The sequence below is a fragment of the Streptomyces sp. NPDC006384 genome (assembly GCF_042870695.1).
Lineage (GTDB): Bacteria > Actinomycetota > Actinomycetes > Streptomycetales > Streptomycetaceae > Streptomyces.
The window spans coordinates 69,680-126,746 of the sequence record NZ_JBIAHR010000020.1 but is presented as its reverse complement, the minus strand read 5'-3'; the positions used below and the strand labels follow the sequence as shown (position 1 = coordinate 126,746).

The window sequence follows — 57,067 nt, the reverse complement described above, 5'->3', positions numbered from 1 at the left end:
AGGCGATGTTGCTCCAGCCGAAGGTGAAGATCAGGTTGATCACCAGCAGGCCGATGACCGGACGCATGTCGGCGTTGAGCCGGCGGACCAGGGCGCCGGTCGCGCCGAAGAGGCCGAAAATGGCACCGGACGCGCCGAGCGAGGCCGTGGTCGGTTCGGCGAGCAGGTAGGTGAGGGCGCTGCCGGCCAGTCCGGAGACGAGGTAGAGCGCCAGGTAGCGGGCCCGGCCGAGGGCCGCCTCCAGGGGGCCGCCGAGCCACCAGAGGCCGAGCATGTTGAAGCCGATGTGCCAGAACTCCTCGTGGGAGAACATCGAGGTCACCAGCCGGTACCACTCGCCCTCCGTGACCCCCTCGGTCGGCAGGTACGGGGCGGGCGGCCAGCGGCCGATGAGGACGAGATCGCTCAGGAGCGAGGGCCTGGCGTGGACGGCGATGAACACCGCCACGTTGACACCGATGAGGATCTTGGTGACGAGGTGGGGGTCGGCGGTGACGGTGCCGCCGGCGAGGGTGCGGGGCCTGGAGGCGGTGGGGGCGTGTCCGGTTCCGGTGCCGCCACGGGCGCAGTCGGGGCAGTGGAAGCCGACGGAGGCGTTGACCATGCAGTCGGGGCAGATCGGGCGTTCGCAGCGGGTGCAGCGGATGCCGGTCTCGCGGTCCGGGTGGCGGTAGCAGTGGGGGGTGCTCCGGGCAGGCTGAGGTGTCTGGTCCTCCGGGCCCCGCGGGCCGTCTGGTGCCTGGTCCATGGTTTCCCCTCGCTTGTCCGTCCGTGTCCGAATGGCGCGGCCCCGCCCATCCTTACGGACGAGCGGGGCGTTTGGTTCCCGTCCCGGGCGCCGGGGCCGGGGCGGCTCCCTGCGCCGGCGGCTCCCTGCGCCGGCGGGTCTCAGCTCTGCCGGGTCTCAGCTCTGCCGGGTCTCGACGACGACGGACTCGATGACGACGTCTTCGAGGGGCCGGTCGGTGCGGGGGTTGGTCGGGGTGCCGGCGATGGCGTCGACGACCTTCTGGCTCGCGGGGTCGGTCACCTCGCCGAAGATGGTGTGCTTGCGGGTGAGCCAGGTGGTCGGCGAGACGGTGATGAAGAACTGGGAGCCGTTGGTGCCCGGGCCGGCGTTGGCCATGGCGAGCAGGTAGGGCTTGTCGAAGCGGAGATCGGGGTGGAACTCGTCCCCGAACTGGTAACCGGGGCCGCCGGTGCCGTTGCCCAGCGGGTCCCCGCCCTGGATCATGAAGCCGCTGATCACCCGGTGGAAGACCGTGCCGTCGTAGAGCCTGGCGGTGGTCTTCTCCCCGCTCTCGGGGTGGGTCCACTCGCGTTCCCCCCGGGCGAGCTCGACGAAGTTCCTGACCGTCCTGGGGGCGTGGTCCGGCAGGAGCCGGACCTCGATGTCGCCGCGATTGGTCTTCAGGGTGGCGTAGAGCTGCTCGGCCACGGTGTGCCTTCCGTCGTCCTGTGGTGCTCCCCGATCCTCGCACGGGGTTTCCGGCCGAGTGGCCCGGGTCGCGAGCGCGGGGAGCCGATCCGTGGCATTGTCGTCGGCGGGCTCCCGTTGTTCCGTATTCGTCCGTTGCCGCGGTTGACCGACCCGTCAATGCGCTTTCGTACCAGTTGTCCCACAGGGCCTCAGGGTGCCCCAGGGCATCGTCCGTGACCCGGATGCCCGCCCTCGCATGCCCGGCTGTGTGTCGGCAGGCATGATCCGTAAAAGGGTGGAAAGTCGAATTACCGTACGCCACCGAGGAGGAGGAACCCGTGACCCGCATCGACAGCGTGCGCGCCGCGACCGGTTCGGCGAAGGACAGCGTGCTGCACGCCGCGGAAGTGGTGGCGCCCTACGCCGACACGGCCAAGGACAGGGCCGCCCACTACGCACAGGAGGCGCGCGTACGGCTGGCGCCCAAGGTGTCGCAGGCCGCGTGTCAGGCCCGGCTTCAGTACGGCGTGCATGTCGCACCGCGTCTGGAGCAGGCCCGTACGCATGTGCCGCCGAAGGTGGACGCGGCCGCTCAGGAGGCCGCCGCCCGTACGCGCATGGCCGCCCGGCAGGCGGCCGAGTACTCCCGTCCGGTGATCGAGCAGGCTGTGGCCGCGGCCGGTCCGGTCACGGGCGAGGCCGCCGCGCGTGGTGCCGCCGCGCTGGCGGCGCTGCGGGGCCAGGTCTCGGCCGAGGAGATCCGGAAGCTGGCCCGCAGGCACGAGCGGCGGGCGCGTGCCGGACGTGTCGTCAGGATCCTGGCGGTGGTGGGTGTGGTCGCGGGCGGCGCGTTCGCGGCCTGGAAGTGGTGGGACAAGCAGGCCAACCCCGACTGGCTGGTCGAGCCGCCGGAGGCGACGGAGGTGGCCGAGGGTGGCCGGCTGACCTCGGTGGACGGCACCGGTGGGGCGGTGCTCGATCCGGAGGTCCAGGCGAAGCAGGCCGAGGACGAGGCCGCCGAGGGCGGCGACGAGTCGCGCTGATCCCGAGCGTCGCCGAGGGGCGGAAGACCCGGGCCGGGTCTTCCGCCCCTCGGCGTTGCTCCACGTTCCCGGATGAACGGCGCCATGTTTCACGTGGAACGTCGGTCGGTGCCGACGCCGGTGTCAGCGTCCGTAGCGGCGTTCGCGCAGGGAGTAGGACCGCAGGGCGCGCAGGAAGTCGATCTCGCGGAAGTCCGGCCAGTACGTCTCGCAGAAGTACATCTCGGCGTACGCGGACTGCCAGAGGAGGAAGCCGGACAGCCGCTGCTCTCCGGAGGTGCGGATGATGAGGTCGGACTCGGACCGGGTCTTGGAGTACAGGTGCTTGGAGATGTGCTCCATGGTGAAGGTCTCGATGAACTCGTCGATGTCCCCGCCCCGGGCGCTGTGCTCGGTGAGGGCGGAGCGGACGGCGTCGACGATCTCCCGGCGGCCTCCGTACCCCACGGCGACGTCGACCTTGGTTCCGCCCTGTCGTCCCTCGGTCGCCGCGGTGGCGGCCTTCAGACGGGCGGCGGACTCGGCCGGCAGCAGGTCCAGTGCGCCGACGACCTCGACGCGCCAGGGGTTGCCGGGGGCGGCCAGCCGCTCCACGACCTCGGCGATGATGTCGATCAGGGGGGTGAGCTGGTCCTCGGGCCGGTGGAGGTTGTCGTCGGAGAGCATGTAGAGGGTGACGTGCTCGATCCGGGCGGAGTCGCACCAGCGCAGGAAGTCCAGCACCTTGGCGCCGCCGGCCCGGTAGCCCTCGCGGGGGTCGTCGATGCCCGATTCCTTGGCCCAGCGGCGGTTTCCGTCGAGCATGATGCCGATGTGCTGGGGGCGTGGGCGGCCCTCCAGCTCCCTGACGAGACGCTTCATGTACAGCGCATCGAGTGCGGCTCGTACCTTGGCCCGCATGCTCTGCCCCTTTCATCTCGCCGGCAGCGGCCGGACTGCTCCGGCGGCGGTCGCCGCTCGGCACCGCCCCGCAGGGGTGTGGCGCTGGTGCCCGCTGGGGTGACGATATCAAGAGCAGACAGCCGTACTCCGGCGCCGAGAGGCGTCCTCCCGGACACTCGTTCCCACGGGGGCGCGGGGTGCACCGGTCGTTTCTGTGCCGTCAACCTGCCTGTCACCGGCCGGGGTTGGCGCTCCTGTTATCCGGGAGGCGAGTGCTGGGGACGCCGGAGCGGCGGCCCGTCGTGCGCGGGCTGTGACGCTGGTCGCGCGAAAGCCCGCTCGTCCTGGTGTCTGCGCAGGTCGGGCGGGCTTTCGGAGGGTGGAGCCTAGGGGAGTCGAACCCCTGACATCCGCCATGCAAAGACGGCGCTCTACCAACTGAGCTAAGGCCCCGGAAGCGACGTCCGGCCGGAGAACCTCGTACCGGCGGGCGCCGGGGACAAGAGTACCGGGTCGGCCCCCGTATCTCACAAATGATTGGGGGTCCCGGGGAACAACCACGCTCCGTAAGATGCTCGGCGTGGTTCGCTGGAGCGAACTGCGGTTTTTGGGGAAGCGATGGGGAGACGCAATGGACGCCGCACAGCAGGAAGCCACCGCCAGAGCGCGGGAACTGCAGCGGAACTGGTACGGGGAGCCGCTGGGGGTGCTCTTCCGCAGGCTGATCGACGACCTCGGTCTCAATCAGGCTCGTCTCGCGGGAGTGCTGGGACTGTCCGCGCCGATGCTGTCGCAGCTGATGAGCGGCCAGCGGGCGAAGATCGGCAACCCGGCGGTGGTCCAGCGGGTGCAGCTGCTGCAGGACCTGGCGGGGCAGGTCGCGGACGGCAGCGTGAGCGCGGCCGAGGCCTCCGCGCGCATGGACGAGATCAAGAAGTCGCAGGGGGGCTCGGTGCTCAGCAACACCACGCAGACCACGAGCAGTTCGGGTGCGCCCACGGTCAAGCGGGTGGTCCGTGAGATCCAGTCGCTGCTGCGCTCGGTGGCGGCCGCCGGCGACATAATCGAGGCCGCGGACTCCCTCTCCCCCTCCCACCCGGAGCTGGCGGAGTTCCTGCGGGTGTACGGCGCGGGCCGGACCTCCGACGCGGTCGCGCACTACCAGTCCCACCAGAACTGACCCGCCCGGGCCGGTCGGCCGACGGCCGGTCCGCGGGGCGTGACGCGAGGGGGAGGAGCGGCACACGGTCATGGGTGAGGTCTTCGCCGGCCGGTACGAGCTGGTCGATCCGATCGGCCGTGGAGGGGTGGGGGCCGTCTGGCGTGCCTGGGACCACCGCCGCCGGCGCTATGTGGCCGCCAAGGTGCTGCGGCAGAGGGACGCCCACTCGCTGCTGCGCTTCGTGCGGGAGCAGGCACTGCGGATCGACCACCCCCATGTGCTCGCGCCGACCGGCTGGGCCGCCGACGACGACCAGGTCCTGTTCACCATGGACCTGGTCACGGGCGGTTCACTGGCCCATCTGGTCGGGGACTACGGCCCCCTGCCGCCGCGTTTCGTCTGCACGCTGCTGGACCAGCTTCTGTCGGGCCTGGCGGCGGTGCACGCGGAGGGCGTGGTGCACCGCGACGTGAAGCCCGCCAACGTGCTGCTCGAGGCGACCGGCACGGGGCGTCCCCGGCTGAGACTGTCCGACTTCGGCATCGCGATGCGCTTGGGCGAGCCCCGGCTGACGGAGACCGACCTGGTCGTGGGAACGCCCGGTTACCTCGCGCCGGAACAGCTGATGGGTGCGGAACCGGACTTCCCCGCCGACCTGTTCGCCGTGGGGCTGGTCGCCCTGTATCTGCTGCGGGGTGCCAGGCCGGACGCGAAGGAGCTCGTCCTGCGCTTCGCCGAGCACGGGACGCCGGCGGCTCCGCAGGGGATTCCCGAACCGTTGTGGCAGGTCGTGGCCGCGCTGGTGCAGCCGGATCCGCAGGCGAGGTTCCGTACGGCCACCGGGGCGCGCAAGGCGCTGGCCTCGGCGGTGGAGCTCCTCCCGGAGCCGGGGGCCGACGACGAGCCGATCGAGGTCTTCGACCAGGTAGGGCCGCTGCCACCGGGGTTCGGCCCCGACGGACCACTCGGGCGGTCCCGGGGAACGGGCGGCGCGGCGACTGATCCCCGACAGCCCTACGGAGCGCCGTCGGCTCAGAGGCCCCTCTCTCCCGATGCCCCGGTTCCGTTGCCGGCTCCGGGTGCACCGGCTCCGTCACCGGCTGCGGAGGCTCCCTCGCAAGCCGCTCCGGTACCTCCTCCCCCCGCGCCCTCCTCGCCTCCGTCGCCTCCGTCGCCTCCGCGTCCGCCCGTGTACGCGCCGGCGCACCCCGTCCACTCCCCGGTGACCCCGCCGCGCGGTGACGTCACCACCGCCGTGTACACGGCACAGGCCGCTCCGGCTCCGGCTCCCGCCACTGCCTCTCCGTCGTACCCGCGGCGCCGTGCCGCACGGCGTCGCCGTCCCGGCCCGCCGGCCAGGGTGGCGGTCCCGCTCCTGCTCATCGCCCTGGCCTGTTACGCCGTGGGGTTCTGGGCGCTGACCCGTGTCTGAGGCGCGCCTACGACAGTCCGGCCGCGGTGGTCAGGCCGCCCGGCGCCGGAGCAGCGCCGTCCACACGCCCAGCCCCACCAGCAGCGCGCTGCCGGTGCCGATCCCGCCGAACGCGACCGCCCTCATGGCGGTGCTCCCGCCCGTGGCGCCGCCCCGCGCGGCCACGCGGCCGCCGTCCGGCACCTCGAAGAGGCCCTTCGGCACGGACTCCCCCGCGTACCCGGGGCCGTCCTGCGCCCTCCCCTCGAGCCGCACGCGCAGCGTCAGGGGGAACGGGCCGTCCCCGAAGTCGTCGGCCACCCGTGCCGCGAGGTGCACGACGAGGTAGTGGTCGCCGGCGAACCGCATACCGCCGGCCCTGCTGTCGGTGGAGTACCTGTTGTCGTACGACACCGGCGGCACGGGCGCGAGGCCGGCCGTGATCTGCCGGCCGGTGTAGCCCTTGGCGGCGGTGACGACCTCGCCGCGCACCGGGTTGTGCAGGGCCAGGCGCAGGGCGGCCGGCGCATGTCCGGAACCGCTGCCGGTGCCGCCGAGTTCGGCGGAGGCGTACACCCGGCGGCCCCAGTCGAGGGGCACCTTGTAGTAGAGGGTCTGTCCGGGGCGGATGCCGTCGCGCCAGGAGCCCTGTCCGACGGTGGTGGCCCGGGCGAAGCCGCTGCCGCCACGGCGGGGTTCCGCCTCGCCGGTGAGGGGTGCGGGCGAGGCGGAGTCCCACGCTCCGGGTGCGGTGGCCGCCCCGGTGCGCTCCGGGGCGGGTTCGGTGGCGGTCATGAGCTCCAGCTCCCAGGTGTCCGGCGGGGAGTCCTGCGGCCTGGTCCGCTCGACGGTGAGGTGGTAGGTACCGGCTTCTCTGCACCGCGTGCCGGCGGGGGAGAGCTCGCGCACGGCCCAGGCCGTGACCGGGCGGGGGCTGCGGGCGGCACCGAAGGTGGCGGTGTCCAGGGAGCAGGAGCCGCCGCCGGTGTCCCGCAGGGTCAGCCGGATGCCGTCGGCGGCGGTGACCTCGTCGCCGGGGCCGGGAACGGCGGTGACGGAGACGTGGGCGTCCGAGGCGGTGTCGAGTTCGAGGCGGTAGTGGACAGTGCCGCTTCTCGGGAGCGCGCTGCGGTAGGCCGTGCCCGGCTTCAGGAGAGGGGCGTCGGCGGTACCGCTCGCGCCCTCGACCCGCGGGGCGTTCCCGGCGAACCCGTAACCGCCCGGAGCGTCGCCGGCGGCCAGAGCCGTCCCTCCCGGCAGGGCGACGACCGTGGCCAGGACCGCGCTCACGGCGGCCAGGCGCACCGGCACCGGACGGCGGGCCTGTCCCGTCCCGGCACACCGACGAGCCGTACACCACCGCTCCATCCGCCGCCACCCCTCGCGTTCGCCGTCGCACGGACCGTGACCCATACTGCCGCGTGCACGGCGTCGCGCGCGCCCGGTCCGGGCAACACAAAACCCCGACCGTGGCGACGGCCGGGGTCTGCTCAGGACCGGTTGCCGGTCGTACTCACGAACCCGTGGGCACGGAGTCAGTCGCCTCCGTCCACAGATCCTGCTCGGCGCGATCCGCCTGGATCTGGCGGTACACGAGGAGCCCGCCGATGGCGGCCAGTGCGACCAGGAGAAGCTTCTTCACCGCGCGACCTCGTCTTTCCTTGACGTAGGGGACTTCTGGCGCCCGACTATACACACCGGCCGATACCGATCGGTGACCTGAGCCGGTCGTCAACTGCCCGTCGGCGGAACCCAGTAGATATACGGCGAACCACTCCGGCCAGAAAGTGATCACCCTTTTACAGACGGTGATTTCCGTCCACCCTCGTCCAGGTTCACGGCTTTTCACCCCTCTTACGTCCATCCGAGTGGTGTTCATCTGAACATCGCCGCGTCACGGGCGTCGGTCCACCACTTCGCGGCGCCCCTACACATCATGAGCAAAGTACGCAAATCGCCCAACCCGAAAGTGAGGGGTCATGGCCAGGAACAAGGTCATGTCGCTGTGGACCGCCGTCGTCACCGCCTTCCTCGCGCTGTTCACGGCGCTCGGACTCGTCACGACGACCGCCGCCGCGGCCGTACCGCAGACCGAGACGCACAGCAACACCGAGACCGCGCCCCGGCCGGAGGCGCCGACGGCGACAGCGGCCCGGCCCTGGTCCATGACCGGGTCCCTGCCCCCCACGATGAAGCAGCGCATCCACGCCGAGGCACACGGCAAGGCTCCCACCTGCCGGCACCGTCCGCTGACGAACGCCGCGCCGGTGGCCGGCGTACTTCCCGCCGCCCCGCTGTGCGACTCCGCCGGCTCCGCAGACCGGCAGCACACCGACCCGCTCCAGCGCTGAGCGGCCCGGGGCGCCCCGCCCCTTCGTCCGTCCCGAAGCAACGGCGTACTGCGTACAGCACCGCACGCGAGAAACGGCCCGGCCGCTCGACAGAGCAGCCGGGCCGTCGCCGTGCGGTCGCCGGGAGGCCACGCCGGTGCCGGCCTCACCGCCTCCTCGGCCGCTGCCCTCGGTGAGGCCGGCGGCCGCGCCTGTTCCGTGTCCAGAGCACTCCGAGCGCCACCACGGCGACCGCGGACAGAAAGACCGCCCCGAGGACCACCGTCACCCCGGCCGCGATCACGAAGATCACCCACCACTGCGGATCACCTTCCACAGGCCCCCTCACGAAGCACGCGTCCCCGGAACGACGCCGGACCGCCGGGGCCGGTTCCGTGACCGCTGCCGAGGCAGGCCGTGAAGGCCGGCCGTAGATGTCACCGTGGACGACAAAGACCCCCAGCCGTTGCCGACTGGGGGTCTTTTCGCTGGTGGGGCTAACAGGATTTGAACCTGTGGCCTCATCCTTATCAGGGATGCGCTCTAACCAACTGAGCTATAGCCCCGCCGCGCTCTGCGGTGTGTGTCCCGCGCGCTGACTCCTGAAGATTAGCGCACGAGGCGGGAAGTCCCAAAATCGGTTGTGCCGGGACCGCCCGCGCCGGTCACTCGTCCTCGGCGAGCGTCAGCTCGACACCGCCGACGAATCCGGCGGACAGGTTGTAGATGAACGCGCCGAGCGTGGCGAGAGCCGTCGCCAGGACGACGTCGATCACCGCGACGACCGACGTGAACATCAGCACGTTGGGCAGCGACAGGAACGACTGCAGGTCGAAGCCGTTGGACTCGTTCGAGCCGGTCGCCTCGGAGATCGTGCCGCCGACGGACGAGAAGACACCCATGGCGTCCATGACCATCCACAGCACGGCGGAGGCCACGATCGTGCAGATGCCCAGCGCGATGGAGAGCAGGAAGCTGACCTTCATCACCGACCACGGGTCGGCCTTGGCCACGCGCAGACGCGCTTTGCGGACGCGGGGGGTGGTGCTCGCGCCGGTACGCGGGCGGCGCGCGGCGGCGGGCATGCCACCGCCCTGGGTCTGGTAGGCCTGCGGCGGGTGGTACGGCCCGCCGGCCTGCTGGGGCTGTCGCTCCCCCGGCAGCGGCGAGGCCGACTGCCGGGTCTGCGGGCCTCGGGTGTCCGTCACAGTTCCCCCCTGGGATCCATGAGTGTCAGACGCGTGCGAACCGGTCGCTCCGTCGTCGATCCTGCGCAGCTGAGTCGTGTGCGAATCCGTCGCACGCGCGGCGGAGCCACGGCCGCCGCCGCTCGTCTCCGTACCCGTAGGGGTACCGGCCGACCCGGCGCCCGTGGCTCCGCTCACGATGACTCTCTCCTCGTGTTACTCGGCCGAGGGCGCCTCACCCTCGTCCGTGCCGGTGGTCGCGGCACCCTCGGCGGCCTCGTCGACGGCGACATCGCCGTCGACCTCCTCCGCCTCGCGTCCCGCCTCGGCGTTGCGCGCGATGCCCACGACGGCATCGCGCTTGCCCAGATTGATCAGTTGGACGCCCATGGTGTCACGGCCCGTCTCCCTGACTTCGCTGACTCGCGTACGAATCACACCGCCCGAGAGGGTGATGGCGAGAATCTCGTCGCTCTCCTCGACCACCAGCGCGCCCACGAGTGTTCCGCGGTCCTCGACGATCTTGGCGGCCTTGATGCCGAGGCCACCGCGGCCCTGGACGCGGTACTCGTCGACGGAGGTGCGCTTCGCGTAACCGCCGTCGGTGGCAGTGAACACGAACGTACCGGCTCGAACAACATTCATCGAGAGCAGCTCGTCCCCCTCGCGGAAACTCATGCCCTTGACACCCGAGGTCGCGCGGCCCATGGGACGCAGCGTGTCGTCCGACGCGGTGAACCTGATCGACTGTGCCTTCTTACTGATCAGCAGCAGATCGTCGTCGGCCGAGACGAGTTCGGCCCCGATCAGTTCGTCGTCGCTGCCGTCCTCCTGCTCGCGCAGGTTGATGGCGATGACGCCGCCCGAGCGCGGGGAGTCGTAGTCCTTCAGCGGCGTCTTCTTCACCAGGCCCGCCTTGGTCGCCAGGACCAGGTAGGGCGCCGCGTCGTAGTCGCGGATCGCGAGGATCTCGGCGATCGACTCGTCCGGCTGGAAGGCCAGCAGGTTCGCCACGTGCTGACCGCGGGCGTCCCGGCCGGCGTCGGGCAGCTCGTACGCCTTCGCGCGGTAGACCCGGCCCTTGTTGGTGAAGAACAGCAGCCAGTGGTGCGTGGTGGACACGAAGAAGTGGTTGACGATGTCGTCTTCCTTGAGCTTCGCTCCGCGCACCCCCTTGCCGCCGCGCTTCTGCGCCCGGTAGTCGTCGGTCTTGGTGCGCTTGATGTACCCGCCGCGCGTGACCGTGACGACGATGTCCTCTTCGGCGATCAGGTCCTCGATGGACATGTCGCCCTCGTACGGGATCAGCTTGGTCTTGCGGTCGTCGCCGTACTTCTCGACGAGCGCCGCCAGCTCCGCGCTGACGATCCCGCGCTGACGCACCGGCGAGGCGAGGATCTCGTTGTACTCGTTGATCTTCGCCTGGAGCTCGTCGTGCTCCTGGACGATCTTCTGCCGCTCCAGGGCGGCCAGGCGCCGCAGCTGCATCTCGAGGATGGCGTTGGCCTGGATCTCGTCGATCGTGAGCAGGTCCATCAGACCTCCGCGCGCGATCTCGACGGTGTCGCTGCGCCGGATCAGGGCGATGACCTCGTCGATGGCGTCCAGGGCCTTGAGCAGGCCGCGCAGGATGTGGGCGCGCTCCTCCGCCTTGCGCAGGCGGAACTTCGTGCGCCGGACGATGACCTCGATCTGGTGGTTCACCCAGTGCCGGATGAACGCGTCCAGGGACAGGGTGCGCGGCACGCCGTCGACCAGCGCCAGCATGTTGGCGCCGAAGTTGGTCTGCAGGTCGGTGTGCTTGTACAGGTTGTTCAGGACGACCTTGGCGACCGCGTCCCGCTTCAGGACGATGACCAGACGCTGGCCCGTGCGGGAGGAGGTCTCGTCGCGGACGTCCGCGATGCCGCCGATCTTGCCGTCCTTCACCAGGTCGGCGATCTTCTGCGCGAGGTTGTCCGGATTGGTCTGGTACGGCAGCTCCGTGACCACCAGGCACTGGCGGTTCTGGATCTCCTCGACCTCGACGACCGCGCGCATGGTGATCGAGCCGCGCCCGGTGCGGTAGGCCTCCTCGATGCCCTTGCGGCCCACCACCAGCGCGCCGGTCGGGAAGTCGGGGCCCTTGATGCGCTCGATCAGCGCGTCCAGCAGCTCCTCGTGCGAGGCCTCGTAGTTCTCCAGGTACCACTGGGCGCCGGCCGCGACCTCGCGCAGGTTGTGCGGCGGGATGTTGGTCGCCATGCCGACCGCGATACCGGCCGAACCGTTGATCAGCAGGTTCGGGAAGCGGGCCGGCAGGACGGTCGGCTCCTGGGAGCGGCCGTCGTAGTTGTCCGTGAAGTCGACGGTCTCCTCGTCGATGTCGCGGACCATCTCCATCGACAGCGGCGCCATCTTGCACTCGGTGTAGCGCATCGCCGCCGCCGGGTCGTTGCCCGGCGAGCCGAAGTTGCCGTTGGAGTCCACCAGCGGCATCCGCATCGACCAGGGCTGGGCGAGACGGACCAGAGCGTCGTAGATGGAGGAGTCGCCGTGGGGGTGGTAGTTGCCCATGACGTCGCCGACGACGCGGGCGCACTTGTAGAAGCCGCGCTCGGGCCGGTAGCCGCCGTCGTACATGGCGTACAGCACGCGCCGGTGGACGGGCTTGAGGCCGTCACGGACGTCGGGCAGCGCGCGCGAGACGATGACGGACATCGCGTAGTCGAGGTACGAGCGCTGCATCTCCGTCTCGAGCCCGACAGGCTCGACACGCATCGCCAGGGCGTCGCCCTCGGGCGTCGTCACAGGAGTGTTCTCGTCGGTCATTGCTGGTGAAGATCCTTCCTGATGCGGTCAGCTGAGACCGACTCAGATGTCGAGGAAGCGGACGTCCTTGGCGTTGCGCTGGATGAACGCGCGCCGGGCCTCGACGTCCTCGCCCATCAGCACCGAGAACAGGTCGTCGGCCTGCGCGGCGTCGTCGAGCGTGACCTGGCCGAGCACCCGGTGCTCCTGGTCCATGGTCGTGATGCGCAGCTCCTCGGCGTTCATCTCGCCGAGGCCCTTGAAGCGCTGCACGGAGTCCTCACGGATGCGCTTGCCGGCGTTGCGGCCCATCTCGATCAGCGCGTCGCGCTCGCGGTCGGAGTAGGCGTACTCGAAGTCGTCCCGGCCCCACTTGATCTTGTAGAGCGGCGGACGGGACAGGTACACGTGCCCGGCCTCGACCAGCGGCCGCATGAAGCGGAACAGGAAGGTCAGCAGCAGGGTGTTGATGTGCTGGCCGTCGACGTCGGCGTCCGCCATCAGGATGATCTTGTGATAGCGGAGCTTCTCGATGTCGAAGTCCTCGTGCACGCCCGTGCCGAACGCGGAGATCATCGCCTGGATCTCCTGGTTCTGCAGGATCCGGTCGATGCGCGCCTTCTCCACGTTGAGGATCTTGCCGCGGATCGGGAGGATCGCCTGGTACTGCGGGTTCCGGCCGGACTTGGCCGAACCGCCGGCGGAGTCGCCCTCGACGATGAAGATCTCGCACTTGGTCGGATCGTTCGACTGGCAGTCGGACAGCTTGCCCGGCAGCGACGCCGACTCCAGCAGGCCCTTGCGACGCGTCAGGTCGCGGGCCTTGCGGGCCGCCACACGCGCGGTGGCCGCCGCGATGCCCTTGCGGACGATGTCCGCGGCCTCGTTCGGATTGCGGTCCAGCCAGTCGGTGAGGTGCTCGTAGACGACCTTCTGCACGAAGGTCTTCGCCTCGGTGTTGCCCAGCTTCGTCTTGGTCTGGCCCTCGAACTGCGGCTCGCCCAGCTTCACCGAGATGATCGCCGTCAGGCCCTCGCGGATGTCGTCACCCGTGAGGTTGTCGTCCTTCTCCCGCAGCAGCCGCTTGTCGCGCGCGTACTTGTTGATCAGGTTGGTGAGCGCCGAACGGAAGCCCTCCTCGTGCGTACCGCCCTCGTGGGTGTGGATGGTGTTGGCGAAGGAGTACACACCCTCGCTGTAACCGTTGTTCCACTGCATCGCGACCTCGAGGGACAGGAGCCGGTCCTTGTCCTCGGCCTCGATGTCGATCACGGAGGGGTGCACCAGCTCCCCCTTGCGGGAGTTGAGGTACTTCACGAAGTCGACGATGCCGCCCTCGTAGTGATACGTGACCGACTTGACCTCGGCCTTCTCGTCGGCGCCCGCCTCGTCCGCCCCGGAGGTGGCCTTCGCCGACTCGCGCTCGTCGGTGAGCCTGATCGTCAGGCCCTTGTTGAGGAACGCCATCTCCTGGAAACGCCGCGACAGCGTCTCGAAGGAGTAGTCGGTGGTCTCGAAGATGTCACCGTCGGCCCAGAAGGTGACCGACGTGCCGGTCTCCTCGGTGGCCTCGTGCTTCGCCAGCGGCGCCGTGGGAACGCCCAGCTTGTACTCCTGCGTCCAGCGGTACCCGTCGGTCCTGACCTCGACGGCGACCCTCGTGGACAGGGCGTTGACCACGGAGACACCCACTCCGTGCAGACCGCCGGAGACCGCGTAGCCGCCGCCGCCGAACTTGCCGCCCGCGTGCAGCACGGTCAGCACGACCTCGACGGCCGGCTTCCCCTCCGACGGGACGATGCCCACCGGAATACCGCGGCCGTTGTCGACGACGCGGACACCGCCGTCGGCGAGGATCGTGACGTCGATGGTGTCCGCGTGGCCGGCCAGCGCCTCGTCCACGGAGTTGTCCACCACCTCGTACACGAGGTGGTGGAGGCCACGCTCACCGGTCGAGCCGATGTACATACCGGGTCGCTTGCGGACCGCGTCCAGACCCTCGAGGACGGTGATGGCGCTGGCGTCGTACGAGGCGGTGGTCTCGCTGCCTGCGGTGCTCACCGCTTCGGGCACACCGGTGTCGATGGACGGGATGTTCTCGTTGGGGTTGCCGGAATCGGCCACGAAGCGCCCTTTCTGGCACGGCACGAGCCGGGCTCGGCGGCGGGTTGCCGGAGCGGCTGCGGCATGGTGCGTCGGTAAGCCTTGATCAGCGTTGCTCAGCTTGTCCCGGACAGTCCCCAACACGTGGGGCGGGATTGTCTTCCATTCTACCGGTAGCACTGACACTGATGGGGGTTTGCCGGTGCCTGAGTTCGCATGTGCCGCCCTGAACGAGGCTCGTCCGACTCCCGATATGCGGATGGGGTCCTCAAGAGGCTCACGACGGCACTCAGCGCTTCGAGGCGTCAACCCTTGGCTACTTGGGATCCGGCCCCGGAACCACCACCGTGCGCCGGGGTGCGGCAAGGCGGACTCCGGCAGTCCCGACCGGCCACCGGGGCCCGCACGTGTGAGGTACTTCACCCGCCCCAGCCACCCACGGCACGGGCACGCAGGTCACCCGTAGGTGTCCCCGGGCCCCTTGCTGCCCGGCGCGCGCAACGGCCCGTACCGCCGGGCGCCGCTCCCCGGACCACCGGGACCGTGCACCTTGATCACACGCACCGAACCGTGCCCCAGGTCCTCGTTCAGCCGGGCCACCAGCGTCGGTGCGAGCAGCCGCAGGTTCGTCGCCCAGGCCGTGGAGTCGCACCGCACGACCAGCACCCGCTCGTCCTCGTCGTACCGCTCCGGCACACAGTGCTTGGCCACGTCCTCGCCGACGATCTGCGGCCAGCGGCCCATCACCCCGCCCACCGCGGCCGGCGTCTCCCAGCCGCGCTCCGTGATCAGCCGGTTGATCGCCGGACCCAGCGCCATGGGGTCGCGGCCGTCGGCACGCGCCCCCGAGCGCAGGCCGCCAAGCCGCGCCTGCTTCTTCTGCTGCACGGCGTCCCCCCGCGCGCGAGCCGCCTCGCGCGCCGCCCTCAGCGCCACCCGCGCGAGGTCGACACCGGACGGCTCGGGGACCCGACCGCCGCTCCCGCCCGGCTCACCGGCGGGCTTCCCGGGCACCGGCCCGTCCGCGCTCATACGCGCTCCACCGCCCCGTCCGCCACCGCGAACCGCGCCCCTGCCAGCACACCCGGCACGTCGTCGTCCACCGCCGCGGTCACCAGCACCTGCTCACCGGGCGCCACCAGCTCGGCCAGCCGCTCCCGGCGCCGCGCGTCCAGCTCGGCGAAGACGTCGTCGAGCACCAGCACCGGCTCGTTGCCCTCCGCGCGCAGCAGGTCGAACGAGGCCAGCCGCAGCGCCAGCGCGTACGACCAGGACTCGCCGTGGGAGGCGTACCCCTTGGCGGGCAGCTCACCGAGCTTGAGCAGCAGATCGTCCCGGTGAGGACCGACCAGCGTGACACCCCGCTCGATCTCCTGCTTGCGCGCCTCGCCCAGCGCGGCCGTCAGCTGCGCGTACAGATCCTCCCGGGTGTGCGCCTCACCTGGCGCCGACGGCTTGTACTCCAGGGTGACGGGGCCGCCGCCGGGGGCCAGCTGCTCGTACGCCTTGTCGGCCAGCGGCTGGACCGCGGCGATCAGATCCAGCCGCTGGGCCAGCAGCTCGGCACCGGCCCTCGCCAGGTGCTGGTCCCACACGTCGAGCGTGGACAGGTCCATCGAGCGGCCACCGTGCCGGCGGGCGAGAGCGGCCGACTTCAGCAGGGTGTTGCGCTGCTTGAGAACCCGGTCGTAGTCGGAACGCACCCCCGCCATACGCGGGGAGCGCGCGGTGATCAGCTCGTCGAGGAAACGGCGCCGCTCGCCCGGGTCGCCCTTCACCAGGGCGAGATCCTCGGGCGCGAACAGGACGGTCCGTACGATGCCCAGCACGTCACGCGGCCTGACCTGCGAGGACCTGTTGATACGGGCGCGGTTGGCGCGGCCCGGGTTCAGCTCCAGCTCGATCAGCTGCTGCCGCTCGCCCTGCCGGACCTGCGCGCGGACCACGGCGCGCTCGGCGCCCATGCGCACCAGGGGCGCGTCGGAGGAGACCCGGTGGCTGCCGAGGGTCGCCAGATAGCCGACCGCCTCGACGAGGTTGGTCTTCCCCTGCCCGTTGGGGCCGACGAAAGCGGTGACGCCCGGGTCCAGGGGCACCTCGACCCGGGCGTACGAACGGAAGTCGACCAGCGACAGATGCGTGACGTGCATGGTCGTTCGCCGACCTCCCCAAACCTTCGGGTGTTGCCTACTTCTTTTCCACCGCGTGGCCGCCGAACTGGTTGCGCAGCGCGGCGATCATCTTCATCTGCGGCGAGTCGTCCTGCCGGGACGCGAACCGCGCGAACAGCGACGCGGTGATCGCCGGCAGCGGCACCGCGTTGTCGATGGCGGCCTCCACCGTCCAGCGGCCCTCGCCGGAGTCCTGCGCGTAACCGCGCAGTCCGTCCAGGTGCTGGTCCTCGTCGAGCGCGTTGACGGCCAGGTCCAGCAGCCAGGAGCGGATGACCGTGCCCTCCTGCCAGGACCGGAAGATCTCGCGGACGTTCTCCACGGAGTCGACCTTCTCCAGCAGCTCCCAGCCCTCGGCGTAGGCCTGCATCATCGCGTACTCGATGCCGTTGTGGACCATCTTCGCGAAGTGGCCCGCGCCGACCTTGCCGGCGTGCACCGAGCCGAAGTCGCCCTCGGGCTTGAGGGCGTCGAAGACCGGCTGCACCCTGGCCACGTGCTCGGCGTCGCCGCCGTACATCAGCGCGTAGCCGTTCTCCAGGCCCCACACGCCGCCGGAGACTCCGCAGTCGACGAAGCCGATGCCCTTGGCGGCCAGCTCCTCGGCGTGCTTCTCGTCGTCCGTCCAGCGGGAGTTGCCGCCGTCCACGACGACGTCGCCCGGCTCCAGCAGCTCGGCGAGCTCGTCGATGGTCGACTGGGTGGCCGCACCGGCCGGGACCATCACCCAGACCACCCGCGGGCCCGAGAGCTTGCTCACCAGCTCCTTGAGGCTGTGGACATCGGCGAGGTCCGGGTTGCGGTCGTATCCGACGACGGTGTGGCCCGCGCGGCGGATCCGCTCGCGCATGTTGCCGCCCATCTTGCCGAGGCCGACGAGACCGAGCTCCATCAGTTGCGTTCCTTAGGTCTGCGAGGTGGCGTGGCGGCACGTCCGCACCCGGCGGATGCGTGCCGCGGCACTTTCGTACCCACGTACGAGCCTAAACCCGGACCCTCGTGCACAGCTGTGGGCATACGCGCTCAGGCGAACACCCCGCCCCGGAGCTTCGTCCTCAGCCTGTGGACGGCCGGAACGCCCGTCCACTCGGCCGTACCGGCACACCGCGCGGCCCTGTGGAGAACGGCCCCCGCGTCCCGGCGGCGGCCCGGCCCGCTCAGCCGCTCAGCCGCACCGGCATGATCAGGTACTTGTACGCGTCGTCCGCCTCGGCGTCCACCGCGGGCCTGCCGCTGAGCAGCGCCGGCTTGGTGGACGTGGTGAAGGACAGCTGGGCCACCGGCGAGTCGATCGCGCTCAGGCCGTCCAGCAGGAACGTCGGGTTGAAGGCGATCGAGATGTCGTCGCCGTCCAGCCGGGCGTCGACCCTTTCCACAGCCTGTGCGTCGTCGCTGGAGCCGGCCTCCAGGATCAGGACGCCCTGCTCGAAGCTCAGCCGGACCGGGGTGTTGCGCTCGGCGACCAGGGCGACGCGCTTGACGGCCTCGACGAACGGGGCGGTCTCGATCACGGCGACGCTGTTGAACTCCGTCGGGAACAGCGTCTTGTACTTCGGGAGGTCGCCCTCCAGCAGACGCGTCGTGGTCCGGCGGCCCGCACCCTCGAATCCGATCAGCCCCTCGCCCGCGCCCGAACCGGACAGCGCCAGGATCACCTGGTCGCCGCTGGTCAGCGCCTTGGCGGTGTCCTGCAGCGTCTTGGCGGGCACCAGGGCGACCGCGGAGACCTCCGGGTTCTCCGGCTTCCACAGGAACTCGCGGACCGCGAAGCGGTAGCGGTCGGTGGAGGCCAGCGTCACCGTGTCGCCCTCGATCTCGATGCGCACACCGGTGAGGACGGGCAGCGTGTCGTCGCGGCCGGCGGCGATCGCGACCTGCTGCACCGCGGCGGAGAAGACCTCGCCGGGGACGGTGCCCGTGGCGTTCGGCATCTGCGGCAGGGCCGGGTACTCCTCCACAGGCAGTGTGTGGAGGGTGAAGCGCGAGGAACCGCAGACCACCGTCGCCCGTACACCGTCTGTGGAAATCTCCACCGGCCGGTTGGGCAGGGCGCGGGAGATGTCGGCGAGCAGCCGACCGGAGACGAGGACGGTGCCCTCCTCCTCGACCTCGGCCTCCACCGACACCCGCGCCGAGACCTCGTAGTCGAAGCTGGACAGGCTCAGCTGCCCTTCCTCGGCCTTCAGGAGCAGGCCCGCGAGGACCGGCGCCGGCGGACGGGCCGGGAGGCTGCGTGCCGCCCAGGCCACTGCCTCCGCGAGTACGTCGCGTTCCACCCGGATCTTCACTGTTGCCGCCTCCTGCTGTTGCCGGCGCTTCTCGCCCTGCTTCGCCTTCGTCGTCTGACCTGGTGTCGCCGGCTCCGGAGAGGGGCAGACCACCGGGGACCAGTCTGACGCACCGCACTGACAGTAGGTGCCCCTCGGGGTCAAGTCGCGACGAGGGGCGGTCGGGCTCGAGAGGGCGAGTTGTGCACAGGACCCGCTTCGAAACGGATTCCGCTCTCTCTCTAGTCGGGAGTAGTAGTAGGGCCTGTGGATACCGTGGATAACCCCGTTTAAGCAGGTCAGAGCACGAATTTTGTCCACGGGGCCTGTGGGCGGAGCCGGTGGACAACCAGGCCTGTCTGTGGAGAACAGAAAGTTCTGCACACACCGTGCACAGGCAGAGGCGACTTCTCCCCAACGCCGTCCCCAGGATTACCCACCTTTCCCACAGGCCAATCCAGCACCTGGATGTGACGCCTTTCACTCGATGCGGTGATCAGTCGTGGTGGGTTGCCGAACAGTGGACAGGGGTGTGGAGAAGCTGGTGATCGCTGGGGACAACGAGCCACAACCTGTGGGTTGCCCGTGGACAACCCGGCACCCCGGGTGTGGGCCGATTCGTTGTCCACAGGCTGTGGATATCTTTTGTCCACGGATCCACAGGGGTCTGACCTGCCCTGATCATTCCTCAACGCTCCAGCCTGTGGACAGACTCGGGACAACTTCTCAGTCCCCAAGCTGTGGAGGGGAAAAAGTCACCGAATCTGTGGAGAACGGCCGTAACCCGGCAGGTATTCGAACAGCGGAGGAGCGGAGCGAGGGCCGAGGCGAGGGCGCGGCATCCGCTCACGGGCGTTGACCGGGACGCTCTGAACGGTGACGGAGCATGAAAGGCGCCCCCGAGGTCTCCCCGGGGGCGCCTTCGAGGCCCGTTTCGGACCGTGCCGACGGCCCTCAGCCGTTCTTGATGCGGTTGGTCAGCTCCGTCACCTGGTTGTAGATGGAGCGGCGCTCGGCCATCAGATTGCGGATCTTGCGGTCGGCGTGCATCACCGTGGTGTGGTCACGGCCACCGAACAGCGCGCCGATCTTGGGCAGGGACAGGTCCGTCAGCTCCCGGCAGAGGTACATGGCGATCTGGCGGGCCGTCACCAGCGCGCGCCCGCGGGAGGTGCCGCACAGGTCCTCGACGGTCAGGCCGAAGTAGTCGGCGGTCGCGCCCATGATGGCCGTGGACGTGATCTCGGGGGCCGAGTCGTCACCGCCGGGGATGAGGTCCTTGAGGACGATCTCGGTCAGGCCCAGGTCGACCGGCTGCCGGTTGAGGGAGGCGAACGCGGTCACGCGGATCAGCGCCCCCTCGAGCTCGCGGATGTTGCGCGAGATGCGGGAGGCGATGAACTCCAGGACCTCAGGCGGGGCGTTGAGCTGCTCCTGGACCGCCTTCTTGCGCAGGATCGCGATGCGCGTCTCCAGCTCGGGCGGCTGGACGTCGGTGATCAGCCCCCACTCGAACCGGTTGCGCAGCCGGTCCTCCAGTGTGACCAGCTGCTTGGGCGGCCGGTCGCTGGAGAGCACGATCTGCTTGTTGGCGTTGTGGAGGGTGTTGAAGGTGTGGAAGAACTCCTCCTGCGTCGACTCCTTGTCCGCGAGGAACTGGATGTCGTCGACGAGCAGGATGTCCATCTCGCGGTAGCGCTTGCGGAAGCTGTCGCCCTTGCCGTCGCGGATGGAGTTGATGAACTCGTTGGTGAACTCCTCGGAGCTCACGTACCGCACACGCGTGCCGGGGTAGAGACTGCGCGCGTAGTGCCCGATCGCGTGCAGCAGGTGGGTCTTGCCGAGTCCCGACTCCCCGTAGATGAAGAGCGGGTTGTAGGCCTTGGCCGGTGCTTCGGCGACGGCGACGGCCGCCGCGTGGGCGAAGCGGTTGGAGGCGCCGATGACGAAGGTGTCGAAGAGGTACTTCGGGTTCAGGCGCGCGGTGGGCTCGCCCGGCCCGGTCGCCGGCGCGGGCTGTGCGGCCAGTGGGCCGGGGGCCCCGGTGGCCGGACCGGGACCGACGGGCCCACCGCGGTGGACGTGGCCGGACCCGGAGGGCGCCTCGGGCAGCTCCCGCCGGCCGCCGCGCTGGTCGTAGTCGGCGCGGGGCTGTTCGTAGTCGGCGCGCTGGGCGTCGTACGAGGGGCGTTCCGGCTGCTGCGGGCGGCGGTCCTGCGGGTACGCGTCCTTGGAATACGGATCCTGCGGGTAGGAGTCCTTGGGGTACTGCTCCTGGGAGTAGCCGTCCTGCTGGGGGGACGAGGAGTACGTGTCCTGCTGCGGTGGGCCGTACGGGTCCTGTTGCGGTGTCGCGTACGGGTCCCGGTCCGGGAAACCGAGGCGCTGCTGCTGCCAGCCGTAGTCGTCCTGCTGGGACGGGCGCGGCCAGGAGCCCGGTTCGGGGCGCTGGTACTCCTGCGGATACGCGGGGCGGGCGGTGGGGAGCGGGTCGGCGCGGTGGCGTCCGTATCCGTCGTAGTCGTCGCGGCCCTGGGGCCCCTGCCCGCTCGGGCCTGCCGACTGGCCGGAGGGCGGGAGCTCGGGTTCCTCGTAGCGGGACTGGGGGTGAGCGGGCGGGGCCGGCGGTGCGGGGGGGCCGCCGGCGGTGTCGTCGACGGTGATCGCGATGCGGATGGGGCGGCCGCACTCGCGGCTCAGTGTCTCGCTGACGACGGGGGCGAGACGGCCTTCCAGGACGCCTTTCGCGAATTCGTTCGGTACGGCGAGCAGGGCGGTGTCGGCCACCAGTGCCAGGGGCTGGCAGCGGCGGATCCAGTGCTCGTCCTTGGACTCGACGCCCTGCCCGCGGCCTTCTCCGAGGAGCTGCTCCAGCACTCGTGGCCACACTGCGGCAAGATCGGCAGGTACGTCAGCCACAGGGCACGCTCTCTCACGAGTCCCTCGAATGTGTGGTCCGGGGACGGGTCGGGATGAAACTCGGGTGGTCAGGGAGAAGGGAACGAATCGGAGTTCAGCCACGGTAGTCAGCGCGACCGGTAGGCTTCAAGTCGTTGTCCCCAGCCTGTGGACAAGTGTGCCTCGCCCATCACTGGTTTGACCGAATGGCGCAGTCTCACGTACCGTAACCAAGTCGAGTTGTCGATGGCTGCTGCCGCCTGCCTCCGATGGGCACAGGTCACGTTCAAGGTGATCGAAAAGCGGTGCACTCGGGCGTGACGAGAGCTACTCGTGGGCGCACGGTGACAGCCAGGACGGCACCCCGCCACCCCCGATTCTTTCTGGAGCCCCCGAGTGAGCAAGCGCACCTTCCAGCCGAACAACCGTCGTCGCGCGAAGACCCACGGCTTCCGGCTGCGTATGCGCACCCGTGCCGGCCGCGCGATTCTCGCGTCCCGCCGCAGCAAGGGTCGCGCCCGTCTGTCCGCCTGATCCCGGTCAGGTCATGACATCGTGCTGCCCACCGAGAACCGGCTGAGGCGGCGCGAGGACTTCGCGACCGCGGTACGACGAGGTCGCCGGGCTGGCCGCCCGGCCCTCGTCGTCCACCTTCGAAGCGGTGCCACGGACCCGCACGCGCCTGGGGAGAGCGCTCCCCCGACTCGTGCGGGTTTCGTCGTGAGCAAAGCCGTGGGTGGCGCGGTGGTCCGCAACAAGGTGAAGCGCAGGCTTCGCCATCTGATGCGGGACCGGATCGACCTGTTTCCCCCCGGTAGCCTGGTAGTCGTACGAGCGCTGCCCGGTGCGGGCGACGCCGACCATGCACAGCTGGCCCAAGACCTGGACGCCGCCCTGAAGCGGCTGCTGGGAGGGGGCGCGCGATGAAGTACCCGCTGCTGGCACTGATCAAGCTGTACCAGTGGACGATCAGTCCGCTGCTGGGGCCGGTCTGCAAGTACTACCCGTCGTGTTCCCACTACGGCTACACGGCCATCGACCGGCACGGTGCCATCAAGGGGACAGCACTCACCGCCTGGCGCATTCTGCGGTGCAATCCGTGGTCGCTGGGCGGTGTGGACCATGTTCCGCCGCGCAAGCGTCCGCGGTGGCACGAAATGCTGCGTGGCGCCTGGCGTGCACGCAGGGGCGGGCCCTCCGCCGCCGAACCGGCCATCGAGGGACAGGCGTCTTCGACGAGTCCGCCCAGCCCTTCGAGCCCGGCCGCAGAGACCCAGTCCCATGCCCAAGGAGCATGATTAGTGGACACGATTGCCAGCCTCTTCAGCTTCATCACGACACCTGTCTCCTGGGTCATCGTCCAGTTCCACAGCGTGTACGGCGCCATCTTCGGTCCGGACACGGGATGGGCCTGGGGCCTGTCCATCGTGTCCCTGGTGATTCTGATCCGCATCTGCCTGATCCCGCTCTTCGTGAAGCAGATCAAGTCGACGCGCGCGATGCAGACACTCCAGCCGGAGATGAAGAAGATCCAGGAGCGCTACAAGAACGACAAGCAGCGCCAGTCCGAAGAGATGATGAAGCTGTACAAGGAGACGGGCACCAACCCGCTCTCCTCGTGCCTTCCCATCCTGGCGCAGTCCCCGTTCTTCTTCGCTCTGTACCACGTGCTCAACAGCATCGCGACGAACGACACCATCGGCGTGATCAACGAGCGCCTGCTCGAGAGCGCGCAGAAGGCCCACATCTTCGGCGCGCCGCTCGCGGCGAAGTTCACCGACGGCGCCTCGAAGGTGGAGGCCCTCGGGTCGTCCCTCACCGACGTCCGTGTGATCACCGCAGTCATGATCATCCTGATGTCGGCGTCGCAGTTCTTCACTCAGCGCCAGCTCATGACGAAGAACGTCGACACCACGGTGAAGACGCCGTTCATGCAGCAGCAGAAGATGCTGATGTACATCTTCCCGGTCATGTTCGCCGTCTTCGGCATCAACTTCCCGGTCGGTGTCCTCGTCTACTGGCTGACGACCAACGTGTGGACCATGGGCCAGCAGATGTACGTCATCCGCAACAACCCGACTCCGGGCTCCAAGGCCCAGGCGGCCTACCTGGAGCGTCTGCACAAGCACGTCACGCAGCACGGCAAGACGCGTGGCCGGGGCCAGAAGGCCGTCGTGAAGGCGATCGTCGCCAAGGGCCGGGACCGCAACGAGTTCGAACGCAAGTTCATCAACGGTCTGACCAAGGCGGGCCTTGCTGCCCAGGCCGACGGCACCGTGGTGAAGAGCGACAGTGCCGTCGCCGTGCAGGCCGAGGACGGCGCATCCGCCGCCACGGCCGCGCCGAAGCGCCAGCAGCCCAAACGGCAGAGCAAGTCCCAGCGGCAGTCCGCCAAGGCGGTCGGCGAGTCGGAACCGAAGACCTCGCTCAGCAAGTCCGACGAGCCGGACGACGCCACGCCGGGACCCAAGCCCGCCGCTGCCAAGAAGTCCGCTCAGAAGCCCGGCGGCGGTGGCCGCAGCAAGGCCCAGTCCGGACAGCGCAAGGGCCCGCAGCGGCCCAAGTCCCCGTCGAAGAAGTAAGAAGGAGTCCATCCCGTGACGGAAGGCACCACCTCCGCCGCTGCCGAGGGTGCAGACACCCTGACTCGCCTCGAGCAGGAGGGCGAGATCGCCGCGGACTACCTGGAGGGTCTGCTCGACATCGCCGACCTGGACGGCGACATCGACATGGATGTCGAGGCCGACCGTGCCTCTGTCTCGATCATCAGCGACACGAACAGCCGTGATCTGCAGAAGCTGGTCGGCCATGACGGCGAGGTGCTGGAGGCTCTGCAGGAGCTCACGCGCCTGGCCGTGCACCGGGAGACCGGTGACCGCAGCCGGCTGATGCTGGACATCGCGGATTACCGTGCCACGAAGCGTGCCGAGCTCTCCGAGCTGGGTGCCAAGGCCGCGGCGGAGGCCAGGAGCAGCGGCGAGGCCGTGAGGTTGAAGCCGATGACCCCGTTCGAGCGCAAGGTCGTGCACGACGCGGTCAAGGCCGCGGGGCTGCGCAGCGAGTCCGAGGGCGAGGAGCCGCAGCGCTTCGTCGTCGTGCTTCCCGCCTGAACGGTCCCCCTTTGTCCTACGGCCCCGTCTGTTGCGCAGGCGGGGCCGAGTTTTTCAGTCTGATAGTTCTGGTGGTTCTGGCAGCGGCGCCCGGCGCGCCGTTGCGGTACGGAAGGACGGTCCCCCGTGACGGAGGCAGCGGAGCTTCCCCCTGTGCCTGAGCAGGCACGTGAGGTGTTCGGCGATCGCTACGCGGACGCGGTTCGCTATGCCCAGCTGCTTGCCGAGGCGGGAGTGCAGCGGGGTCTGATCGGCCCCCGTGAGGTCCCGCGTCTGTGGGAGCGGCACCTGCTGAACTGTGCGGTGCTCTCGGAGGTCGTGCCCGAAGGGGTGACGGTGTGTGACGTGGGATCGGGAGCCGGCCTGCCGGGCATCCCGCTGGCGCTGGTCCGGGAGGACTTGAAGATCACCCTCCTGGAGCCACTGCTGCGGCGTACCAATTTCCTGACCGAAGTGGTGGAGCTGCTGGGCCTGGACCACGTGACCGTGGTGCGCGGGCGCGCCGAGGAGGTCATGGGCAAGGTTCCGCCGGTGCACGTGGTGACGGCGCGGGCCGTCGCGCCGCTGGACCGCTTGGCCACCTGGGGCATTCCGCTGCTGCGGCCGTACGGCGAGATGCTCGCTCTCAAGGGAGACGCCGCCGAGGAGGAACTCAAGGCCGCGGCCACCGCGCTCAGCAAGCTGGGCGCGATGGAGACGTCGATCCTGCATGTGGGCGAGGGGATCGTTGATCCTCTGTCCACGGTGGTGCGTGTCGAGGTCGGAGAGAGTCCCGGTGGTGTGCGCTTCGCCGCAAAGCGCGCCAAGGCGGCCCGGACAGGGCGGGCGCGCCGACGGCGCGGATGAGCGAGGGACACCGCTGAGCCGCTCTGACGGCGTGGCGTACTCCACCCAGCCTCCCCATTCCTTCGTACCGGAGTGTCGTTCCGGTCCGGCCCCGGCCGCTGTGCATCGTGTTTCACGTGAAACGTCGCTCACTGCTGCACGGCATCATCGGTCGTGGCCGCGCCGGGGCAGAACCTCGAGACCGCAGGCCTCTTGGTTCGCTCGCGGAGGAACCCGGTTCTTCCGGTGTTGCTGGGCCCTTGCGGAGGTCGGAGTTGTCCACAGAGGTGGATTTCTCCACAGAACGCCAGACGTCACTGGTTCGTGACCCCGGGGGCATGGGAGGCTCTGTTCATTGCGAGCCTGAAGTCGAGGAGAGTGAATCCTTGCGGTCCGACGCCAACATCGCGGGGCCGATGACCGATCCGGTCCCCGGTCCCCGTACCGAGTCGACGGGGGCGGATGTTTCACGTGAAACACCGCCTCCTATGGACGACACCCCGGTCGGTCGAGCTGCCCAGCCGGCGGTGGAGACTGCGGGCCGGGCCGGCGAGGGGCTGCCACGGCCCGAGCAGACCCGTGTGATCGTGGTCGCCAACCAGAAGGGCGGTGTCGGCAAGACGACGACGACCGTGAACCTCGCCGCGTCGCTTGCGCTGCACGGGGTCCGCGTTCTGGTCGTCGACCTCGACCCGCAGGGCAATGCATCCACCGCGCTGGGGATCGACCACCACGCCGAGGTCCCCTCCATCTACGACGTGCTGGTCGAGAGCAGACCGCTCTCGGAGGTCGTCCAGCCCGTTCCTGATGTCGAAGGGCTCTTCTGCGCGCCGGCCACGATCGATCTCGCCGGCGCGGAGATCGAGCTGGTGTCACTGGTGGCACGAGAGAGCCGCCTGGAACGGGCGATCCAGGCGTACGAGCAGCCGCTGGACTACATCCTCATCGACTGTCCGCCTTCCCTCGGCCTGCTGACGGTCAACGCACTCGTCGCGGGGCAGGAGGTGCTGATTCCTATCCAGTGCGAGTACTACGCCTTGGAAGGACTGGGACAGCTGCTGCGGAACGTCGAACTCGTCCGGGGGCATCTCAACCCCACACTGCATGTGTCGACCATCCTGCTCACCATGTACGACGGCCGGACGCGGCTGGCGTCACAGGTCGCCGACGAGGTACGCAGTCACTTCGGCGACGAGGTCCTGCGGACGAGCATCCCGCGCTCGGTCCGTATCTCGGAGGCACCGAGTTACGGGCAGACGGTGCTGACCTACGATCCAGGATCGAGCGGTGCTCTCTCCTACCTGGAGGCTGCCCGCGAGATCGCATGGCGAGGCGTGGGTGTGGCCTACGACCCGGCTCAGGCACACATCGGTGCGCAGAACGACCCGAACATGGTGAAGGGGATCCAGTGAGCGAGCGACGAAGGGGGTTGGGTCGTGGGCTCGGCGCACTGATTCCCGCAGCCCCGACCGATAAGTCGGTGGCCTCGGCAGCTCTGGGGAATGCGGCGTCTGCTTCCTCCTTGTCGGCGCCGGTGCTGTCGAACGACAGGGGGTCGGCAGCCGCGAAGCTGGCCACGCTGGCCGCTGTTTCACGTGAAACAGAGGGCCCGACGCCGTCGGCCGCGGTGGACATGCCCGCACCTCCGCTCGGGGCCTACTTCGCGGAAGTGCCCCTGGACGCCATCACGCCGAACCCGCGGCAGCCTCGCAAGGTCTTCGACGAGGACGCCCTCGCCGAGCTGGTCACCTCCATCAAGGAGGTCGGTCTTCTTCAGCCAGTCGTCGTCCGGCAGGCAGGTACCGGACGGTACGAGCTCATCATGGGTGAGCGCCGGCTCCGGGCCAGTCGCGAGGCGGGGCTGAAGGCGATCCCGGCGATCGTGCGGGCCACGGAGGACGAGCAGCTTCTTCTGGACGCGCTGCTGGAGAACCTGCACCGGGCACAGCTGAATCCTCTGGAGGAGGCTTTCGCGTACGACCAGCTGCTGAAGGACTTCAACTGCACGCACGACCAGCTGGCGGATCGCATCGGACGTTCCCGTCCGCAGGTGTCCAATACGCTGCGTCTGCTGAAGCTCTCGCCGAAGGTGCAGAACCGGGTGGCCGCCGGGGTGCTCTCCGCCGGGCACGCGCGGGCCCTGATCTCGGTCGAGGACCCGGAAGAGCAGGAGCGGCTGGCCCACCGGATCGTGGCCGAGGGGCTTTCGGTCCGGGCGGTCGAGGAGATCGTGACTCTGATGGGCTCCCGGCCGCAGAAGCCGCAGCGTGCCAAGGGGCCGCGGGCCGGTGCTCTCGTCTCCCCGGCACTGTCCGAGCTGGCGACCCGTCTGTCGGACCGCTTCGAGACACGGGTGAAGGTCGACCTGGGGAAGAAGAAGGGCAAGATCACCGTGGAGTTCGCCTCCATGGAAGACCTCGAACGCATCCTGGGGAGCCTCGCTCCTGGTGAGGGTCCTGTTCTGCAGAAGGGCATCGAGGCCGAGGAGGACGAAGGGGCCGACTCCTGATCCGCGAGCAGTGACGGTGTGTTCCGTCCGCCGAGGGCGGGCTGTGTCCGGTGCTTTCCGGAAAGCGGCCCGCTCTTTGCTTTCGTCGGTGTCGGCGTTGTCTCTTCGCGGATACGATGCGTTCGGGACGGCGCAATCACCTGGCAGTACCTCTGAGAGGCAGGCAGGGGCCATGCGAACGATGAGCCGCACCGGACTGGTGGGCGCGGGCTTGGGGCTGGGCGCAGTCGGTGGGTTCATCGGCAGCCTGCTCAGGCAACGGGGTGCTCTGACGGCCGCCCGCGACGCGACGGGCGAGGGAAGCGAGGAAAAGCCTTCATGGGGCGCCGACTCGTACCGCTCACGCTGGACAACCTTCAGGATCTTCCCCAGAGCTGTCGCTCGTGCGTCTTCTGGGAACTGGACCCCGTCAGCGGCGAAGCCGCGGTAGCGGCGGGGACTGCTGCTGCGGAGAAGGAAGCCTGGATCTCCGCGGTACTGCTGGACTGGGGATCCTGCGGCCGGGTGGCCTATGTCGACGACGTACCCGTGGGCTTTGTGCTCTACGCCCCTCCCGCCTATGTCCCCCGCTCGGCGGCGTTCCCCACCAGCCCGGTCTCGCCCGACGCGGTGCAGCTGATGACGGCGTTCATCATGCCGGGCTACCAGGGGCAGGGGCTGGGACGAGTGATGGTGCAGACGGTCGCCAAAGACCTGCTGCGGCGGGGGTTCAAAGCGATCGAGGCCTTCGGCGATGCCCGCTGGAAGGAGCCTGCCTGCGTTCTGCCGGCGGATCACCTTCTGGCGGTGGGTTTCAAGACGGTCCGGCCTCATCCGCGTCATCCGCGGCTCAGGCTGGAGCTGCGGACCACGCTGTCGTGGAAGGAAGACGTGGAGATGGCATTGGACCGACTGCTCGGTGCTGTCCAGAAGGAGCCGGTGTTGCGCCCGTTGTGAGGTGGCACGACTGCCGTGACCGGTGAGCATGGGAAACACGAATGGGCCGACCCGGAGGGGTCGGCCCATTCGTGTTTCACGTGAAACGTCAGTCGGCGATGAAGTCCTCGAGGTCGCGGACGATCGCGGCCTTGGGCTTGGCGCCGACGATCGTCTTGACGACCTCGCCACCCTGGTAGACGTTCAGCGTCGGGATGGACATCACGCCGTACTTCGCCGCCGTACCGGGGTTCTCGTCGATGTTCAGTTTGACGATCTCGATCTTGTCGCCGTGCTCGGCGGCGATCGCCTCGAGGGACGGCGCGATCTGGCGGCACGGACCGCACCAGGCGGCCCAGAAGTCCACCAGGACGGGCTTGTCGCTCTTGAGGACGTCCTGATCGAAGGAGGCGTCGGTCACTTGCTTCAGGGTGCCGGCCACGGCGGGCTCCTTAACTGGTTGGGGCGTGGGAGGGCGGAGATCAGACAGCGGTCTTCTCGGGCTCGGCCTTGTCCTCGTCGGTGAGCGCGGCGAGGAAGCGCTCGGCGTCGAGTGCGGCGGAGCAGCCGGTGCCGGCGGCGGTGATCGCCTGCCGGTAGGTGTGGTCGACCACGTCACCGGCGCCGAAGACCCCCGTCAGGTTGGTGCGGGTCGAGGGGGCGTCGACCTTCAGGTAGCCCTCCGGGTCCAGGTCGAGCTGGCCCTTGAAGAGCTCGGTGCGCGGGTCGTGTCCGATGGCGATGAACAGGCCGGTCACCGCCAGGTCCGAGAGCTCCCCGGTCTTGAGGTTGCGCAGCTTCAGGCCCGACAGCTTCTGGTCGCCCTGGATCTCGGCGACCTCGCTGTCCCAGACGAACGAGATCTTCGGGTCGGCGAAGGCGCGCTCCTGCATCGCCTTGGAGGCGCGCAGGGTGTCCCGGCGGTGGACGACCGTCACGGACCTGGCGAAACGGGAGAGGAACGTGGCCTCCTCCATCGCGGTGTCACCGCCACCGATCACGGCGATGTCCTGGTCCTTGAAGAAGAAGCCGTCGCAGGTCGCGCACCAGGAGACGCCGCGTCCGGAGAGGGCGTCCTCGTTCGGCAGGCCGAGCTTGCGGTGCTGGGAGCCGGTGGTGACGATGACGGCCTTCGCCCGGTGGACGGTGCCCGCGGTGTCGGTGACGGTCTTGATCTCACCGGTCAGGTCGACGGAGACGATGTCGTCGGGGATGAGCTCGGCACCGAAGCGCTCGGCCTGGGCACGCATGTTGTCCATGAGCTCGGGGCCCATGATGCCGTCCTGGAAGCCAGGGAAGTTCTCCACCTCGGTGGTGTTCATCAGTGCACCGCCCGCGGTGACGGCGCCCTCGAACACCAGCGGCTTCAGCGACGCGCGCGCGGTGTAGAGCGCCGCCGTGTAGCCGGCGGGCCCGGAGCCGATGATGATCACGTTTCGGACGTCGCTCACGGCTTCATTCCTCGTCTCTGGACTGCGTCTTCAGGGCCGGGTGGAGCTTCTGTCGCAGCTCTCATCCCACCCAACGGATCCTAAGGGGCGCGCATTCCCGCTGTGGCCGGGCACACGGCGGACGAGGAGGGGCGCAAGCTCAAGACCGTGCGTAGGAGCGCTTCAGCAGCACCTCGGCGCGACCGGCCGCAGGCTCGTGCACGCAGGCCGACTCGACGATATAGACGCTCACCCGGGAGTCGTTGAGGGCATCGGGCAGCACCACGAGAAGTGCTTCCTTGCCCTTGTAGACGCCCTCCTCCGTGGCGAGTGCCGCGTCATCGCGGCCGATGGCCTTCTGGACGCACTCCGGGACCGTCGGCCGGGTGAAGACATGGTTCTCGGTCCCGCTCTCCGACTCCGTGCCGAAGCTGCGGGGCGTGCGTGCGCCGCTCCGCGTGTCCTGGCCGTCGGCGACGAGTTCGTCCACCTGCTTCTTCAACCGGCCCTCGGAGAAGGTGTCCACGAGTGAGGTCTGCTGTCCGCGGGCCGTTTCATCGGCCGGACCGCTTCCGGTCAGGGATGTCACGATCACGGAACCCAGTCCGAGGGCGGCGGCCACGGCCACTGCGCCCAGGACGACGCCCCTGCGTCGTCCGCTCCTGCCATGGTCCTTGCGGTCTTTCCGGCCCGGGCCGGTGGTGTAGGGGCGGGCATGCCCGGAGGGGCGGTCGGCCGTTGCCGTTGTTTCACGTGAAACACGCGTGCCGACGGTGTCCGTGTCCTCGACGGCTTGGGGGGGTGTCGTGCTCGTGAGTGCCTCGGCAGCAAGAGCGGCGTCGATTCGGGTGGCCACGTCGTCGGGCATCCGTTGCGGCTCCGGCAGTGTTCCGAGCAGTCCCTGGATCTCCTCCAGTGACATGTAGACGTCCGAACAGAGTTCGCAGGTGTCCAGGTGCCGTCGAAGGTCCGTTGTCCGTGCGGAGGGGAGCAGGCCTTCGGCCAGATCGGCGATCTCGGCGACGTCCGGGTGCCCGGTCATGTCTGTCGTCGACGACGTCACGCTCGTCCACCTCCGCCCTTCACTGCGGCTGAATCGCTCTGGCCCGCGCTCGAGGGGCCTGCCCGATGCGGCCCTGCTGCGGGTGGGACGGATGCCCCCGGCCTCCGGTTCCGCTTCTCGTCCTCACCGCTGCCGTCCGGGCGCAGATGGGAGAGCAGCGGCAGAAGTCTGGCTCGGCCGCGAGCACAGCGGCTCTTGACCGTCCCGAGCGGTACGTCGAGGATGCGGGCTGCTTCGGCGACGGGGTAACCCTGCATGTCGACGAGGACGAGAGCGGCCCGCTGATCGGCCGGCAGGGTGCCCAGGGCTTCCAGTAACTGACGGTGCAGGTCGTTGCGCTCGGCGGGTGCGGAGGCCGACTCGTGTGGCTCCAGCAGCTGCTCCAGGCGGTCGGTGTCGTCGACGGGAGCGGTCTTGCGGGAGGCCGCCTTGCGGGCACGGTCCAGACAGGCGTTCACGGTGATCCGATGCAGCCATGTCGTGACGGCCGCCTGGCCCCGGAACGTGTGGGCGGCGCGATAGGCGGAGACAAGAGCATCCTGGACGGCGTCAGCAGCTTCTTCGCGGTCCCCCAGAGTGCGCAGTGCCACCGCCCAGAGCCGGTCGCGGTGGCGGCGGACGAGCTCACCAAAGGCGTCAGGATCACCACCGACGTGGCGGGCGAGGAGGTCCTGATCACTGATGCCGCCGTAGGCGGTGCCGTCTGCCATCGGACCCCTTCCCCCGTCGGTGGACTCAGCCCTTGAACGTCACGTCCGTGATGGCCTGCTTGTAGCCGGCGTCGCTGTACTCGTCGCCGGCGGCGTAGGGCAGAGCGGTGAGCCACACGAGTACGTACCGCGACGTGACCGGCTTGGCGACCTTGATCGTCGCATTGGTTCCGGTGGTGGTTACCGTGCCGATCTTCTGCATGGTGTCGAGGGACGACGGGTGCAGGGAGTCCGCGGCGTACAGCTCAGCCGTCGTGTGGTCACCGCCGTAGTACAACCCCACGTCCGCGGTGGCGACCTCCTGGGCGGAACCGAGGTCGTAGACGATGCCGACACCTGGCTTGAACGGACCGATGACAGGGCCGTCGTAGAAGCTGGCGGTCCGCCAGATCGTGCTCTTGTCGCCGTCGTACGTCTTGCCGACATCGGCGGGGTGCTGAGCGGAGCCCTTGGTGACGAACTCCTGGGCGCCCTGCACCGCTATCGGCTTGATGGGTTTCGGCGCGACGCCGTTCTTGTTGTTGCCGTTCGTCGTCTGGGTCTGGTTCTGGTCGTCGGCCTTGCCGCCCCGCTCCATGAGCGCGTCCGCGAGCTGCCAGCTGCCCAGTCCGAGCGCGGCGATGAGCAGTGCCGAGACGGTCCACTTCAGGGCTTTGCCGGTGCGGCTATGCAGCGGAGGCGGCGGGACCGGCACCGGCTGGGAGACGCCGGGGCGTGGTGCCGGACGGCCGTAGGCGCCCTTCTGGTACGAGGTGCGCGGGTATTCGGGAGGGGCGGTGTACGCCGGCTCCGGCGGGCGGATACGGGGCATCTCCCCGATCGCCTTGACCACTTCCTCCGGTGTGGTGCACGGGGACTCGTGACGCGAGGCGGTGGCGCCGTCGTTGGCCAGTGCCCGCATGGCGAGCTCGGACAGGCCGCGATGGACACCGGCGCGTACCTGGTCAGGCGGGATCAGACCGATGTCCCTGGGCAGGCCGGCCATGCCGTGGGCGTCGCTCTCGTACGGCCAGCGCTTGGTGAGCGTGGCGTACAGGAGGGCGCCGATGGCCTCGGTGTCGGTCCGCTGCGGTGTGTCGGAACTGATGCCACGCAGCGCGGCGTTGACGGCGAGGCCGCGGATACGCCACTGGCCCGTCGACGTGCGCAGCACCGCGTTCGGGTTCAGGCGCAGGTGGGCGAGGCCCTCGCGGTGGGCGGCGGCCATCGCGGAGGCGACCTGGCTGACCATCTGGTAGGCGTCGTACGCGTCCAGGGGGCCCGCGGCGAGGAGCGCGGTCAGTTCGGTGGCGTCGGGGAGCCATTCGTGGACGACGTAGACGAGGTCGTCGTCCTCCACCGCGTCCAGTACCTGGACGAAACGCGGATCACCGAGGAGCGCGGCGGAGCGTGCCGCCGCCAGCACGGAACGGGCCCGCGCGTGGTCCGCCGGCAGGAGGTGGACACCGACGGCACGGCGGAGCTTCTCGTCGACGGCTCGCCAGCTGCTGAAGCCGTCCAGCCGGGTGACGCATTCCTCGAGGCGGTAACGTCTGGCGAGCTTGTGCCCGCTGTGCAGTTCGGGAGTCGAGGCCTTGCCGGAATCCTCGCTCGTGGGGCTCCCCTGTACCTCGTCGCCGTCCGTGTCCCGCTCCCGGTTGTTGGCCACCCCGTCGGCCGTGGACTGGTCCGCCTGTGCGGTCAGCGGCTTCTCACCGCTGTTGTCTGCCACGTCGACGGCAGCTGTGCTCCGTTCCGCCACCGTCGTTCCTGCCTCCCCACTCGATGCACGCCTACCGACACCCGATGCGCGCAGCCCGACGCCGAACCCAATTGTGCCCACAGTCCGCCACTGTGCACGACACACGGCGGTGGACGATGGTTGTGCGCCTACCCCACGTCTCAGCGTCCCAGGCGTCCGCGCACCATGCCGACCAGTGAGTTGACTTCCTCGATGCGCATCCGGCGGGCTGCGAGGAAGAAGATGCCGAACAGAACCGCTGCGCCGGCCAGCAGCGCGGCGAACGACCCCAGGACGCCCTGGCCGAGTGCACGGCTGATCGCGTAACAGGTCGCGCCGCTGAGCAGGGCGGCAGGGACGGACGCGATGCACAGCCGGGCGTACGTCCGCAGCACCCGCGCGCCGTCCAGGTCCCCGCCGAGCCGCTTGCGCAGCCTGCGCCAGGCGACGCCGACGCCGGTCGCATAGGCCAGGCCGTAGGCGGCGGCCATACCGACCACGGCCCAGCGGGCCGGCATCAGGAAGTAGCAGAGGGCGGACGCGGCTGCGTTGACCGCGGCCACGATGACCGTGTTGTAGAAGGGGGTCCGGGTGTCCTCGTAGGCGTAGAAGGCGCGAAGGACGACGTACTGCACGGAGTACGGGATGAGGCCCAGACCGAAGGCCATCAGCATGTAGCCCATGTTGGTGGCCTCGCTCGTGCCCGAGGAGCCGAACATGAGCGTGCACATCGGGATACCCAGCGAGACGAAACCGAAGGAGACGGGCACGATGGCGACAGCGGTGGTGCGCAGGCCCTGGGAGATGTCGTCGCGGACCGCGCCACTGTCGTCCTCGGACGCCGAGCGGGAGATACGGGGCAGCAGGGCGGCCATCAGGGAGACGGTGATGATGGCCTGCGGCAGGCCCCAGATCAGCTGGGCGTTGGCGTAGGCGGCGAAGCCGGTGCCGTCGACGGGCGATGCCTTGCCGGCGGCGGTGGAGAGCTGGATGACGATCATGGCACCCGCCTGGTTGGCGAGGACGAACAGGACCGTCCACTTGGCGAGGGTGATGGCCTTGCCGAGCCCGTGTCCCTTCCAGTCGAAGCGCAGCCGCAGCCGGAAACCCGTCTCGCGCAGGTACGGGATCATCGCCAGGGACTGCACGACGAGACCCAGCAGCACGCCGATGCCGAGCAGACGCTCGCCCTCCGGCGGGATGCTGGTGACCTTCATGCCGGAGGTCTCCGCGGTCCCGTAGACCCAGATGAACATCCCGAGGGTGACGATGATGACGATGTTGTTCAGGACCGGGGTCCACATCATCGCGCCGAACCTGCCCCGCGCGTTGAGGATCTGCCCCATCACCACGTGCAGGCCCATGAAGAAGATCGAGGGCAGGAAGTAGCGGACGAAGGTGACGCCGACCTCGTTCGCGGCCGGATCACTGGCGACCGGGTTGGACAGGAGCCGGATCAGGAGGGGGGCAGCGAAGACGGTGATCGCAGTGAGCACGCCGAGTGCCACCATGACCAGGGTCAGCAGACGGTTGGCGAAGGCCTCGCCGCCGTCCTCGTCGTTCTTCATGGCCCGTACCAGCTGCGGCACGAAGACCGAGTTGAGGCCGCCGCCGACGGTCAGGATGTAGATCATGGTCGGCAGCTGGTAGGCGACCTGGAACGTGTCGCCGAGCAGGCCCACGCCGAGCGCGGAGACGATCAACGCCGACCGGATGAACCCGGTGAGCCGGGAGACCATCGTGCCGGCCGCCATCACGGCGCTGGACTTCAGGAGGCTCCCCGCGCGGCCGCCCTTCTTGGGCGCGGCGACAGGTGCGGCAGGGGGGCCGGCGTCCTGGGCGGGAGTTTCGGCCGCCTCCTGGGTGGAAGCCACCGGGTACTGCTCCGGCGCGGGCGCGGTGTACTGCCCGGGGGCCGCCTGAGCGGGCGCGGGGTAAGGCCCGGGAGCCGGGGCGCCGTACTGGCCGGGGGAAGGGGGACCGCCGTACTGGCCGAAGCCCTGGGCGCCGCCGTACTGGTCCGGTCCCGGTGTCCCGCCGTACTGCCCCGGAGCGGGGGCGGGAGAGGGCACCGGTCCCTGGTCGTCGTACGAAGGGTGCCCGCCGCCCTGTTGCTGGTCCCGGAAAAGGTGGGCGAAGGCGTCGGGTTCGTGACGTTGCTCACCAGCCTGGGTGACCAGGTCGTCCACGCCGACGTACTGGGTGGTGCGCGGGTCGTCGCCGTACGGCAGGTACTGGGTGGGGCCGTCCGGCTCGGGCGCCGGCGTCTGGGCCCAGACGCGCGGGTCGGGAGCGTACGGCGACTGGGCCGGCTGGGCGTACAGCTGCTGCGGCGACGGGAATGTGCCCGGAGGCGGCGGAGGGTGTGCGGCGCGGTCGTAGAGCGCTTCGGAGACCGGGTCCTGGGCGGAGAGATCCTGCGCCCGGTAGGGGTCCTGGTCGTAGGCGTCCTGCAGGTACATGTCCGCGGGCGGCTCCGGCGGTGTTCCGCCCTGGCCGGGCGGTACCTCGGGGTGACCCGAGCCGTCCACGGTCCGACCGCGGTCACCGTCGTACGGCGCGTTCATGGTTACCCCACCTCATCGTCCCGGGCCGACCGGCCACGACATCCTCAACGGTCCACTCTCTCACCCGTGCCGGACGGGCCGGGGTTTTCCGCTGCGGTGTCCGGTGTCGGGTCACTCGGCTGGTCCGGGGCGTCTGCCGGGGAGCGGGACCCGGGCTCTTCGTCACCGAGAGGTGCGCCGGAACCGTCGGGATTCCCGGAACGGTCCTCGCCGTCGGCCCCGGGTTCCTCGCCGGGTCCGTCCGTCTGCCCCTCACGGGCCGCGGCACGCTTGCGCTGTGTGTACATGCGGAAACCGGCGAGGACCAGGAGCAGGACTCCGCCGCCGATGACCAGCATCACCGTGGCCGTGATCTCGGTGACCTTCACGTCGAAGGTGACGGCCTTGCCGTAGGGCCGTCCGTCCCTCGTGTACAGCTGGGCGATCACCGTGGCCCGGCCGTTGGCATTGGCGGAGGTGGTGAACTTCACCGACTGGCTGTGGCCGCCGGAGACGGAGACGGGCTGCTCCTGATAGGCGGCGCCGTCGATCTCCAGGCGTGTCGGGGACGTGGAGGTGAGGCGCAGCACCAGGGGGCCGACATCCTGCACCAGATTGTTCTGCACCGTCACCGGGATGGTGGCACTGCGGCCGGACAGCTTCGTCTCGGACTTGTCGATGAGTCTGACCCGGGAGGCGAGCCCGTCCAGGTACGCCCTCACACCGGCGCGGAACGACTCGGCCTCGGCGGCCCGGCCACGCCAGGACGCGGACATCTCGCGGTTCAGGGCACGCCCGAACGGAGTCACCACCCGGGACGGGTTCGACAGGACGACCTTGAAGTTGTCGAGCTTGCCCTGCGTCTGCGCGATCTGGGTGAACGCCGACCGGGGCAGTTCCTTCTTGCGCAGCGCCGACGGGTACGACGACGCCCTGGGGACGGTGGTGGTCGCGTTCGGGTCGGGTTTGGCCGCGGCGGCCTCCACCAGCTTCTGCGACTGGGACCAGGTGCCGTCCTGGAGCGCACGCAGCGCCTCGGCCATGGCACGGGCCTGGCTTCCGGAGGGGGTGCGCTGCGGGGCGACGACAATGCTGCGCTGCTTGCCGGTCTGCAGGTGCAGCGCCAGGCTCTGGGCGAGGAACCGCTGTACGGCGAGCGTGGATGCCGACGCCTTCGTCAGATCGTCCTCGAACGCCGTGGACAGCCGTGCGTCCGCGACGACGGCGGTGGTGCCGCCGCCGATGGGACGGGCGGCGGAGGGGGTGTACGGCAGCTCGTCGGTCTCCTGCAGGCTGTCGCTGCGCGCGATCACCTTGTCGGCGCCGGCGGAGGTGGCGACCTTGACGATCGACCGGTCGACCGCTCCCTCCACGGGCCAGGCGAAGTCGGTACTGGGTTTCACGTGGAGGATCGGCTCCACCGTGTTGGTGACGACGTCCGTGGCTTCCTTCAGCTGGCTCAGTGACCCGGCGATGTCCGTGCCGCTGTGGGCGAGGGAGGCCAGGTCGGGATCGGCGAAGGGGAGTGCGACGACCTCCTTGTCGGCCACCGCGTCCTGCAGGTCGGCGAGCCACTGGTTGGCGATCGCCTGGTGGGTGCCGGGAACGGTGTCGCCTTCGTGCCGGACCTGGTAGCCGCGCGTCATCGCGTCGACGGAGGCGAGCAGATCGGGATCGATCACCCAGGTGACGTCCAGGTCCTTGCCCAGCGCCACCATCTGGTTCAGGCGGCCCCCGGGAGAGATCTCCTCGGCCAGGTCGTCATCGAGGAAGACCGGTGTCTGTTCCTCGTCCGGTCCCGTCTCGGCGGCCATGTGGGTGGTCGAGACGAGTGGCCAGAGATATGTCGTCTTCGTCCTCGGGCCGGTGGCGTCGGGCTTCCAGGGCAGGAAGGTCCGCTGGACCCCGAGGATCCTTTCCCACGGTTGTGCGGAGGTCTGCCCGGAGAGCGTGACGGCGAACTCGTACACCCCGTCGTCACCGAGGCCCAGGTCATCGACCGGCACGGAGATGTTGAAGTGCTCGGCGACGCCGGGGACGAGGTGGTCGAACTTTGCCGTGTACTTGTCGTCGATCTCCGGGGGAACGGGCTTCTTCGGATCGTTCGCGTCTCTGGCGATCGCGTCGACGGAGGAGCGGGTGTTGATCTCGGAGCCCACTCTCAGGCCGACATGGGCGTCGGTGACGGGCTGCTTGCCGTTGTTGGTGACGGTTCCGGACACCGTCAGCATGTCCCCGTCGGTGGGGACGGAGGGGGTGAGCGAGTCGACGGCCACAGCCACCGTGCCCGACCCGGAGTCGGCCTTGGCTGCCGCCCGTGCGTCGGCGTGGGCCGTGCCGGCGGGCAGCTGGAGCATGCCCGCCAGTACGGGCGCAGCGGCGAGCAGTGCCGCGGTGCGCCGGAGCCACCGGCGGGCAGGTGAGGGACTGGTCCCTTGGAAGTCTGCCGCGTCGGCCACGCGCTCGTCCGTCCCTCGTCGTCGTCAGCGGTCGTCGGTATGTGCGTCCACGCATGGTAACGATGCGCACGGTGGGGAAGTGCCGCGGAGTACGGTCCCGAGATCAGCGGGAAAGGGGCGGTCCCGCGTGCGCCCCTGCGAGAGGGAGGGGAGCAGAGGACGGGCCGGGAGCCGGAGAACGGAGGCGACCGCGTCTGCCCGGGCCACGTACCCTGTTCTGTTGTGCCGAACGCCAACGAAGTCACCCCCAGTGCCATGAGTCAGGCGCAGCCTCGCGCGGTGAGCGCGACGCTGCGGGTCGCGCCTGTCGCCGACGACCTCGCCCGCCGCTTCCGGGAGGCCGGGTTCTCTCTCGCCCTGGTCGGCGGCTCGGTCCGGGACGCGTTGCTCGGCAGGCTCGGCAACGATCTGGACTTCACGACGGATGCCCGGCCGCAGGACGTGCTGAAGATCGTGCGGCCGTGGGCGGATGCCGTCTGGGAGGTCGGGATCGCGTTCGGCACCGTCGGGGCGCAGAAGGACGGCTACCAGATCGAGGTGACCACCTATCGGTCCGAGGCGTACGACCGCACGTCGCGCAAGCCGGAGGTCTCGTACGGCGACTCCATCGAGCAGGACCTCGTCCGGCGGGACTTCACGGTGAACGCCATGGCCGTCGCTCTCCCGGAGAAGGAGTTCATCGACCCGCACGGTGGCCTCGACGATCTCGCGGCCCGGGTGCTGCGTACTCCGGGTACGCCCGAGGAGTCGTTCTCGGACGACCCGCTCCGGATGATGCGGGCCGCGCGTTTCGCTGCCCAGCTCGACTTCGAGGTGGCCCCTGAGGTCGTCACGGCCATGAAGGACATGGCCGCGCGCATCGACATCGTCTCCGCCGAGCGGGTCCGGGACGAGCTGAACAAGCTGGTCCTCTCCGCGTACCCGCGCAAGGGACTGACCCTGCTCGTGGACACCGGTCTCGCCGAGCGGGTCCTTCCCGAGCTGCCGGCCCTGCGTCTGGAGAGGGACGAGCACCACCGCCACAAGGACGTCTACGACCACACGCTCATCGTCCTGGAGCAGGCGATGGCCCTGGAGAGCGAGGGGCCCGACCTGGTGCTCCGGCTGGCCGCCCTGCTGCACGACATCGGCAAGCCGCGCACGCGCCGGTTCGAGAAGGACGGGCGGGTCTCGTTCCACCACCACGAAGTGGTCGGGGCCAAGATGACGAAGAAGCGTATGACCGCGCTCAAGTACTCCAATGACCTGGTGAAGGACGTCTCCCGCCTGGTCGAGCTGCACCTGCGCTTCCACGGATACGGAACCGGCGAGTGGACGGACTCGGCGGTGCGCCGGTACGTCCGGGACGCCGGCCCGTTGCTCGACCGCCTGCACAAGCTGACGCGCTCCGACTGTACGACCCGCAACAAGCGCAAGGCGGCCGCACTGTCCCGCGCCTACGACGGTCTGGAGGAGCGGATCGCGAAACTTCAGGAGCAGGAGGAGCTGGACGCGATCCGTCCTGACCTGGACGGCAACCAGATCATGGAGATCCTGGGCATCGGCCCCGGCCCCGCCGTTGGCCAGGCTTACAAGCACCTTCTGGAGCTGCGTCTGGAGAACGGGCCGATGGGGTACGACGTGGCGGTCGCCGCGCTGAAGCAGTGGTGGGCCGAGCAGGCGTGAGGCCGGGGTGTTTCACGTGAAACACCCCGCTGCGTGGTGGCCTGGGCGCGGGGGGTGTTTCACGTGAAACGTCACCTTCGACGCTCTGGCAAGTGAGTCGAGGGAACCGTCGGGTCTCACCGCTGGAGCGGTGACCCGGGGACTTCTGTGACGCTGATACGTCGCTCACCGCTTGCCGGAACGGGCCATGGCCGCCGCGACCGACAGATAGACAGCGGCGACCGTGAGGATCAGCGTCGCCGACCGGCCGTCCGGTGGCAGCATCAGGGCGGCCACCGCGGCGGCGCCGACGAAGGCGATGTTGAACAGGACGTCGTAGACGGAGAAGATCCGGCCGCGGAAGGCGTCGTCGACCGAGGTCTGCACGATCGTGTCGGTCGCGATCTTCGAGCCCTGGGTCGTCAGCCCCAGGACGAACGCCGCGGCGAGCAGGGGCACGGTGGCGAACGGCAGACCGAGGGCCGGAACCAGCACCGCGGCGGAGGCCGCGCACACGGCCATCCAGAGTCCGGGGCCGAGCCGTCCGGCTGCCCAGGGTGTGATCACCGCTGCGGCGAAGAAACCGGCACCCGACACCCCCAGTGCCAGCCCCAGCAGGGCCATCCCCTCGTCCTGGCTCGATGTCAGGGCGTACCGGCACAGCATCAGCAGGAGGACGAGCAGAGCGCCGTAGCAGAACCGCATCAACGTCATGGCGGCGAGTGACCAGGCCGCTTCCCGGCGGGCGGGCGCCAGGAGGTGGCGTACGCCCGCCACCAGATCGCGGGCGGTGCCCGCCAGCGCCGAGGCGAGCCGTGGTCGCACCTGTGCCTCGTCGGGTCCCAGCAGTTCCGCCGCCATGCGCAGTGACGCGAGGGCACCGCACAGGTACAGGGCCGCCCCGAGCAGAACCACGGCCGCGTCGGAGTCGGATGCCACGAGGCGTACGACGAAGGCGAGACCGCCCCCGGCCGTCGCCGCCAGAGTGCCTGCTGTCGGGGAGAGGGAGTTCGCGACGACGAGGCGCTCCGCGTCGACCACGCGTGGCAGCGCGGCGGACAGGCCCGCCAGGACGAAGCGGTTGACGGCGGTGACGCACAGGGCCGAGAGGTAGAACAGCCAGTCCGGGACGGCGGCGACCATCAGCACGGCGGTCACCGAGGCGAGTGCGGCGCGCAGCAGATTTCCGTACAGGAGGACCTGGCGGCGACGCCAGCGGTCCAGCAGGGCGCCGGCGAAGGGGCCCACCAGTGAGTACGGAAGCAGCAGCACCGCCATCGCGGAGGCGACCGCGGCGGCCGACGTCTGCTTCTCCGGCGAGAAGACGACATAGGTGGCGAGCGCCACCTGGTAGACGCCGTCGGCGCCCTGGGAGAGCAGGCGGACGGCGAGCAGGCGCCGGAACCCTTTCAGACACAGCAGGACGCGCAGGTCACGGACGACGGCCATGAGGCACAGCCTCACATACGCGAAAGGTCCCCGGGGCGTGCGCCCCGGGGACCTTCCGCCGACTTCAGCCGGGCACGCTCAGCGCTCGACCTCGCCCTTGATGAACTTCTCGACGTTCTCACGGGCCTCGTCGTCGAAGTACTGGACCGGCGGGGACTTCATGAAGTAGCTCGACGCCGACAGGATCGGACCGCCGATGCCGCGGTCCTTGGCGATCTTCGCGGCGCGCAGGGCGTCGATGATGACACCGGCCGAGTTCGGGGAGTCCCAGACCTCGAGCTTGTACTCCAGGTTCAGCGGAACGTCACCGAAGGCACGGCCCTCGAGGCGGACGTACGCCCACTTGCGGTCGTCCAGCCACGCGACGTAGTCGGACGGGCCGATGTGCACGTTCTTCTCGCCGAGGTCCCGGTCGGGGATCTGGGAGGTGACGGCCTGCGTCTTGGAGATCTTCTTGGACTCGAGGCGGTCGCGCTCGAGCATGTTCTTGAAGTCCATGTTGCCGCCGACGTTCAGCTGCATCGTGCGGTCCAGGACGACACCCCGGTCCTCGAACAGCTTCGCCATGACGCGGTGCGTGATGGTGGCGCCCACCTGCGACTTGATGTCGTCACCGACGATCGGGACGCCCGCCTCGGTGAACTTGTCCGCCCACTCCTTGGTGCCGGCGATGAAGACCGGGAGGGCGTTGACGAAGGCGACCTTGGCGTCGATGGCGCACTGGGCGTAGTACTTCGCCGCGTCCTCGGAACCGACGGGCAGGTAGCAGACGAGGACGTCGACCTGCTTGTCCTTGAGGACCTGGACGATGTCGGCCGGCTCCTCGGCGGACTCCTCGATGGTCTCGCGGTAGTACTTGCCGAGGCCGTCGAGGGTGTGGCCGCGCTGGACCTGGACACCGGTGTTCGGCACGTCGCAGATCTTGATGGTGTTGTTCTCGGAGGCGCCGATGGCGTCCGCGAGGTCCAGGCCGACCTTCTTGGCGTCCACGTCGAAGGCGGCGACGAACTCGATGTCACGGACGTGGTAGTCGCCGAACTGGACGTGCATCAGGCCCGGGACCCTGGACGCCGGGTCGGCGTCCTTGTAGTACTCGACGCCCTGCACCAGCGATGCGGCGCAATTGCCCACGCCGACGATGGCTACGCGAACCGAACCCATTCCGGTTGCTCCCTGTGTGTACGAGTGAGGCCCTGACTGGGCGCTCACGTGGCGGTGTCGCCGGGCGTGTCCGGCCGGGGGTCGTCCCCCGGCCGGGGCAGGCCGCCCGTCGCTCCAGATGTCGTGTCCTGTTGAGCGGACCCCTCAGCGGCGGAACCCCTCAGGTCCCGCCCCGCCCGCTCGCTCTCGATGAGCTCGTTCAGCCAGCGCACCTCGCGTTCCACGGACTCCATTCCGTGGCGCTGGAGCTCGAGCGTGTAGTCGTCGAGACGCTCCCGGGTGCGGGCCAGGGAGGCCCGCATCTTCTCCAGGCGCTCCTCCAGCCGGCTGCGCCTGCCCTCGAGCACGCGCATGCGTACGTCACGCGACGTCTGTCCGAAGAACGCGAAGCGAGCGGCGAAGGTCTCGTCCTCGTACGCGTCGGGGCCGGTCTGCGAGAGGAGCTGCTCGAAGTGCTCCTTGCCGGCGGCCGTCAACCGGTAGACGATCTTGGCGCGTCGTCCGGTGAGGGAGGCTGCGGCCTCGCCGACGTTCCCCGGTTCCTCGATCAACCAGCCGTTGGCGACCAGTGTCTTGAGACAGGGGTACAGCGTCCCGTAGCTGAACGCACGGAACACACCGAGTGACGTGTTGAGCCGCTTGCGCAGCTCGTAGCCGTGCATCGGGGATTCGCGGAGCAGGCCGAGTACGGCGAACTCGAGGATGCCGGAACGCCGGCTCATCGTCGCCTCCTCTCGTCCTTATGCCGCGTCGATGTATCGGCTCGATACATCCCGACGATAGAACGACCTTCCGCATGCGACAAGGGGCGCACTGGTGAGCGGAATCACATCGAGGATTCATCGTGAGCAAGTTGCCTGATTTGAGGTGAACTTCGGAGCTCGGAGGTTTGGGCGGTGCGTAGTCTGTGCGCCATGCAGACCGCCGGGAGCCGAGTGACGCGTGGGGACGTCCTCGTTCCCGGTGCAGTACGGGTGGATGCGGGAGGGGCCGCACCCGTACTTCGGGGGGACCGGAAACCAGCCGCCTTTTCCAGGCGCGCAAAGGTGCGCCTGCCCGAGGAGTAGTCGTTCGATGAGCGAGCACCGTCGCAAACCGCCGCAGCCGCAGGGAGGCGGACGTGCCGCGGCCCGACGCGGTCAGTCCGGCTCGTCCTCCGGCCGCCGTGCGGCACCGCGAGGCGCGACAGGGTCTCCGTCCGGCTCGTACGGTGCGGAGGACGAGGAACGCCCCTACGGGGGCCGCGCCGCGGCACGGCGCGCGGCGCAACGGAGCGGGGGCGGTCGCCGCCGAGGTGCCGAGCCCGGCCGCGCGGGGCGTCGGGCCGGCGCCGGCGCAGCCGGGCCCGGGCGAGGCCGCGCGGCCGCCTCCGGCAAGAAGCGGATGATCGACTACCCGCGCGGTGACCGGGACGGCTGGCAGCGCTGGGTGCCGTCCTGGAAGCTCGTCTCGGGGCTCTGCGTCGCCTTCTTCGGCGGTCTGGTGACCGCTGCCGGCATCGCGTACGCCATGGTGGGCATCCCCGACGTCGCCAAGACGGCGACCGCGCAGAACAACGTCTACTACTGGGCCGACGGCGACGTGATGGTCGCGACGGGCGGTGAACGAAACCGCCAGCTGATCGATCTGGCGAAGATCCCCAAGGCGATGCAGAACGCCGTCATCTCCCAGGAGAACAAGACCTTCTACTCCGACAGCGGCATCGACCCCAAGGGCATCGCCCGTGCCGTGTACAACATGGCCCTGGGAGGCGAGACGCAGGGTGGTTCGACCATCACCCAGCAGTACGTCAAGAACGCCATGCTCGCGGACCAGTCGCAGACGGTCAGCCGGAAGTTCAAGGAGATCCTCGTCTCGGTGAAGGTCGGCGCCAAGATGAACAAGCACAAGATCCTCGAGGGGCATCTGAACTCGGCCTACTACGGCCGCGGCGCCTACGGCATCCAGGCAGCGGCGCGGGCGTACTTCAACAAGGACGCCGTCGACCTGAACCCGGGCGAGTGCGCCCTCCTGTCGGCCGTTCTCAAGGGCGCCACCTATTACGACCCCGCGGGGGCCACGTCCATCGACCCGGCCGCCACCCCCGCCGCCAACAAGAAGCGTGCCTTCAGGCAGATGCAGGACACCCTCGACAAGATGGTCGAGTACGGGCATCTGGACCAGGCCGAGCGGGACAAGTACAGAGAACTTCCCGCGGTGCAGAACCCGCGGTCCAACTCCCAGCTGGGCGGTCAGACCGGTTACCTCGTCGACCTCGCCAAGGCGTCTCTGATCAAGAACGGCGTCGCGACACAGGACCAGTTGGACCAGGGCGGATACGCGATCCACACGACCTTCGACAAGAAGAAGGTCCAGCAGCTCGAGGCTGCGGTCACGGGGGTCTACAAGGCGAACATCAAGCCCGACGAGCGCCCCGAAAAGGACACCCACGTGCAGTTCGGCGGGGCATCGGTGAACCCGGAGACGGGGGCCATCGAGGCCATCTACGGCGGCGCCGACGCGACGAAGCACTTCACCAACAACGCCGACGTGACCGGCGCCCAGGTGGGGTCTACCTTCAAGCCCTTCGTGCTCGCGGCGGCGATGAAGTGGGGCGTGCGTGATCCCGACGGTCCCCAGGACCAGTCTCTGAGCCAGCGCACCATCGTCTCCCCGAAGAGCCTCTACAGCGGCCAGAACGACCTCAAGATCAAGAACTATGACGGGACGGTCTGGACGAACGAGAAGGGCGAGCAGTGGCGGCAGGAGAACGACGGCAAGAAGTCGCTCGGTGATCCGCCGGACTACAAGATCGACCTGCGGGAAGCCATGCGGGAGTCGGTGAACTCCGCCTTCGTGCAGCTCGGCATGGACGTCGGGCTGGACAAGGTGAAGGAGGCCGCCGTGGAGGCGGGTCTCCTGGAGGACAGCCTGGCGGGCACCTCCTACCCGTCCTTCTCCATCGGTGTCTCGGACCCCAGCGCGATCCGTATGGCGGGTTCGTACGCCACCTTCGCGGCCAGCGGCAAGCAGCGTGAGCCGTTCTCCGTGACGAAGGTGGAGAAGTCGGGCGAGACGATCTACACGCACGAGATCAAGACCGAGCAGGCCTTCACCGCGAAGGTCGCGGACAACGTCACGGACGTCCTGAAGACCGTCGTCGAGGACGGCACGGGGTCCAACGCCCGGATTCCGGGCCGCGAGGTGGCGGGCAAGACCGGTACCACGGACGGCAACAAGTCCGCCTGGTTCGTCGGGTACACCCCGCAGTTGTCGACCGCGATCAGCATGTTCCGCTACCCGGACGACGAGACCCTCAAGGACCGCACGTTCCTGGAGATGTACGGAACGGGCGGCCAGGACAAGATCCACGGTTCGTCGTTCCCCTCCGAGATCTGGCACGACTACATGGCACAGGCCCTGAAGGGCCAGCCGGCGAAGAAGTTCCCGGTCCCCGAGCCCATCGGCGAGGTCATCAACGACGCCCCACCGCCGAGCCCGTCCCCCACGCCCACCGAGACGGAGAAGTCGAGTCCGTCGCCGAGCCCGACTCCCAGCCAGACCCCGACCAGTCCGTCCCCCACACCCACGGACACCTGCGGCGTCTTCGACTGGGAGTGCCGGCACGGGGACAACAGCGGTAACGACAACAACGGCAATGACAACGGAGGGACGGACAGTGGTCAGTCGCCTTCGCCTTCTTCCAGCGAGACAGAGGGTGACGGCGATGACAACGGCAACGGAAATGGCAACGGCAACGGCAACGGGCCAGGGGGAACCATCTGGGGCTCGAGCGGGTAACCGTTCGTCCGACCCACATGCGCGTTTCACGTGAAACACCCGCGCGTTTCACGTGAAACGGGGGCCGCCGCATCCATCAGGATGCGGCGGCCCCCGTGTTTCCCCGGGGACGTACGGCAGGATGTGCCCCATGCCCAGTGCAGAATCGACGCCAGTGAGCGCGCACGAGCCGGATCCCGTGCAGCCGACCCGCGAGGACGCGGTCGCCGCGGCCGGCAGCGAGCTGATCGGTGGCCCTCTCGGCCGACGTGCTCTGCTCGGGTCGTCCTGGTGGACACCGGTGCGGGTGGTCGCGCTCGTGGCGATCGGCATGTTCGCTCTCGGCCTGATCCAGAAAGCGCCCTGCTACAACGGTGCCTGGTTCTTCGGTGCCAGTTCCCAGTACACCCATGCCTGCTACTCGGACATCCCGCACCTCTACCAGGGCCGGGGGTTCATCGACGGGCTCGTCCCCTACTTCGACAAGCTCCCCGGCGACATGGAGTACCTCGAGTACCCGGTGCTGACCGGCCTGTTCATGGAGGCCGCGTCCTGGCTCACCCCGGGCGGCGGCAGCGTTCAGCACCAGGAACAGTGGTACTGGATGGTCAATGCCGGGATGCTCATGGTCTGTGCGGCCGTCATCGCCGTCTGCGTCACCCGTGTGCACAGCAGGCGGCCCTGGGACGGCCTGCTGGTCGCACTGGCACCCGCCTTCGCACTGACCGCGACCGTCAACTGGGATCTGCTGGCGGTCGCCCTGACGACCGCGGCGATCCTGATGTGGGCGCGGGGCCGTGCTCTGGCCTTCGGCGTGCTGCTGGGACTGGCCACGGCCGCGAAGCTCTACCCCTTCCTGATCCTCGGCCCGTTGCTCGTGCTGTGCTGGCGTGCCGGCACCTGGCGGGCGTTCGGGAAGGCCATGGCAGGCGCGGCCGGTGCCTGGCTCGTGGTGAACCTGCCGGTCATGGTCTTCGCCTTCGACGGCTGGTCGAAGTTCTACACGTTCAGTCAGGAACGCGGCGTCGACTTCGGGTCCTTCTGGCTGATCCTGGTCCAGAACTCGGACAACCCGCCCAGTACGGAGACGGTCAACACGCTCGCCACGCTCCTGATGCTGCTGTGCTGTGGCGGTATCGCGGTGCTCACGCTGACCGCCCCCCGTCGGCCGCGGTTCGTCCAGCTGGCCTTCCTCATCGTCGCGGCGTTCATCCTCACCAACAAGGTCTACTCGCCGCAGTACGTGCTGTGGCTGGTGCCGCTGGCCGCGCTGGCCCGGCCGAAGTGGCGCGACTTCCTGGTCTGGCAGGCGTGCGAGGTCGTCTACTTCCTGGGCATCTGGATGTACCTCGCCTACACCACCAGCGGAGACGCCCACAAGGGCCTGCCCACGGACGGCTACCACTGGGCCATCGGCGTCCACCTGCTGGGGACGCTGTACCTGTGCGTCATGGTCGTCCGCGACATTCTCATGCCCGACCGGGACCCGGTGCGGCGCTCCGGTGACGACGACCCCTCGGGTGGTGTGCTCGACGGCGCCGAGGACGTCTTCGTCCTCGGTCCCGTGGCTCGTACCCCGGGGCACGCCGTGCGTTTCGAAGGCCCCCGGGTGAAGTGGGGCACCGGAGGGCAGCCCGGCGGCTCGCTCTGAGCGCACAGACGCCGGCGAGGGCCGTACACGGTTGCCGTGTACGGCCCTCGCCGGCGTCCCTGGGGCTGTGCGTCCGCTCGCGGTCCTCAGCGGTCGACGAGCCGGTCGAACTGGGTGGTGGTGTGCCGCAGGTGAGCCACCAGCTCGTCGCCGACCTTGGGCTCCGGCGCGTCCGAGGGCACGAACAGGATCGACACCTGCATGTGCGGCGGCTCAGCGAACCAGCGCTGCTTGCCGCCCCAGACGTACGGAGACAGGTTCCGGTTGACCGTGGCCAGCCCGGCCCGGGCGACGCCCTTGGCCCGCGGCATGACACCGTGCAGCGCCTTCGGCGCCTCCAGGCCCACTCCGTGGGACGTGCCGCCCGCCACGACCACCAGGAAACCGTCGGAGGCAGCCTTCTGCTGCCGGTAGCCGAAGCGCTCCCCCTTGGACACGCGTGTGACATCCAGCACCGCGCCGCGGTACTCCGTGGCCTCGTGGTCCCCCAGCCACAGCCGCGTGCCGATGCGGGCGCGGAACCGGGTCTGCGGGAACTGCTGCTGCAGGCGGGCGAGTTCCTCGGCCTTCAGATGGCTGACGAACATCGTGTGCAGCGGCAGACGGGCCGCACGCAGCCGGTCCATCCAGCCGATGACCTCCTCGACGGCGTCCGAGCCGTCGGTGCGGTCCAGCGGCAGGTGGATGGCGAAGCCCTCCAGCCGGACGTTCTCTATGGCGGCGTGCAACTGAGGCAGGTCCTGCTCGCTGATGCCGTGCCGTTTCATCGAGGACATCACCTCGATGACGACCCGCGCGCCGACCAGGCCGTACACACCGTCGACGGAAGACACGGAACGCACGACCCGGTCCGGCAGCGGCACCGGCTCCTCACCGCGCCTGTACGGCGTCAGCACCAGCAGATCGCCGCCGAAGAAGTCCTTGGTCCGGGCGGCCTCGTACGTCGTGCCCACGGCCAGGATGTCGGAGCCCAGGCGTGTGGCCTCCTCCGCGAGCCGCTCGTGCCCGAAGCCGTAGCCGTTGCCCTTGCAGACCGGGACCAGCCCGGGGAACTGCTCCTGCACGTGCTTGTGGTGCGCCCGCCAGCGCGCGGTGTCGACGTAGAGCGTGAGCGCCATGGCCGGACCTGGAACCTTTCTCGTGGCTGCGGTGTGTCAGAGATGCGGGAAGTCGTGAGGGCTGTGGAACCCGCTCCCGACGCTACTGGAGCGGGACACACGGATCAGCGGCGCGACATGTAGATGTCGAGTGCCTTGTGCAGGAGCTTGTTCAGCGGGAAATCCCATTCCCCGAGGTACTCGGCCGCCTGCCCGCCCGTGCCGACCTTGAACTGGATCAGGCCGAAGAGGTGGTCGTTCTCGTCCAGGGAGTCGGAGATGCCGCGCAGGTCGTAGACGGTGGCGCCGAGGGCGTAGGCGTCGCGGAGCATCGCCCACTGCATGGCGTTGGAGGGACGGACCTCACGGCCGATGTTGTCGGAGGCGCCGTAGGAGTACCAGACGTGCCCGCCCACGACCAGCATGGTCGCCGCCGACAGGTTCACCCCGTTGTGCCGGGCGAAGTACAGGCGCATGCGGTTGGGGTCCTCGTTGTTGAGGGCCGCCCACATGCGCTGGAAGTACGACAGCGGACGCGGCCGGAAACGGTCGCGTACGGCCGTGATCTCGTACAGGCGCTGCCATTCCTCGAGGTCGTGGTAACCGCCCTGGACGACCTCGACGCCGGCCTTCTCGGCCTTCTTGATGTTCCGGCGCCACAACTGGTTGAAGTTCTTGTGGACCTCTTCCAGAGAGCGATTGGCCAGCGGCACCTGGAAGACGTAACGGGGCTGTACGTCCCCGAAACCGGCGCCGCCGTCCTCGCCCTGCTGCCAGCCCATGCGGCGCAGCTTGTCGGCCACCTCGAAGGCGCGCGGCTCGATGTGGTCCGCCTCGATGTCGCGCAGCCGCTTGACGTCGGGGTCCTGGATGCCCTTCTTGATCGACGGGGCGTCCCAGCGCCGGATGATCACCGGAGGGCCCATCTTCACGGAGAAGGCACCCTGCCGCTTCAGGTGCGCCAGCATCGGCTCCAGCCACTCCTGGAGATTCGGCGCGAACCAGTTGATGACCGGGCCCTCGGGAAGGTAGGCGAGGTAGCGCTTGATCTTCGGCAGCTGCCGGTAGAGCACGAGGCCCACGCCGACCAGCTGACCGGTCCGGTCGTCGAACCACCCGAGGTTCTCCGAGCGCCACTCCGCCTTCACGTCCGCCCACGCCGGCACCTGCATGTGACTCGCCGCCGGCAGGCTCTGGATGTATGCCAGATGCTGCTCGCGGCTGATGGTCCTCAGGGTCAGGCTCATTCGGGGCGCTCCTCGGGCTGGTGTGTCCCCATGGGTTCAGGGGCTCCGGCTCTCGCGCGAAGCCTACTGCGCCCTGTGAGCGCCCCGTCCGGCGTAGGGGTGGACCGCACCGGCCGCCGGCCGGCGCGGTCCGGGACTCAGCCGCCGACGAACCCCCCGAAGGTGCCGAACAGCCCGCCGTGGGACATGCCGAAGAAGAGGCCGATCGCGGAAGCACCGATGCCCAGCACCAGACCGAACCGCTCCCGCGTCGTCTCCGAGATGTACTGGCCGTACCCGCCGATCAGCACGCCGGCCAGCCCGGCCCAGGAGGTCAGCAGGTGGAGGCCGGAGAACCCTGCGGTCACGAGGGAGAGCACCCCGAGCACCAGGGTCACCGTCATCAGCATGTCCTGACGGGGGTGCGGCCTTCCGTCGGTGGCCAGCAGGCCGGTCCTGGGTTTGGCGGGTCGCATGATCTGTGCCATGGGGAACCTCCAGCCGAAGACGGTCTGTCTTCACCCTGTACGTCCGTTATGCGCAGACGTTATGTACAGACTGCGTCCCCTCGAGGACGGATTTCAACCGCAAGCCGACGGGCGGGTACTCTGTACCTTCTGCACTGGTGTCTGCTGCCAGCCACGGCCGGGTCTCTTTCTCGGAGGAGACCCGATTGTCAGTGGGTCCTGGTTAACTCGTTGATGCCGGTGCCAACGCATCGCAACCCTCCTGCCACGGAACGACCGTGGCCGCTGAGTCCAAAGGAGGTGGGTTCCACATGCGTCACTACGAGGTGATGGTCATCCTCGACCCCGACATCGAGGAGCGCGCTGTCTCCCCGCTGATCGAGAACTTCCTCTCTGTCGTCCGTGACGGCGGCGGAAAGGTCGAGAAGGTCGACACCTGGGGCCGTCGTCGTCTCTCGTACGAGATCAAGAAGAAGCCCGAGGGCATCTACTCGGTCATCGACCTGCAGGCCGAGCCTGCGGTCGTCAAGGAACTCGACCGCCAGATGAACCTGAACGAGTCGGTCCTCCGGACCAAGGTCCTCCGTCCCGAGACCCGCTGAGCTCTCCCGCTCAGCAGTTCCCGGGATTCGAGTAGCAGCACAAGCAGCCAGCAGCAAACCCGCCGAGAGGTTCCCCCATGGCAGGCGAGACCGTCATCACGGTCGTCGGCAATCTTGTCGACGACCCCGAGCTGCGCTTCACCCCGTCCGGTGCGGCCGTCGCGAAGTTCCGTGTCGCGTCGACCCCCCGCACCTTCGACCGCCAGACGAACGAGTGGAAGGACGGCGAGAGCCTGTTCCTGACCTGCTCGGTCTGGCGCCAGGCGGCGGAGAACGTCGCCGAGTCGCTCCAGCGAGGCATGCGCGTGATCGTGCAGGGCCGGCTGAAGCAGCGGTCCTACGAGGACCGTGAGGGCGTCAAGCGCACGGTCTACGAGCTGGACGTCGACGAGGTCGGCGCCAGCCTCCGCAATGCCACGGCCAAGGTCACGAAGACCTCGGGTCAGGGCCGCGGTGGCCAGGGCGGTTACGGCGGCGGTGGCGGCCAGGCCGGCGGTGGCTGGGGCGGCGGCCCCGGCGGCGGCCAGCAGGGCGGCGGAGCTCCGGCCGACGACCCGTGGGCCACGGGCGCTCCCGCCGGTGGCCAGCAGGCCGGCGGCGGTGGCTGGGGCGGTGGCTCCGGCGGCGGTGGCGGCTACTCGGACGAGCCCCCCTTCTAGGCCGCAAGCCGGGCCGAGAGGCCTGGCCCGGCCGAAGGACGGGGCCGTACCCCACACTTCTTGATCACACAGGAGAATCACCATGGCGAAGCCGCCTGTGCGCAAGCCGAAGAAGAAGGTCTGCGCATTCTGCAAGGACAAGGTCACGTACGTGGACTACAAGGACACGAACATGCTGCGGAAGTTCATTTCCGACCGCGGCAAGATCCGTGCCCGCCGCGTGACCGGCAACTGCACGCAGCACCAGCGTGACGTCGCCACGGCAGTCAAGAACAGCCGTGAGATGGCGCTGCTGCCCTACACGTCCACCGCGCGATAAGGGAAGGGTGACCGACTCATGAAGATCATCCTCACCCACGAGGTCTCCGGCCTCGGTGCCGCGGGCGACGTCGTCGACGTCAAGGACGGTTACGCTCGCAACTACCTGATCCCGCGGAAGTTCGCTATCCGCTGGACCAAGGGTGGCGAGAAGGACGTCGAGCAGATCCGTCGCGCTCGCAAGATCCACGAGATCCAGACCATCGAGCAGGCCAACCAGGTCAAGGCCCAGCTCGAAGGTGTGAAGGTCCGCCTGGCCGTCCGCTCCGGCGACGCCGGTCGTCTCTTCGGTTCCGTCACCCCGGCCGACGTCGCCTCGGCGATCAAGGCTGCCGGTGGCCCCGAGGTCGACAAGCGCCGCATCGAGCTGGGCTCGCCGATCAAGACCCTGGGCGCCCACGAGACGTCCGTGCGTCTGCACCCCGAGGTTGCCGCCAAGGTCAACATCGAGGTTGTTTCCGCCTGAGCCTGGCTCTCGCCGAAGCGATGACAACGGGGCCGCACTTCCGACCGGGAGTGCGGCCCCGTTGTCATGCCGGGTGCCAGACGCCGGGCGTCGGACGGGTTTCACGTGAAACGGTCAGCGCTTCGCACCTGTGACGATCCACCGGCCCGACCGCGTACGCCACCACAGGGTCAGCAGTCGCATCGTCATCATCAGCGTCATGGCCGCCCACAGGGCGGTGAGTCCGCCGCCGAGTGACGGGACGAGCAGGGCGGCGGGGGTGAAGACCGCCAGGGTGAGCAGCATCGCCCAGGCAAGGTACGGGCCGTCTCCCGCCCCCATCAGAACCCCGTCCAGGACGAACACCACACCGCAGACCGGCTGGGAGAGGGCCACGATCACCAGAGCGGGCAGCGCGGCGTCCTTGACAGCGGAGTCGCCGGTGAACAGGGGAAGGAATGCGGGCCGCGTCACCACCACCAACAGGCCCAGCAGGACTCCGACGGCGATGCCCCACTCGACCATCCTGCGGCACGCTTCGCGGGCACCCCGCGTGTCCCCGGCCCCCAGACAGCGTCCGATGATCGCCTGCCCGGCGATGGCGATGGCGTCCAGCGCGAAGGCGAGCAGACTCCACAGGGACAGGATGATCTGGTGAGCCGCGACGTCGGCGTCCCCGAGGCGGGCTGCCACCGCCGTGGCGATCATGAGGATCGCCCGCAAGGAGAGGGTGCGAACGAGCAACGGCACCCCTGCCTGCGCGGAAGCCCTGATGCCGGCGGCGTCCGGGCGGAGGGAGGCTCCGTGCCTGCGGGCCCCGCGGACGACCACTCCGAGATAGACCGCGGCCATGCCGAACTGCGCGATCACCGTGCCCCAGGCGGAGCCTGCGATACCCAGACCGGCTCCGTAGACCAGCACCACGTTGAGAACGGCGTTGGTGACGAATCCGGCGATGGCCACGTAGAGCGGGGTCCGGGTGTCCTGAAGCCCTCGCAGGACTCCGGTGGAGGCGAGCACGGCGAGCATGGCCGGAATGCCGAGCGCGGATACCCGCAGATAGGTGACGGCGTACGGCGCGGCGGAGTCGGAGGCACCGAAGAGCTCCACCAGTGACGGAGCCGTCGGCAGGACGACGGCTACGACGGCGGCTCCGAGCAGCAATGCCAGCCAGACGCCGTCCATGCCCTGCCGGATGGCGGACTGCAGATCGCCTGCCCCGACGCGTCGGGCGACGGCCGCCGTGGTGGCGTAGGCGAGGAAGACGAAGATGCTCACCGCTGTGGTCAGCAGGGCCGAGGCGATGCCGAGACCGGCGAGTTGCGCTGTGCCGAGGTGGCCGACGATGGCGCTGTCGGCCATGACGAACAGAGGCTCGGCGACGAGCGCGCCGAAGGCCGGGACGGCCAGCGCGAGGATCTCCCGATCGTGCCGACGTCGGACGGTGCGGGAGCGCGCGGGGGCCTGTGTCATGAGCACCAATCTAATGTCCACAGGTAAGTGATGCAAAGGCCGGGCAACCATTACTTCTCTTCTTGCTGGGTACACCCGTGCGCCTCCCTCGCCCTGATCTCGTCCTGCCTGGGGAAGTTTTTCTTCTGCACAGCCAGTGGATGGTAAAAGTGCAGGTCAGGTGGGTTGGTGTGCCAGTAGGGAGGGCTTGTTCACAGGGCTTTCCACCGGCTCGTGCACAGCTTTCGCGGGGTTGTCCACAGTATCTGGCCAGTCGTCCACACCCCCTGTGGATAACTGAATTGGCTGACGGTGCCGACAGACCTACGGTGGTCCGGCGCCCGCTCCGTCCGCCGCCCTGTGAACCCTCACAGAAGTGACGCGTCTGAAGCGGAGTCGGGTGTCCTATTTGTCAGTGCCGTGCCGTAGAAATGGGTGCACGGCGAGGTCCGCGCGGCGGACGTGAGGAGGTGGCTCGGGTGAGCATTTCCGAGCCCTTGGACGACCCGTGGGCCGACAGCGGGCCCAGCGATCGTCTGCCCGCTTCCCGCCGTCGTGGTGACAGCACCCAGGGCCGTGGCGACCAGCACGAGCGGGGCCGGGAGAACAGCACGTGGGACGGCGCGGGGCCGTCCGCCTTCGAGCGGGTACCGCCTCAGGACCTGGAGGCCGAGCAGTCCGTTCTCGGCGGCATGCTCCTGTCCAAGGACGCCATCGCGGACGTCGTCGAGATCCTCAAGGGCCACGACTTCTACAAGCCGGCCCACGAGACGATCTACCAGGCGATCCTCGACATCTACGCCAAGGGAGAACCGGCCGACCCGATCACGATCGCCGCCGAGCTCACGAAGCGCGGTGAGATCAACAAGGTCGGCGGTGCCTCCTACCTCCACACCCTCGTCCAGACCGTCCCGACGGCCGCGAACGCGGCCTACTACGCGGAGATCGTGCACGAGCGGGCCGTCCTGCGCCGCCTCGTGGAGGCCGGCACCCGGATCACGCAGATGGGATACGCGGCGGACGACGACGTGGACGAGATCGTCAACCGGGCCCAGGCCGAGATCTACGCCGTCACCGAGCAGCGGACCAGCGAGGACTACCTTCCGCTCGGCGACATCATGGAGGGCGCGCTCGACGAGATCGAGGCGATCGGCTCGCGCAGCGGCGAGATGACCGGCGTGCCCACGGGCTTCACCGACTTCGACTCCCTCACCAATGGGCTGCACCCCGGCCAGATGATCGTCATCGCCGCGCGTCCCGCCATGGGCAAGTCGACGCTCGCACTGGACTTCGCGCGGGCCGCGTCGATCAAGAACAATCTGCCGAGCGTGATCTTCTCGCTCGAGATGGGGCGCAACGAGATCGCGATGCGTCTGCTGTCCGCCGAGGCCCGGGTCGCACTGCACCACATGAGGTCCGGCACCATGACGGACGACGACTGGACGCGACTGGCCCGCCGGATGCCGGACGTCTCGGCCGCCCCCCTGTACATCGACGACTCGCCGAACCTGTCGATGATGGAGATCCGGGCCAAGTGCCGCCGTCTGAAGCAGCGCAACGATCTCAAGCTGGTCGTCATCGACTACCTCCAGCTGATGCAGTCCGGCGGTTCCAAGCGCGCCGAGAGCCGTCAGCAGGAGGTCTCGGACATGTCCCGTAACCTCAAGCTCCTGGCCAAGGAGCTGGAGATCCCTGTCATCGCGCTCTCCCAGCTGAACCGTGGACCCGAGCAGCGCACCGACAAGAAGCCGATGGTCTCCGACCTGCGTGAGTCGGGTTCCATCGAGCAGGACGCCGACATGGTGATCCTGCTGCACCGCGAGGATGCCTACGAGAAGGAGTCGCCTCGCGCGGGCGAGGCCGACCTGATCGTGGCCAAGCACCGAAACGGGCCGACGGCGACCATCACGGTCGCCTTCCAGGGGCACTACTCACGGTTCGTCGACATGGCGCAGACCTGAGGCGGCGGGCCGCGGCGGGGTGCCGGCCGGGCGTCTCAGGCCGCCGAGGTGCTCCGTTGTTCCACGTGGAACAACGGAGCGTCCTGTGGGTGCGTGGTGTCAGAGCTGGAGCTTGAAACCCACGTGGGAAGCCGAGAAGCCGAGACGCTCGTAGAAGCGGTGGGCTTCGGTGCGGGTGTTGTCCGAGGTGAGCTGGACCAACCGGCATCCCAGACGGCGTGACTC

49 protein-coding genes and 2 tRNA genes (2 of these 51 cut by a window edge) are annotated in these 57,067 nt (G+C 69.1%); 21 read left to right on the top strand and 30 right to left on the bottom strand.

The window, feature by feature from the left end; all coding sequences use genetic code 11:
* Positions 1-748: the 5' portion of a rhomboid family intramembrane serine protease gene (locus ACFYOJ_RS25615; RefSeq protein WP_356554265.1), read on the bottom strand. 161 nt of this gene lie to the left of the window's left edge; the window shows 748 of its 909 coding nt (coding positions 1-748); its start codon is at positions 746-748; the stop codon falls past the left edge of the window.
* Between the two features lie 156 nt (positions 749-904).
* Entirely contained in the window at positions 905-1,438 is a 534-nt protein-coding gene (locus ACFYOJ_RS25610; protein WP_356554263.1) for a peptidylprolyl isomerase, read from the bottom strand.
* Between the two features lie 320 nt (positions 1,439-1,758).
* On the opposite strand from ACFYOJ_RS25610, the gene ACFYOJ_RS25605 reads away from it, so the two are divergent.
* On the top strand, positions 1,759-2,463 hold the full coding sequence (locus tag ACFYOJ_RS25605) for a DUF5324 family protein (RefSeq protein WP_356554261.1): 705 nt from the start codon (positions 1,759-1,761) through the stop codon (positions 2,461-2,463).
* Positions 2,464-2,586: 123 nt separating this feature from the next.
* Here the strand turns inward: ACFYOJ_RS25605 and ACFYOJ_RS25600 are convergent, their stop codons facing one another.
* Positions 2,587-3,363, bottom strand: a complete 777-nt coding sequence (locus tag ACFYOJ_RS25600) for an isoprenyl transferase (protein WP_356554259.1) — start codon at positions 3,361-3,363, stop codon at positions 2,587-2,589.
* Between the two features lie 362 nt (positions 3,364-3,725).
* Positions 3,726-3,798, bottom strand: a tRNA-Ala gene (locus tag ACFYOJ_RS25595).
* Positions 3,799-3,976: 178 nt separating this feature from the next.
* Between ACFYOJ_RS25595 and ACFYOJ_RS25590 the strand changes: the two genes are divergently transcribed.
* The gene (locus ACFYOJ_RS25590; protein ID WP_356554258.1) at positions 3,977-4,525 is read left to right on the top strand and encodes a DNA-binding protein; all 549 of its coding nucleotides are present in this window, start codon (positions 3,977-3,979) and stop codon (positions 4,523-4,525) included.
* A gap of 70 nt (positions 4,526-4,595) precedes the next feature.
* Positions 4,596-5,939 (top strand): serine/threonine-protein kinase, encoded by a 1,344-nt coding sequence (locus tag ACFYOJ_RS25585; RefSeq protein ID WP_356554256.1) that lies wholly within the window; start codon positions 4,596-4,598, stop codon positions 5,937-5,939.
* Positions 5,940-5,969: 30 nt separating this feature from the next.
* Here ACFYOJ_RS25585 and ACFYOJ_RS25580 read toward each other — a convergent pair whose 3' ends face one another.
* Both ACFYOJ_RS25580 and ACFYOJ_RS25575 read right to left on the bottom strand, forming a co-directional pair.
* Entirely contained in the window at positions 5,970-7,286 is a 1,317-nt protein-coding gene (locus ACFYOJ_RS25580; protein WP_388597937.1) for a hypothetical protein, read from the bottom strand.
* 145 nt (positions 7,287-7,431) lie between these two features.
* Positions 7,432-7,560, bottom strand: a complete 129-nt coding sequence (locus ACFYOJ_RS25575; RefSeq protein ID WP_003999697.1) for a DLW-39 family protein — start codon at positions 7,558-7,560, stop codon at positions 7,432-7,434.
* A 337-nt stretch (positions 7,561-7,897) separates the two neighbouring features.
* On the opposite strand from ACFYOJ_RS25575, the gene ACFYOJ_RS25570 reads away from it, so the two are divergent.
* Positions 7,898-8,269 carry a DUF6344 domain-containing protein gene (locus ACFYOJ_RS25570; RefSeq protein ID WP_356554253.1) on the top strand — a complete coding sequence of 124 codons (372 nt, stop codon included), beginning with the start codon at positions 7,898-7,900 and terminating at the stop codon, positions 8,267-8,269.
* Positions 8,270-8,737: 468 nt separating this feature from the next.
* On the opposite strand, the gene ACFYOJ_RS25565 is transcribed toward ACFYOJ_RS25570, so the two are convergent.
* The 9 genes from ACFYOJ_RS25565 to dnaA all read right to left on the bottom strand — a co-directional run bounded on the left by ACFYOJ_RS25565 (position 8,738) and on the right by dnaA (position 21,685).
* Positions 8,738-8,814 (bottom strand) — tRNA-Ile (locus ACFYOJ_RS25565).
* 99 nt (positions 8,815-8,913) lie between these two features.
* Positions 8,914-9,633, bottom strand: a complete 720-nt coding sequence (locus ACFYOJ_RS25560; RefSeq protein WP_356554251.1) for a DUF3566 domain-containing protein — start codon at positions 9,631-9,633, stop codon at positions 8,914-8,916.
* Between the two features lie 18 nt (positions 9,634-9,651).
* Positions 9,652-12,246 carry a DNA gyrase subunit A gene (gene gyrA, locus ACFYOJ_RS25555; protein WP_356554249.1) on the bottom strand — a complete coding sequence of 865 codons (2,595 nt, stop codon included), beginning with the start codon at positions 12,244-12,246 and terminating at the stop codon, positions 9,652-9,654.
* Between the two features lie 42 nt (positions 12,247-12,288).
* Positions 12,289-14,349 (bottom strand): DNA topoisomerase (ATP-hydrolyzing) subunit B, encoded by a 2,061-nt coding sequence (gyrB, locus tag ACFYOJ_RS25550; RefSeq protein WP_356554248.1) that lies wholly within the window; start codon positions 14,347-14,349, stop codon positions 12,289-12,291.
* 435 nt (positions 14,350-14,784) lie between these two features.
* The gene (locus ACFYOJ_RS25545; RefSeq protein ID WP_356554246.1) at positions 14,785-15,360 is read right to left on the bottom strand and encodes a DUF721 domain-containing protein; all 576 of its coding nucleotides are present in this window, start codon (positions 15,358-15,360) and stop codon (positions 14,785-14,787) included.
* Positions 15,357-16,478: a DNA replication/repair protein RecF gene (gene recF / locus ACFYOJ_RS25540; RefSeq protein WP_356554244.1), complete on the bottom strand. Its 1,122-nt coding sequence runs from the start codon at positions 16,476-16,478 to the stop codon at positions 15,357-15,359. The genes ACFYOJ_RS25545 and recF overlap by 4 nt, the downstream gene beginning before the upstream one ends.
* Positions 16,479-16,515: 37 nt before the next feature.
* On the bottom strand, positions 16,516-17,391 hold the full coding sequence (gene gnd, locus ACFYOJ_RS25535; RefSeq protein ID WP_356554243.1) for a phosphogluconate dehydrogenase (NAD(+)-dependent, decarboxylating): 876 nt from the start codon (positions 17,389-17,391) through the stop codon (positions 16,516-16,518).
* A 265-nt stretch (positions 17,392-17,656) separates the two neighbouring features.
* Complete coding sequence (gene dnaN, locus ACFYOJ_RS25530) at positions 17,657-18,787, bottom strand: DNA polymerase III subunit beta (protein ID WP_356554241.1); 1,131 nt, start codon at positions 18,785-18,787, stop codon at positions 17,657-17,659.
* Between the two features lie 933 nt (positions 18,788-19,720).
* A complete protein-coding gene (gene dnaA, locus ACFYOJ_RS25525) occupies positions 19,721-21,685 on the bottom strand; it encodes a chromosomal replication initiator protein DnaA (RefSeq protein WP_356554239.1) in 1,965 nt (654 codons plus the stop codon).
* A gap of 375 nt (positions 21,686-22,060) precedes the next feature.
* Here dnaA and rpmH point away from each other — a divergent pair, with 375 nt between their 5' ends.
* The 9 genes from rpmH to ACFYOJ_RS25480 all read left to right on the top strand — a co-directional run bounded on the left by rpmH (position 22,061) and on the right by ACFYOJ_RS25480 (position 29,044).
* Positions 22,061-22,198, top strand: coding sequence for a 50S ribosomal protein L34 (rpmH, locus tag ACFYOJ_RS25520; RefSeq protein ID WP_003956500.1), 138 nt, complete (start codon positions 22,061-22,063; stop codon positions 22,196-22,198).
* A gap of 21 nt (positions 22,199-22,219) precedes the next feature.
* Positions 22,220-22,591, top strand: a complete 372-nt coding sequence (gene rnpA / locus ACFYOJ_RS25515; RefSeq protein WP_161166776.1) for a ribonuclease P protein component — start codon at positions 22,220-22,222, stop codon at positions 22,589-22,591.
* Positions 22,588-22,962 carry a membrane protein insertion efficiency factor YidD gene (yidD, locus tag ACFYOJ_RS25510; RefSeq protein WP_356554237.1) on the top strand — a complete coding sequence of 125 codons (375 nt, stop codon included), beginning with the start codon at positions 22,588-22,590 and terminating at the stop codon, positions 22,960-22,962. Before rnpA ends, yidD begins: the two co-directional genes overlap by 4 nt.
* A 3-nt stretch (positions 22,963-22,965) precedes the next feature.
* Positions 22,966-24,246 carry a membrane protein insertase YidC gene (yidC, locus tag ACFYOJ_RS25505; RefSeq protein ID WP_356554235.1) on the top strand — a complete coding sequence of 427 codons (1,281 nt, stop codon included), beginning with the start codon at positions 22,966-22,968 and terminating at the stop codon, positions 24,244-24,246.
* Positions 24,247-24,261: 15 nt separating this feature from the next.
* Positions 24,262-24,774: a R3H domain-containing nucleic acid-binding protein gene (locus ACFYOJ_RS25500; protein ID WP_356554234.1), complete on the top strand. Its 513-nt coding sequence runs from the start codon at positions 24,262-24,264 to the stop codon at positions 24,772-24,774.
* Between the two features lie 126 nt (positions 24,775-24,900).
* On the top strand, positions 24,901-25,620 hold the full coding sequence (rsmG, locus tag ACFYOJ_RS25495) for a 16S rRNA (guanine(527)-N(7))-methyltransferase RsmG (protein ID WP_356554232.1): 720 nt from the start codon (positions 24,901-24,903) through the stop codon (positions 25,618-25,620).
* 317 nt (positions 25,621-25,937) lie between these two features.
* The gene (locus tag ACFYOJ_RS25490; RefSeq protein WP_356554320.1) at positions 25,938-27,011 is read left to right on the top strand and encodes a ParA family protein; all 1,074 of its coding nucleotides are present in this window, start codon (positions 25,938-25,940) and stop codon (positions 27,009-27,011) included.
* The gene (locus ACFYOJ_RS25485; protein WP_356554230.1) at positions 27,008-28,108 is read left to right on the top strand and encodes a ParB/RepB/Spo0J family partition protein; all 1,101 of its coding nucleotides are present in this window, start codon (positions 27,008-27,010) and stop codon (positions 28,106-28,108) included. The genes ACFYOJ_RS25490 and ACFYOJ_RS25485 overlap by 4 nt, the downstream gene beginning before the upstream one ends.
* Before the next feature lie 318 nt (positions 28,109-28,426).
* Positions 28,427-29,044, top strand: coding sequence for a GNAT family N-acetyltransferase (locus ACFYOJ_RS25480; protein WP_356554228.1), 618 nt, complete (start codon positions 28,427-28,429; stop codon positions 29,042-29,044).
* An 88-nt stretch (positions 29,045-29,132) separates the two neighbouring features.
* Here ACFYOJ_RS25480 and trxA read toward each other — a convergent pair whose 3' ends face one another.
* From trxA to ACFYOJ_RS25445, 7 genes are all read right to left on the bottom strand, one after another.
* Positions 29,133-29,465 (bottom strand): thioredoxin, encoded by a 333-nt coding sequence (trxA, locus tag ACFYOJ_RS25475; protein WP_356554226.1) that lies wholly within the window; start codon positions 29,463-29,465, stop codon positions 29,133-29,135.
* A 40-nt stretch (positions 29,466-29,505) separates the two neighbouring features.
* A complete protein-coding gene (gene trxB / locus ACFYOJ_RS25470) occupies positions 29,506-30,474 on the bottom strand; it encodes a thioredoxin-disulfide reductase (RefSeq protein WP_356554224.1) in 969 nt (322 codons plus the stop codon).
* Positions 30,475-30,613: 139 nt separating this feature from the next.
* Positions 30,614-31,495 carry a hypothetical protein gene (locus ACFYOJ_RS25465; protein WP_356554318.1) on the bottom strand — a complete coding sequence of 294 codons (882 nt, stop codon included), beginning with the start codon at positions 31,493-31,495 and terminating at the stop codon, positions 30,614-30,616.
* 17 nt (positions 31,496-31,512) lie between these two features.
* On the bottom strand, positions 31,513-32,226 hold the full coding sequence (sigM, locus tag ACFYOJ_RS25460; protein ID WP_356554222.1) for an RNA polymerase sigma factor SigM: 714 nt from the start codon (positions 32,224-32,226) through the stop codon (positions 31,513-31,515).
* 25 nt (positions 32,227-32,251) lie between these two features.
* Complete coding sequence (locus ACFYOJ_RS25455) at positions 32,252-33,967, bottom strand: protein kinase family protein (protein WP_356554220.1); 1,716 nt, start codon at positions 33,965-33,967, stop codon at positions 32,252-32,254.
* A gap of 140 nt (positions 33,968-34,107) precedes the next feature.
* Positions 34,108-36,513, bottom strand: a complete 2,406-nt coding sequence (murJ, locus tag ACFYOJ_RS25450; protein ID WP_356554218.1) for a murein biosynthesis integral membrane protein MurJ — start codon at positions 36,511-36,513, stop codon at positions 34,108-34,110.
* A 44-nt stretch (positions 36,514-36,557) separates the two neighbouring features.
* Positions 36,558-38,951, bottom strand: coding sequence for a DUF6049 family protein (locus ACFYOJ_RS25445; protein WP_356554216.1), 2,394 nt, complete (start codon positions 38,949-38,951; stop codon positions 36,558-36,560).
* 222 nt (positions 38,952-39,173) lie between these two features.
* Here ACFYOJ_RS25445 and ACFYOJ_RS25440 point away from each other — a divergent pair, with 222 nt between their 5' ends.
* The gene (locus tag ACFYOJ_RS25440; protein ID WP_356554215.1) at positions 39,174-40,616 is read left to right on the top strand and encodes a CCA tRNA nucleotidyltransferase; all 1,443 of its coding nucleotides are present in this window, start codon (positions 39,174-39,176) and stop codon (positions 40,614-40,616) included.
* Between the two features lie 165 nt (positions 40,617-40,781).
* Here the strand turns inward: ACFYOJ_RS25440 and ACFYOJ_RS25435 are convergent, their stop codons facing one another.
* The 3 genes from ACFYOJ_RS25435 to ACFYOJ_RS25425 all read right to left on the bottom strand — a co-directional run bounded on the left by ACFYOJ_RS25435 (position 40,782) and on the right by ACFYOJ_RS25425 (position 43,927).
* Positions 40,782-42,044: an MFS transporter gene (locus ACFYOJ_RS25435; RefSeq protein WP_356554213.1), complete on the bottom strand. Its 1,263-nt coding sequence runs from the start codon at positions 42,042-42,044 to the stop codon at positions 40,782-40,784.
* A 78-nt stretch (positions 42,045-42,122) separates the two neighbouring features.
* The gene (locus ACFYOJ_RS25430) at positions 42,123-43,205 is read right to left on the bottom strand and encodes an inositol-3-phosphate synthase (RefSeq protein WP_356554211.1); all 1,083 of its coding nucleotides are present in this window, start codon (positions 43,203-43,205) and stop codon (positions 42,123-42,125) included.
* A gap of 44 nt (positions 43,206-43,249) precedes the next feature.
* Complete coding sequence (locus ACFYOJ_RS25425; protein WP_356554209.1) at positions 43,250-43,927, bottom strand: helix-turn-helix transcriptional regulator; 678 nt, start codon at positions 43,925-43,927, stop codon at positions 43,250-43,252.
* A gap of 352 nt (positions 43,928-44,279) precedes the next feature.
* Here ACFYOJ_RS25425 and ACFYOJ_RS25420 point away from each other — a divergent pair, with 352 nt between their 5' ends.
* Entirely contained in the window at positions 44,280-46,985 is a 2,706-nt protein-coding gene (locus ACFYOJ_RS25420) for a transglycosylase domain-containing protein (RefSeq protein ID WP_356554208.1), read from the top strand.
* Positions 46,986-47,106: 121 nt separating this feature from the next.
* The gene (locus tag ACFYOJ_RS25415) at positions 47,107-48,615 is read left to right on the top strand and encodes a glycosyltransferase 87 family protein (protein ID WP_356554206.1); all 1,509 of its coding nucleotides are present in this window, start codon (positions 47,107-47,109) and stop codon (positions 48,613-48,615) included.
* Between the two features lie 86 nt (positions 48,616-48,701).
* On the opposite strand, the gene ACFYOJ_RS25410 is transcribed toward ACFYOJ_RS25415, so the two are convergent.
* The 3 genes from ACFYOJ_RS25410 to ACFYOJ_RS25400 form a co-directional block, all read right to left on the bottom strand.
* A complete protein-coding gene (locus ACFYOJ_RS25410; protein WP_356554205.1) occupies positions 48,702-49,733 on the bottom strand; it encodes an alanine racemase in 1,032 nt (343 codons plus the stop codon).
* A gap of 104 nt (positions 49,734-49,837) precedes the next feature.
* On the bottom strand, positions 49,838-50,959 hold the full coding sequence (gene femX / locus ACFYOJ_RS25405; RefSeq protein ID WP_356554203.1) for a peptidoglycan bridge formation glycyltransferase FemX: 1,122 nt from the start codon (positions 50,957-50,959) through the stop codon (positions 49,838-49,840).
* A gap of 137 nt (positions 50,960-51,096) precedes the next feature.
* Positions 51,097-51,426, bottom strand: coding sequence for a hypothetical protein (locus tag ACFYOJ_RS25400; RefSeq protein ID WP_356554201.1), 330 nt, complete (start codon positions 51,424-51,426; stop codon positions 51,097-51,099).
* Between the two features lie 290 nt (positions 51,427-51,716).
* On the opposite strand from ACFYOJ_RS25400, the gene rpsF reads away from it, so the two are divergent.
* From rpsF to rplI, 4 genes are all read left to right on the top strand, one after another.
* A complete protein-coding gene (gene rpsF / locus ACFYOJ_RS25395) occupies positions 51,717-52,007 on the top strand; it encodes a 30S ribosomal protein S6 (protein WP_356554199.1) in 291 nt (96 codons plus the stop codon).
* Positions 52,008-52,084: 77 nt separating this feature from the next.
* On the top strand, positions 52,085-52,666 hold the full coding sequence (locus ACFYOJ_RS25390) for a single-stranded DNA-binding protein (RefSeq protein WP_356554197.1): 582 nt from the start codon (positions 52,085-52,087) through the stop codon (positions 52,664-52,666).
* Between the two features lie 82 nt (positions 52,667-52,748).
* Complete coding sequence (gene rpsR / locus ACFYOJ_RS25385; protein ID WP_003949403.1) at positions 52,749-52,985, top strand: 30S ribosomal protein S18; 237 nt, start codon at positions 52,749-52,751, stop codon at positions 52,983-52,985.
* 18 nt (positions 52,986-53,003) lie between these two features.
* Positions 53,004-53,450, top strand: a complete 447-nt coding sequence (gene rplI / locus ACFYOJ_RS25380; protein ID WP_356554195.1) for a 50S ribosomal protein L9 — start codon at positions 53,004-53,006, stop codon at positions 53,448-53,450.
* A gap of 114 nt (positions 53,451-53,564) precedes the next feature.
* Here rplI and ACFYOJ_RS25375 read toward each other — a convergent pair whose 3' ends face one another.
* Positions 53,565-54,902 (bottom strand): MATE family efflux transporter, encoded by a 1,338-nt coding sequence (locus tag ACFYOJ_RS25375; protein ID WP_356554194.1) that lies wholly within the window; start codon positions 54,900-54,902, stop codon positions 53,565-53,567.
* Positions 54,903-55,360: 458 nt separating this feature from the next.
* On the opposite strand from ACFYOJ_RS25375, the gene dnaB reads away from it, so the two are divergent.
* Positions 55,361-56,842 (top strand): replicative DNA helicase, encoded by a 1,482-nt coding sequence (gene dnaB / locus ACFYOJ_RS25370; protein WP_356554193.1) that lies wholly within the window; start codon positions 55,361-55,363, stop codon positions 56,840-56,842.
* Between the two features lie 99 nt (positions 56,843-56,941).
* Here dnaB and ACFYOJ_RS25365 read toward each other — a convergent pair whose 3' ends face one another.
* On the bottom strand, positions 56,942-57,067 hold the end of the coding sequence (locus ACFYOJ_RS25365) for a GNAT family N-acetyltransferase (RefSeq protein WP_356554192.1). 327 nt of this gene lie beyond the right edge of the window; only the last 126 of its 453 coding nucleotides appear in the window; its start codon lies off the right edge, out of view; the stop codon is at positions 56,942-56,944.

Excerpts from the sequence above, each read along its gene's own strand:
- murJ (WP_356554218.1), bottom strand. The coding sequence starts at position 36,513 with ATGAACGCGCCGTACGACGGTGACCGCGGTCGGACCGTGGACGGCTCG.
- ACFYOJ_RS25390 (WP_356554197.1), top strand. The coding sequence starts at position 52,085 with ATGGCAGGCGAGACCGTCATCACGGTCGTCGGCAATCTTGTCGACGAC.
- ACFYOJ_RS25585 (WP_356554256.1), top strand. The coding sequence starts at position 4,596 with ATGGGTGAGGTCTTCGCCGGCCGGTACGAGCTGGTCGATCCGATCGGC.
- ACFYOJ_RS25375 (WP_356554194.1), bottom strand. The coding sequence starts at position 54,902 with ATGACACAGGCCCCCGCGCGCTCCCGCACCGTCCGACGTCGGCACGAT.
- ACFYOJ_RS25545 (WP_356554246.1), bottom strand. The coding sequence starts at position 15,360 with ATGAGCGCGGACGGGCCGGTGCCCGGGAAGCCCGCCGGTGAGCCGGGC.
- rplI (WP_356554195.1), top strand. The coding sequence starts at position 53,004 with ATGAAGATCATCCTCACCCACGAGGTCTCCGGCCTCGGTGCCGCGGGC.
- ACFYOJ_RS25570 (WP_356554253.1), top strand. The coding sequence starts at position 7,898 with ATGGCCAGGAACAAGGTCATGTCGCTGTGGACCGCCGTCGTCACCGCC.
- ACFYOJ_RS25420 (WP_356554208.1), top strand. The coding sequence starts at position 44,280 with ATGAGCGAGCACCGTCGCAAACCGCCGCAGCCGCAGGGAGGCGGACGT.
- ACFYOJ_RS25465 (WP_356554318.1), bottom strand. The coding sequence starts at position 31,495 with ATGACCGGGCACCCGGACGTCGCCGAGATCGCCGATCTGGCCGAAGGC.
- ACFYOJ_RS25430 (WP_356554211.1), bottom strand. The coding sequence starts at position 43,205 with ATGGGTTCGGTTCGCGTAGCCATCGTCGGCGTGGGCAATTGCGCCGCA.
- ACFYOJ_RS25410 (WP_356554205.1), bottom strand. The coding sequence starts at position 49,733 with ATGGCGCTCACGCTCTACGTCGACACCGCGCGCTGGCGGGCGCACCAC.
- ACFYOJ_RS25600 (WP_356554259.1), bottom strand. The coding sequence starts at position 3,363 with ATGCGGGCCAAGGTACGAGCCGCACTCGATGCGCTGTACATGAAGCGT.
- ACFYOJ_RS25490 (WP_356554320.1), top strand. The coding sequence starts at position 25,938 with ATGGGAGGCTCTGTTCATTGCGAGCCTGAAGTCGAGGAGAGTGAATCC.
- ACFYOJ_RS25425 (WP_356554209.1), bottom strand. The coding sequence starts at position 43,927 with ATGAGCCGGCGTTCCGGCATCCTCGAGTTCGCCGTACTCGGCCTGCTC.
- yidD (WP_356554237.1), top strand. The coding sequence starts at position 22,588 with ATGAAGTACCCGCTGCTGGCACTGATCAAGCTGTACCAGTGGACGATC.
- ACFYOJ_RS25435 (WP_356554213.1), bottom strand. The coding sequence starts at position 42,044 with ATGGCCGTCGTCCGTGACCTGCGCGTCCTGCTGTGTCTGAAAGGGTTC.
- recF (WP_356554244.1), bottom strand. The coding sequence starts at position 16,478 with ATGCACGTCACGCATCTGTCGCTGGTCGACTTCCGTTCGTACGCCCGG.
- femX (WP_356554203.1), bottom strand. The coding sequence starts at position 50,959 with ATGAGCCTGACCCTGAGGACCATCAGCCGCGAGCAGCATCTGGCATAC.
- gyrA (WP_356554249.1), bottom strand. The coding sequence starts at position 12,246 with ATGACCGACGAGAACACTCCTGTGACGACGCCCGAGGGCGACGCCCTG.
- ACFYOJ_RS25400 (WP_356554201.1), bottom strand. The coding sequence starts at position 51,426 with ATGGCACAGATCATGCGACCCGCCAAACCCAGGACCGGCCTGCTGGCC.
- sigM (WP_356554222.1), bottom strand. The coding sequence starts at position 32,226 with ATGGCAGACGGCACCGCCTACGGCGGCATCAGTGATCAGGACCTCCTC.
- ACFYOJ_RS25415 (WP_356554206.1), top strand. The coding sequence starts at position 47,107 with ATGTGCCCCATGCCCAGTGCAGAATCGACGCCAGTGAGCGCGCACGAG.
- gnd (WP_356554243.1), bottom strand. The coding sequence starts at position 17,391 with ATGGAGCTCGGTCTCGTCGGCCTCGGCAAGATGGGCGGCAACATGCGC.
- ACFYOJ_RS25480 (WP_356554228.1), top strand. The coding sequence starts at position 28,427 with ATGGGGCGCCGACTCGTACCGCTCACGCTGGACAACCTTCAGGATCTT.
- ACFYOJ_RS25590 (WP_356554258.1), top strand. The coding sequence starts at position 3,977 with ATGGACGCCGCACAGCAGGAAGCCACCGCCAGAGCGCGGGAACTGCAG.
- ACFYOJ_RS25580 (WP_388597937.1), bottom strand. The coding sequence starts at position 7,286 with ATGGAGCGGTGGTGTACGGCTCGTCGGTGTGCCGGGACGGGACAGGCC.
- rpsF (WP_356554199.1), top strand. The coding sequence starts at position 51,717 with ATGCGTCACTACGAGGTGATGGTCATCCTCGACCCCGACATCGAGGAG.
- rpsR (WP_003949403.1), top strand. The coding sequence starts at position 52,749 with ATGGCGAAGCCGCCTGTGCGCAAGCCGAAGAAGAAGGTCTGCGCATTC.